Genomic DNA, 56532 nt, shown 5'->3' with positions numbered 1-56532 from the left:
AGGCAAAGAAGAACGCCCCGTGCATTGTCTTTATCGATGAAATTGATGCTGTCGGTCGCCATCGCGGCCATGGTCTCGGCAATTCGAACGACGAGCGCGAGCAGACGCTGAATCAGCTGCTGGTCGAGATGGACGGTTTCGAAGCCAACGAAGGCATCATCATCATCGCCGCAACCAACCGGCCGGATGTGCTCGATCCTGCGCTGCTGCGTCCCGGCCGCTTCGACCGTCAGGTCGTTGTTCCCATCCCGGATATCGACGGTCGCGAGAAGATCCTCAGCGTGCACATGAAGAAAGTGCCGCTCGCGCCCGACGTGCTTCCGCGCGTCATTGCCCGTGGTACGCCCGGGTTCTCTGGCGCCGATCTCGCCAACCTCGTCAACGAGGCAGCGCTGCTGGCTGCCCGCCGCAACAAGCGGCTGGTGGCGATGCAGGAGTTCGAGGACGCCAAGGACAAGGTCATGATGGGCGCCGAGCGCCGCTCGATGGTCATGACCGACGACGAGAAGAAGATGACCGCCTATCATGAGGCTGGCCACGCGATCGTCTCGATCAACGAAGATGCCTCGGACCCGATCCACAAGGCCACGATCATTCCTCGTGGTCGCGCACTCGGCATGGTCATGCGCCTGCCGGAACGGGACAGCTATTCCTATCACCGCGACAAGATGCACGCCAATCTCTCGGTCAGCATGGGTGGCCGCGTGGCGGAGGAACTGATCTTCGGATACGACAAGGTCTCCTCCGGCGCATCGTCCGATATCCAGTACGCTACGAGCCTAGCCCGTAACATGGTCACAAAGTGGGGCATGTCCGACAAGCTCGGCCCGCTTCAGTACGAGGAAGCGCAGGAAGGCTACCTCGGCATGGGCGGTTCGCAGCGCACCATGATGTCCGATGAGACCAACAAGCTCATCGACAGCGAGATCCGAACGCTGGTCGACGGCGCCCATGCCCGCGCGACCGAGATCTTGAAGTCCAACGAGGACAAGCTCCATCTGCTCGCGCAGGCGCTGCTCGAGTACGAAACGCTGAGCGGCGACGAAATTCGCGCGCTGATGGACAACGGCAAGCTTGACCGGCCGGAGGCCCCCAGCGGCCCGGCCCGACCGGTAAGCTCGGCCGGAGCCACTGTGCCGCGGGCCGGCCGGCGCTTTTCGGGATCGGGCGATCCGCAGCCCGCCGGGGCGTGAGCAGAGAGCCGCAAACACAATGACGGTCATCAGTGAAGCCATCGTCATCCGGGCATATGGTGGCCCGGATGTGATGAAGCTCGAAGGAATCGAGGTGCCTGCGCCAGGTACCGGGGAACTTCTCGTCCGCCAGCACGCCGCGTCGGTGAATTTCCACGATATCTACGTTCGCTCGGGCTCCTACCGGACTCTTGAGCTCCCCGGTGTTCCTGGCCTCGAGGCGGTAGGTACCGTCGAGGCTGTCGGCAAAGGCGTCACCGAGTTTGTCGTGGGCGACCGGATCGCCTACATCGCCCGCAACTACGGCGGGTATGCACGCGCCCGTATCATCAATGCTGCGCTCGCTGTGCCTGTGCCAGCGGAGATCGATGATGGCCTTGCAGCTGCATGGTTCCTCAAGGGGCTCACCGCACAAGCGCTGGTCGAGGAAGTCGAGCCGGTACAGCCGGGGATGCCTGTGCTTGTCCAGGCGGCAGGCGGCGGCGTCGGCCAGCTTGTCGCCCGCATGGCCCGTCTCAAGGGTGGCCGGGTGATCGGGACTGCGGGATCGCCGGAGAAGGCGGCCATTGCGCGCGCCGCCGGTTGCGACGAAGTCATTCTCTACCGCGATGAAGATGTTGCGGCCCGCGTCATGGCCTTCACGGACGGCGCTGGTGTCGGTGCGGCCTATGATGCCGTGGGTGCTGACACGTTTGAGGGTTCGCTGGCCTCACTCGCAATCAAGGGGCATCTCGTGCATTACGGGCAGGCATCCGGCCCCATCCCGCCCTTCGATCTGTCGCGCCTTGGCGCGAAGTCGGCAAAGGTCTCGCGGCCTTTCCTTTGGCCTTACATTTCCACCCGCGAAACCTTGCTGGCGGCCTCCGCAAAGCTCTTCGCGGCCATGGCGGCAGGGTCATTGCCAGTAACACTCGGCGGCCGCTTCGCGCTTGGCGATGCTGCCAAAGCCCACGCCGCACTGGAAGCGCGCGCTGCCGGTCCCTTCGTCCTTGATTGCTGACCCACGTGCGGGTTCAGCCCGCTCCAGCCTCAGCTGCAATCGCGACCAGATAGATGGCGAGCGCCATCGATGCGAAGATCACCAATGCCGACGTCCGGGCGAGCGCTCCAAACCGGGATAAGCCGTAAGTGCCGCGTAGCTGCTTGTACATGTGGATCGGGGGAACGAGTGTCAGCACGCCCGCCAGCGGCTCTGCCCCCAGCGCGCCGGCGATCATGCCGCAAGCGAACAACAGCGTCATGAAGCTCAGCGAGTACGTCACGAACACCGTGTGGTCGTAAAGGTGGAAGCGGCGGCTGAACGGAAACAGCAGCCAGAGGAACGGGACCGAGATAGGCACGAGCGCCCAGCTGTATTTGTAAGCATGGCTCTGCATCTTGTAGAGCACCAGCTTCGGGTTGCTCTGGGTCTCGTCGATCACCTCGTCGAGAATCGAAAAGCCGGTCGATGACAGCTTCTCTCCGCCGAGTCGGTGCATCGCGGCCAGTGCGCGTTCCTGTTGTTCGATCTCGGTATCGAGATCGTCGGTGTCGCCACCCTTGGCCTCTACCACCGCCCGTTTGGCGCGTGCCGCGTTGAGCGACTTTTCGACCTCGGCCGAGCCCTTTGACAAGCCCACATTGATAGTAGCCTGACCGTCCTTGCCAAGTTCAAGTTCGCCCGCGGTCTGCTGGATAACGGCGAACATCACGAAAACGCTGAAGAGGAACAGGGCGAGCGGTGAAACGTAGCTGGCGCGGCGCCCATCGATGTACTCGCGTGTGAGCTTGCCTGGCCGGAAGATCAGCAGCGGCAATGTGTTCCAGATCTTGCCTTCGAAGTGGAACACGCCGTGCAGCAGATCATGGAAGAAAGCACCCAGCGTGCGATGCACGTGCGCCGTTTGCCCGCAATTGTGGCAGTGGCTGCCAATCAGCGGCGTGCCACAATTGAGGCAGGCGCTTTCGTGCGTATGACCGCTGTCGCCTTCGCCGGCAGTCGGCTCAAACGCGCGCGCCGTGAGGCCTGCGCCGATGGCATCTCCCAGTACTTGTGCCTCGCTCATGCCCCGCAGTCCCGCCTCAGTCGATCAAGCAAAACGCATCGATAGCCAATTCTGTTGCCAGTGACCATGGCTGGAGGCGGGTCTACCCGCAATGGACCGGAAATCAACGGTCGCGGAGATGCCGTCGTCACCCGGCGGTTTACGCCGAATTAACCTTGCGGGTGCAGGGCTTCTTCAGTGTCTCCAAGGAACGACACGCAACCAAGGGAACAGGTCCCGCGGTACTGGAGGAAGCAACCGGAGTGTTGGGCCCACGCGAGGAATTGGGGCTGGCCGGCAACGTGACCTTCGGTCGCGCGCGCCCGGGCATGGCACCCGCTCGCCGTACCCCCTTATTGCCGCGACCGGAAGCACCGTCACCTCCCGCTCCGACTTTCCGTCACAGCAATCATCCGCTTGCCAAGAACTGGACGGGCGTTTGCCTGAGGGTGGAGCGGTGGTCCGCACGGTACCCGCTGGCACAGGATCTTGCCGAGAAGGTCGGCAGCGGCACATGGTTTCGCGGACTTGGTCTGCTCGTCGGGCTGATCCTCCTCTCCATCATGTTCTGGCCCCGCTTCGCGCCGCTCGAAGCAGCACCGCTCGTTGCCCTCGACGAGGCATCGCAAGTCGAGTTTCGCGCGCAATCGCTGCAGACATTTTCACACGGCTCGACGCAGGGCAGGCATTTTGCGGCGACTGATGCAGTCACGCGTCTGGCAGCTGCGCCGGAGCGGCCAGAGATCCAACTGACCGCGACCATCGGCGAAAACGACAGTCTGCCGCGCATGCTGCAACGCGCTGGTGTCGGCTCGGGAGATGCCGGGCAGGTCGCTGCAATGGTCGCGAGCGCTGTTCCTTTGTCCGACATCGCGCCGGGCACGCGATTCTCCATCACGCTCGGTGCGCGCAGCAACGCGTCTGATCCCCGACCGCTTACCGCAATCGGGTTCCGCCCTCGCTTCGATCTGGCTCTTGCGATCAATCGCCAGGGTGGCGCGCTAGCTCTTGCTCGCAAGCCCATTGCGGTCGATGTGACACCGCTGCGCGTCCAAGGGCTCGTGGGCTCAAGCCTTTATCGCTCGGCACGCGCTGCCGGTGCGCCGCTGTCCGCGGTGCAAGACTATCTCCGTGCAATCGATCAGGCGCTATCGTTCGACGAGATTGCACCGACCGATACGTTCGACCTCGTTGTCGACTACAAGCACGCTGCGGATGGCGAGGGCGAAGCTGGCAATCTGCTTTATGCCGGCGTGGTCCGCTCCGGGCAGCCGCGTGCGCAGTTGCTGCGCTGGGGCCCCGATGGCAGCTTTACCTCACTGGCCGACCTCACCGGCAGCGGACAGACCGATCAAGGATTCTTCGGTGCGCCCGTCAGCGGGCACGTCACCTCGGGCTATGGCATGCGGCGACATCCCATCCTTGGCTATGTTCGTATGCACGCCGGCATGGACTTCGCTGCATCGTGGGGTTCGCCGATCTATGCCGTGACCGATGGCCGTGTCGCATACGCCGGCTGGCATGGAGGGCATGGCAATTACGTGCGTCTCGACCATGGGGGCGGCATCGCGACGGGCTATGGTCACATGAGCCGCATAGCAGTTGCGCTGGGCATGGCGGTTCGGCGTGGCCAGATTATCGGCTATGTCGGTTCCACCGGCCTGTCGACCGGCGCGCACCTCCATTACGAGGTGTACCGCGGCGGCCAGACGGTGGATCCCATGTCCGTGCGCATGGTGCAGCGCCGCCAGGCCGTTGATCCCAGGCAGGTTGCAGCGTTCAAGGCACGGCTGCAGGCGCTGCTTTCGGTGCGGCCAGGTGCCGTTGTGGGATCGCAGCGCTGAGGCCTGGTTCCGGCACAGTTGCCCAAAGGTGCTGCAGCGCCTAGAACGGCGGCCATGTCTGCTGGTTATCCCAATATCCGCCTCCGCCGCACCCGCGCTACGGCGTGGAGCCGCGCCCTCCACCGTGAAGTGCTGGTCACTCCGGCCGATCTGATCTGGCCGCTGTTCGTGACAGAGGGCAGTGGCGTCGAGGATCCCATCGGATCGCTGCCGGGCGTGTCGCGCTGGTCGGTCGATCTGGTCGCCGAGCGTGCCCGTGAGGCGGTTGCTGCCGGCATTCCTTGCCTCGCGCTGTTCCCCAACACGCAGCCGGATCGCCGGAGCGAAGACGGCGCGGAGGCGCTCAATCCTGACAACCTCATGTGCCGCGCGATCAAGGCGATCAAGGATGCGTGTGGCGACTCGATCGGCGTTCTGACCGACGTCGCGCTGGATCCCTATACCAGCCATGGGCAGGATGGTCTGATCGATGGCGAGGGCTATGTCCTCAACGACGCGACGGTCGATGTGCTGGTTGGGCAGAGCCTCAATCAGGCTGCAGCAGGCGCGGACATTATCGCCCCGTCCGACATGATGGATGGCCGCATCGGTGCGATCCGCGAAGCGCTCGAAGAGGGCGGCCACATCAACGTGCAGATCATGGCATACGCGGCCAAGTACGCGTCTGCCTTCTACGGCCCTTTCCGCGATGCCGTCGGATCGCGCGGCCTGCTCAAAGGCAACAAGAAGACCTATCAGATGGACCCCGGCAATGCCGAGGAAGCTCTGCGCGAAGTCGAACTCGACATTGCCGAAGGCGCGGACAGCGTGATGGTCAAGCCGGGCCTGCCCTATCTCGACATCGCGCTGCGCGTGAAGGAGGCGTTTCAGGTGCCGGTCTTCGCCTATCAGGTCAGCGGCGAATACGCGATGATCGAGGCGGCAGCGGCAGTCGGTGCAGGCGATCGCGACGCGCTGGTGCTGGAGACCTTGTTGGCCTTCAAGCGCGCGGGTTGTTCGGGCGTGCTGACGTACCACGCGCTCCATGCCGCGCAGCTGATGGGCGCCTGACGCAGCAATGATCGAGACCGCGCGGCTTATCCTGCGTCCCTGGCGGGATGCTGATCGCGAGCCATTCTGGGCGATGGCATGCGATCCGCGCGTCATGGAGTACCTGCCGCCGCTGACGCGGGTCCAGAGTGACGCCGCCGTTGACCGAATGATTGCAACCGAGCGTGAGCACGGACATGTATTCTGGGCGCTTGAGCGCAAGGCCGAGGGCGACTTCATCGGTTTTTGCGGAATTCTTCCGCCGCGTTCGCCGATCTTCGAGCACGAGATCGGCTGGCGCCTGGCTCACCATGCTTGGGGACAGGGCCTTGCCCGCGAAGCAGCGGAAGCCTCGCTGGCATGGGTTTGGGCCAAACTTCCGGTTCTGGCGGTCATGGCGATCACCAATCTTTCAAACACGCGTAGCTGGGGTCTGATGGAGCGGCTTGGGATGACCCGTTATCCCGACGAGGACTTCGATCACCCTGATCTGGCAGAAGGCGATCCGCTCCGGCCGCATATCCTTTACCGCGTCCACCGGCCCGAACCCAAGGCCGCCTGAAGGGGAGCGTCATGCATCAGGATGTCACCATCGCCGCCATCCGCGGCAAGGCACCGCGCATCCACTCGAGCGCCTTCATCGCGCCCGGCTGCAGGATCATCGGCGATGTCGAGATCGGCCCCGATGCCTCGGTGTGGTACAACTGCGTGATCCGCGGCGACGTGAACCGGATCGTGATCGGTGCCCGCACCAACATCCAGGACGGAACCGTGATCCACTGCGATAGCCCTGATCCGCGCCACCCGCAGGGCTTTCCCACATTGATCGGCGACGACGTTCTCGTCGGGCATATGGTCATGCTGCATGGCTGCACGCTTGAGGACCGCGCCTTTGTAGGGCTGGGCGCTGTGGTCATGAACGGTGCCGTGATCGAAGGTGATGGCATGCTGGCCGCTGGTGCGCTGCTCACGCCCGGCAAGCGCATCGCGTCGCGCCAGCTGTGGGGTGGCCGCCCCGCCGCCTTTATGCGCGATCTGACCGACGCAGCTCTTCACGAGATGCAGCTGGGCGTCGCGCACTATGTCGGTAACGCCAAGGCGCACCATGCTGCACTGACAAGCCATGGCGCGGCCGAAGACTGATTTTCCGTCCGCCGTTGCGCTGCGGTCCTTTGCCGATCCCGATGGCCGACTATCGGTGCGGGTCACGCCCGGGGCGCGAAGCGAGGGTGTGGAAATTCAGGCGGGCCGGGTCACGGTAAAGGTCCGCGCCAAACCGGAAGACGGCAAGGCAACTGCGGCCGTGGCCGATCTTCTTGCCCAGGCCTTGGCCATTGCGCCTTCGCAGCTCACCTTGTTGCGCGGCGCAACTTCGCGAGAAAAGCTTTTCAGGATTCCGCCGGCAACGTGATTGCGACGAGTGCCATCGCGGCCGCCCATGCCGCCGCGATCCACAAGCAGCCCAGTGGCAGTCGGCTCTGCAGGAATGCACTAAGTACCGCACCCGTCAGCAAGCCGGTCCACAGCAATCCCCATTGGATCCAGCCCGGCTCAGCCTTTCCGGCCATCCACAGGGCAAGGCTTTGCCCGAGCCGGACGAGCGCCCCGGTCATGTAGGTCAGCCCGACCGTCACTTCGCCGCCGCGTTGGAAAGTGTTGTTGATCGCACCCATCGCGAGGACGAGGGCGCCCAACATGATGGTCTCGGAACCGAACGAGCGCGCGGCCGCTCCGATCAGCAGAAGCAATGCAACCATGCCCAGGACCACCGGCTTGCGGCGACCGCCGGCGCGCAGTGCGATAAGTGCACCAAGCGTCACCCCGCACACAAACATCGCGATCAGCAATGCGGGAACCACTGTTGCGCCGGTCGCCATGCTGAGCGCAACGCCCAGCCGGGTAGAATTGCCGGACATGAAGGAAACGAAATAGCCGTTGGCTGAAAGAAAGCCGACCGCATCGACAAAACCGGCAAGCCCAGCGAGTGCAATTGCCAGTTTGCGCCGGCCCGGATCATAACGCAACATGCGTCTAGTCTAGCGGTTTGCCTGATCCCGGCAAATCAGGCCTTTGCCATCCCCAATGCCATGCGGTCCAGCACATCGGCCAGGGCATCGGCAATTGCCGTGTCGGGCGGCGCCACATCGCCAATGGCCTGACGCATGGCATCAGCCCATTGTCCTGCCGTTGTTTTGTCGATGCCGAACCTGGTGTGCATGCTGACCATGCACTTGCCGGGGTTGGCGTCCCACCATGTCCTTGGTCCGCCGCTCCAGCCTGCGAGAAACAGAGGCAAAGCTTGGCGCATCGGCGCAAGATCGGGTGCGTGCATGGCCCTAAGCGCTGTGAAGGCCGGCTCGCTTTCCATCAGGTCGTAGAAGCGGTCGGTAATCCGGCGCAGCACGTCCAGCCCGCCGATGCGGTCGTAGGGGCTTGACGCGGCGGTTTCGGTCAAGGTCGCCAAGAATGGTCACTCCTGAGGCGCAATGCGGCAGAGCGGTACCTGCCAGATAGCCGCGGGAGGCGCTTTGACGGAGATCAAGTCACCAAGGCGCGCAAGGTCTCAAGGCGGTCGGCTTCGTGTGCCGGTTTGTCTTGCCGGATGCGGTTGATGCGGGGAAAGCGCATGGCGACGCCGGACTTGTGGCGCTTGCTGAGATGGACTGAATCGAACGCCACTTCGAACACCAGGCTGCGGTCGGTTTCGCGCACAGGGCCATACTTGGCCACCGTATGTTGCCTGACATGCCGGTCGAGGAATCGCAGCTCCTCGTCCGTAAATCCAAAGTAGGCTTTGCCAACTGGGAGCAATTCCGCACCGGCATCAGGATCGCCGTTCCAGCATCCGAAGGTGAAATCGGAATAGAAGGACGAGCGCTTGCCCGAGCCGCGCTGTGCATACATGAGGACACAATCGATCTGGAGCGGCTCGCGCTTCCACTTGTACCACAGCCCCGCCCTTCGCCCTGCGACATAAGGTGACTGACGGTGCTTCAGCATGATGCCTTCGATCGCCGCATCCCGCGCAGAAGCCCGAATTTCAGCGAGTTCTGCCATATCTTTGGCGGCAATCGTCTGCGAAAGATCGAACCGTTCGGGATTGAGGCACGGCATGAGTGCTTCCAACCGGCCCCGCCGTTCAGACCATGGCCGATCGCGCAGATCCTCTCCTTCCAGGATCAGAAGATCGTAGAGGCGAACGAAAGCGGGGACGTCAGCCAGCATCGTCTTTGACACCGACTTGCGCCCAAGTCGTTGTTGCAACGCATTGAAGCTTGCGGCTCCGCCTGCTTCGCCGCCTTGCGCAGTGCCCCGCACCAATAGTTCGCCGTCGAGAACCGCAGCAACGTCCAGCGCGTCGGCAATCTCCGGAAAGCTTGTGGAAATCTCGTCGCCTCCGCGCGAATAGACCCGAGTCTCCCCGCCCACGTTGACGATTTGCACACGGATGCCGTCCCATTTCCACTCGGCCACATAGTCCGCGAGATCGATCGCTTCGGTCTCGAGCGGATGGGCCAGCATGAAGGGGCGGAACAGCGGCAAAAGGTCAGTCCGCGGGGGCGGCGCTGTCCCCGTCGCCCAAGCGAAGAGATCGGCATAAGGCGGCTGCTGGCCGTGCCAGTATTCCTCGACTTCATCGACAGGCACCCCGAACGCCTGCGCAAAAGCGACTTTTGCCAACCGTGCCGAAATGCCGATCCTTAGCGCCCCGGTAGCAAACTTGATCAGCGCGTAGCGTCCGGGCGTATCCAGCCTGTCCAGCATTCCCGCCAGGACCATCGGCGCGCTGGCACGCGTTGCCCGCGAAAGCGCGGTGACCACTTCGCCGAGTGTCGGCTGCGGCTCCTGTCCTCCATGCTCCGGTTCTGGCCACAGGAGGCTTGCGGTTTCGGCCGTATCGCCGACGAAGTCACGCGACAGCGTCCACAAAACAGGATCGATGCGGTCCGCCATCAGCCCGCGGACGGTGCCAGCCTTGACGGCGGGAAAATCGACTGCGCTGGTGAGGGCCGCCAAGGTCCAGCCGCGATCGGGATCGGCCGTCTCGCGCAAGTACGTCGAGATGAGCTCCAGCTTGCCGTTGCGGGAAGGCGTCAACAGGAGATTGTCGAGGAGGGTGGCAAACCGTTTCATCATCGTCGCCGCTGGGAAATGGTTGCCGGGCTAGTCATCCTCATCCTCATAGCCGGTGAGGGCGAGCGCGCGCGCTTTCCGCTGATGAAGTTCGCACCAGCGGAGCAAGGCTTCTTCGCGGCCGTGCGTGATCCACGTCTCGGCGGGGTTCACATCAGTTATGGTCGTCGTGAGTTCGTCCCAGTCGGCATGGTCTGAGATGACCAGCGGCAGTTCTACCCCGCGCTGCCGTACACGCTGGCGGACGCGCATCCATCCGCTGGCCATCGCCGTCAAAGGATCGGGCAGTCGCCGGCTCCAGCGGTCGTTCAGCGCGGATGGCGGGCACATCACGATTGCCCCGGCCAACGATGCCTTGGGTACCCCTGCCACTGGTCTCAAGTCGCCCAGTTCCACGCCGAGATCCTGATAGAGATGGCACATCGTCTCCATTGCGCCATGGAGGTAGACGGGCTGATCCCACCCTGCTGCCCGCAGCTCGGCAATCACGCGCTGCGCCTTCCCGAGGGCGTAGGCGCCGACCAGTACGCAGCGCGCCGGGTGAGCCTCGCGGGCGGCCAGAAGCTTGGCAATTTCGTCGCGGATCGACGGGTGGCGAAACACCGGCAGCCCGAAAGTCGCCTCGGTGATGAAAAGATCGCACGGCGTAACCGTGAATGGGGCGCAGGTGGGATCAGGGCTGCGCTTGTAGTCGCCAGTGATGATGACGCGCTCGCCAGCGTGCTGGAGCAGGATCTGCGCCGAACCAAGTACATGGCCTGCCGGAAGGAAGGTCGCGGTCACGCCTCCCCCGATCGCGACCGGCTCATGGTACTCGGCGATTTGTGCGCCCTCGGTCACGCCATAGCGGACAGACATGATGGCGAGAGTCTGGGAGGTTGCCACGGTTCGTCCATGGCCGCCGCGGGCATGGTCCGCGTGCCCATGGGTAACGAGGGCCCGCTCAACCGGGCGCGACGGATCGACCCAAGCGTCTGCTGGCACGATCCGGATACCCATCGGGTCCGCTTTGATCCACGTGAAACACCCCGCCATGTCCTGACGAATGCCGTGATTGCTTTCCGGTTGCCAGAGACAAAAAGGGCGGAGACCCGAAGTCTCCGCCCCTTGTTGCAATCACCGCTCCGAACGCCTGTGAATCAGGCCTCGTCGGCGTTCGGTTCCTCGGCTGTGGCCGAGCCACCCTTGCCCTTGCGCGCCTTCTTCTTGACCAGCTTCGGCGCTGCCGGAGTCAGTTCGAAGGACAGCGCGGCCGGCTTGCCGTCCTCTTCCTTGAGGCTGACATGGACTTCGCCGCCATTGGCCAGCTTGCCGAATAGCAGCTCTTCAGCGAGCGGCTTCTTGACCTTCTCCTGGATCACGCGGCCCATCGGACGCGCGCCATAGAGCCGGTCATAGCCCTGCTTCGCCAGCCAGGCACGGGCCTCGCTGTCGAACTGGATGTGCACGTTCTGCTCCGCCAGCTGCAGTTCGAGCTGAAGGATGAACTTGTCGACCACGCGGCTGACGACTTCCGGCGGCAGGTACGAGAACGGCACGATCGCATCGAGACGGTTGCGGAATTCGGGGGTGAACATCTTCTTCACCGCCTCGTCACCCGCGTCTGCCTTAGAGACGTCGCCGAAGCCGATACCCTGCCGCGCCATGTCGCTGGCACCGGCATTGGTCGTCATGATCAGCACGACATTGCGGAAGTCGACCGTCTTGCCGTGATGATCGGTAAGCCGACCGTTATCCATGACCTGCAGCAGGATATTGAACAGGTCCGGGTGCGCCTTCTCGATTTCGTCGAGCAGCAGGACGCAGTGCGGCTGCTGGTCGATCGCATCGGTGAGCAGACCACCCTGGTCGAACCCGACATATCCCGGAGGGGCACCGATCAGGCGGCTCACCGAGTGGCGCTCCATGTATTCCGACATGTCGAAGCGCTGCAGCGGGATGCCCATGATCTGGGCGAGGCTGCGCGCCACTTCGGTCTTGCCGACACCGGTCGGGCCCGAGAACAGGAACGAGCCGATCGGCTTGTCCGGATCGCGCAGGCCGGCGCGGCTGAGCTTCATCGCCGAAGACAGGACTTCGATGGCCTTGTCCTGCCCGAACACCAGCCGCTTGAGGTCGCGGTCGAGATGCTCGAGCACCTTCTTGTCGTCGCTCGACACCGACTTGGGCGGGATGCGCGCCATCGTCGCGATCACCTGCTCGATCTCGCGTGCGGTGATCACCTTCTTGCGCTTCGAGGGCGGCACCAGCATCTGCATCGCGCCGACTTCGTCGATCACGTCGATCGCCTTGTCCGGCAGTTTGCGATCGTTGATGTAGCGCGCCGAAAGCTCGACCGCAGTCTTGATCGCGTCGGGCGTGTAGCGCACCTTATGGTGTTCTTCGAACGCCGTACGCAGGCCCTTGAGGATCTTGATGGTGTCCTCGATGGTCGGCTCGTTCACGTCGATCTTCTGGAACCGGCGCAGCAGCGCGCGGTCCTTTTCGAAGTGGTTGCGGAATTCCTTGTAGGTCGTCGAACCGATGCAACGGATCGTTCCGCCGGACAGCGCGGGCTTGAGCAGGTTGGACGCGTCCATGGCGCCCCCGCTGGTCGCACCGGCGCCAATCACCGTGTGGATCTCGTCGATGAACAGGATCGCGTGCGGCATCTTCTCAAGTTCCGAAACGACCTGCTTGAGGCGCTCCTCGAAATCGCCGCGATAGCGCGTGCCGGCCAGCAGCGCGCCCATGTCGAGCGAATAGATCACCGCCTCGCTCAGCACCTCGGGCACTTCGCCCTCGACGATCTTGCGCGCCAGACCTTCTGCAATCGCGGTTTTACCCACGCCCGGATCACCCACATAAAGCGGATTGTTCTTCGAACGGCGACAGAGGATCTGGATCGTGCGATCGACTTCGGGGCCGCGACCGATCAGCGGATCGACCTTGCCGTTCAGCGCCTTCTCGTTGAGGTTCACGGTGAACTGGTCGAGCGCCGAATCCTTCTTTGCGCTGCTCTTCGCGTCGGCCTTCTCTTCCTGCTGCGGCTGGGCTTCCTCGCTGCCCTTTGGGCTGCGGCTCTCAACCTGACGACCGCCCTTGCCGATGCCGTGGCTGATGAAGCTGACGGCATCAAGGCGGCTCATGTCCTGCTGTTGCAGGAAATAGACCGCGTAGGAGTCGCGTTCGGAGAACAGCGCCACCAGCACGTTGGCACCCGTCACGGTATCCTTGCCCGAAGACTGGACATGCAGGATCGCGCGCTGGATCACACGCTGGAAGCCGGCAGTCGGCTGCGGATCAGCCTTGTCCTGCGTCTTCAGCGATTGATATTCCTGATCGAGATACTGGCGCACCACTTCGCCGAGGTCTCCCAGATCTACACCGCAGGCCTGCATCACCTGTGCCGCGTCGGGATCATCGATCAATGCGAGCAGGAGATGCTCCAGAGTCGCATATTCATGGCTGCGCTCCGATGCATTGCTGAGCGCAGAATGCAGCGTCTTTTCAAGGCTTTGCGCGAAACTGGGCATGGCACTTCTTTCTCGTCGACCGCAGGGCGGCCGATCTCTGCTGATTCCCTTGCGGGAGATGAACATGCTTGCGCTTAACCGGGGCTAAACCGAAGCTGCGCAAAAGGGACATCCGGCGAGGCATGATGCCAGCCACATTGACAATATGGGTATGCCGCCCGCCGAGGTGAAGGGCGGCGGGCATCATGATCCACTGTCCAGTGATAACGGCTTGCCAAACAACGCTTCCGCCGCGCGTCGATGGGCTGCTGCCCTGTCGCGATGCGCAATGACCCGGGCGATCTCGGCTTCAAGCAAGGCGACGCGCGCATCGAGTTCGTGGTGTGAATAACTGTCGAGCGATTCCGAGGCCAGCTGGCTGGCAAAATCGCCTTTCGGGCGCGGGCGCTCACCAAGTTCCATCGCCATACACTTTGTGGCTGCTAGAGCCTTGCTGTCAACCGGCTCCGTAGGTAGTTGGCGCAGCGAACTGTTTACCAATTCGCGGCGCGGTCTGATACCACGTGGCCGCAACGTATCAGGGGGCGTGGCATGAAGCCGGTACCAGCGACGATGACCGCTGTGGGATTTGATTCGCCCGGTGCGCCTGAGGTCCTGCGACCAGAAACTGTTGCCGTGCCGGTGCCGGGTCCCGGCCAGGTTCTGGTCCGCGTTGCCTATGCCGGTGTGAATCGACCCGACGTGATCCAGCGGCAAGGGTTTTACCCGCCTCCTCCGGGTGCTTCGCCAATCCCGGGTCTGGAGATTTCCGGGCAAGTGGTGGCGATGGGCACCGGCGTCACGACGCCGTTTGTCGGCCAGATGGTCTGTGCGCTGGTCGCCGGTGGCGGTTATGCCGAGTACTGCGTCGCCGAGGCAGCCTTGTGCCTGCCTGTGCCCGAAGGTCTTCCGCTCGATCAGGCAGCGGCCCTTCCGGAAACGCTGTTTACCGTCTGGCACAATGTTTTCGAACGTGGCTGGGCCAGCGAGGGCGAGCGCGTACTGGTCCATGGCGGCACCAGCGGGATCGGGACCATGGCGATCCTGCTCGGCAAGCTCTTCGGGCTCGAAGTGATCGTGACTTGCGGCGGATCGGACAAGTGCGCTGCAGCGCTCGCGCTCGGTGCTGCACATGCCATCGACTACAAGGCCAGTGATTTCGTCGAGGAAGTCGCCCGAATCACCGATGGTGCCGGTGTCCATCTTGTCCTCGACATGGTCGCCGGAGACTATGTCGCACGGAACCTGAAGTGCCTTGCCGAAGATGGTCGGCATGTCACCATTGCGGTCCAGGGCGGAGTTCGGGCCGAATTGAACATGGCGGAAGTCATGCGCCGAAGGATTACGCTCACCGGTTCAACGCTTCGGCCTAGATCCAATGAATTCAAAAGCCTACTTGCCGACGAGATCCACAAGACGGTCTGGCCGCTGGTCGCGGATGGGCAGCTGCGGCCGGTTATGGACATGGCTTTCCCGCTCGCGGATGCTGCTGCGGCGCACACCCGGATGGAAGCCGGAGCACATATCGGCAAGATAGTCCTCGCCGCAGATCAATCAGCGGCGGGGCGGCCTTAGCGGCCGAATCGACGGGAATGGGCTTGCCGTAAGCGGTCCTCTCGCTTACATCGCGGGCACGACGGCCGCTCCGCAAGGGGCGGCCCTTATTGTTTCCGCTGTCCGGAGGGGCTCCCCTTGAGCAACCAGTCCACCTTTCCACTGATGCCCCATGCTACGGCGTCGTGGCTTGTCGACAACACCGCGCTGACGTTCGAACAGATCGCCGAGTTCTGCGGACTGCACATTCTCGAAGTGCAGGCGATGGCCGACGATCTGGCCGGTGCCAAGTATACCGGGCGCGACCCTGTTCACTCGGGCGAACTGACGCAGGTCGAAATCGAACGCGGGCAGGCCAACCCCGATTATCGCCTGCGCATGCAGAAGGCGCCAATCTCGGTCAGCCGCACCAAGGGGCCGCGCTACACGCCGGTCTCCAAGCGCCAGGACAAGCCCGATGGCATTGCGTGGATACTGCGCCATCATCCGGAAATCTCGGATGCGCAGATCGGCAAGCTGATCGGCACTACGCGCAACACGATTGCCGCAATCCGCGATCGCAGCCACTGGAACATCTCCAACATCAATCCGAAAGACCCGGTCACGCTGGGTCTGTGTTCGCAGCGTGAGCTGGACGCGCTGGTCGCCAAGGCCGCCAAGCGCGCCGGGATCGAGGAAGATGATACGGCGAGTAACCTGCGCCTCGGCAGCGACCGCGAAGCGCTGATCGAAGAGCTGCGTGCCGAGCGCGAAGCGCAGGCCAAGGCTGCCTCGCAGGCCGCGCAAGAAGCCGAAGCCGCCGCTTGGCTTGAAGCACGCCGCGCAGAAGGTCTGTCGGACAGCTGATCACGCCAAGCTGAGGGCTTGGCGTAACCGAACCCCTCCCTCATCGGAGGGGTTTTGTTTTTCAGCTGGCGAGATCGAGCGTTGTTTCGCTGCCAGCAGGCTCGAGCCCGTGGCTCAGACGCCCGTCGATATGCGCGCCCTGTTCGATTGTCAGGACGTCGTAAGTCACGTCGCCGTGGATGCGGGCCGTTTTCAGCACGACAAGCTGGCTGACTTCGATCGCACCGCGGACCGTGCCGGCGAGCCGGGCGCTCTGCGCGCGGATGGCACCGTGAATGGCGCTCGATTCACCTTGGACAAGACCGGAGCAGGTGATGTCGCCTTCGACATGGCCGTCGATGTGCAGTTCGGCGCTCGCCGTGATGTCGCCCTTCACGGCGAGGTCCGCACCCAGAACGGAAAAGGTCGGCGTTGCCATAACGCTACTTTGCCCGACCGTTCGGCTGACCGCGTCCGGACCCGGCACTGGCTTCTTGGAAAACATGCGGCATCGCCTCCAGAAACGGTCGCGGATCGACCGCACGATCGGCGATCCGCACTTCGAAATGCAAATGGGGCCCCGTAGAGCGGCCCGTGCTGCCAATCGCGCCGATCATGCGGCCCGGCCCGACGACTTGTCCGACCCGTGCCATGATCCGCGACATATGGGCGTAGCGGGTCAGCAAGCCATCGCCGTGGCTGATCTCCACGCAGTTGCCATAGCCCTGCTTCACGCCGGTGAAGCTCACCGTACCAGCCGCTGCAGCGAGAATGGGGGCGCCGATAGGGCCGCGGAAATCCAGGCCAGCGTGGAACGCACCTCCACCGGTGAAGGGATCGACGCGGTAGCCGAACCCGCTCGAGATGTAATCCAGGCTCGCCGGCAAGGTGTTCGGAATGCGTACCAGCGCCTGTTCCATCGCACTCATCCGGGCAAGGCTGGCACCAAAGCGGGCGAAGCGGGGATCGAGCTTGTTGCCTGACCCGGAGAACAAGGGAATAAGTGGCCCACCCATCGCGCTGCGGTCCGCAGCCGCCACAGCGCGCGGATTGAGGCCAAGGCGCCGCATCGCGTTCTCCGCACGCGCCGAGCGCGTATCGGCATACCGTGTCAGCGCCTCGATGAACGCGAGTTGGCGGGCTTCAACCTGCGCCAGTCCGGTGGCCTCGGGCAAGATCATCGAAATCTTGCGGACCGTCTTCCCCGCTTCCTCGGTGCTGTCTGAAACCGTGCCGGACGGCAGTGTCTTCGGCAACGGTCCGATCGCCCCTTGAACGCTCTTCTCGATGAAGTCTTGCCGCTTGGCGAGATCGCTGGCGACCGAACCGAGCCCGGAACGGTACTTCGCGACCCGGCTCTCCGCAGTCGCGACGGCGGCTTCGCGCTCCAGAAGCGAGGCTTGATTGTAGACGGCGAGGGCCTGGCTGATGATCATCCAGCCCATCATCAGGATCCACACCAGCACGGCGCCCGCGACGGCGCCCGCAACCCGCATCTGCAGCTGTGCGGAAACGCGGATGAAGCGGACATGGCCGTTCGAGCGCATGAAGAATTCGCGGTCCGGGAACCAGCTGCGCACCCGTTCGACAAGCGCTCGCCACCGGGATGACGTACGACCGCCATTCTCCGGCGGGCCCGCCTTGGACCGAGTTGTTACTGGTAAGATAGCGACCCCCGTCCCTATGCGCTGTGATGCCGTCTTGTGGGAGCGAGCCGCTTAGTCGCGCCGATCATCGCGGTCGAATCGAGTCGCCACCGTGCAGGACGAGTCGTTCTCTTCCGTCGACGAATTGTGCCACATTCGAATCTTTTGCCACCGGACTACCTGCCGCCCGGTCGTCAGACCGCTTGGCAAAGACGAATTGCAAGCGACTCGACTGGTACTCGGCTCCTCCGCCAATCCGGCTGACAGCATTGGTACATGGTGTTAAGGGCGATGAATGAACGCGCTCGTTTCGCCCCATTCCGCCGTCAATGTTGCCGCATCCGAAGCAGCATTGATCGATGCGCCGGCCCTCGTGCAAGGCCTTGCCCGCGCAGGCCGTGCAGCGCAGCGGGCGCTCGCCACCATGCCATCTGCCCGGCGCGCCGAGGCGCTTCTGATGAGCGCCGCTGCGCTGCGACGTGCGGCACCAGCCATCCTGGACGCCAATGAACGCGATGTCGCCGATGGCAAGGCGGCCGGACTGTCGGCCGCGATGGTTGACCGGTTGCGGCTTGATGCTGCACGGATCGAAGCCATGGCCGCTGCCGTGGAGCAAGTGGCCGGGCTGGATGATCCTGTCGGGCGCGTCATTGATGAGACGCGGCGACCCAACGGAATGGTCCTTCGCCGCGTGCGTGTGCCCATCGGCTTGATCGGCATTATCTACGAAAGCCGACCAAACGTTACTGCCGATGCCGCAGCGCTTTGCGTCGCTTCAGGAAATGCCGCGCTGCTGCGGGGCGGCAGTGAGGCAGCGCGCTCCAACCGCGCAATCCACGCGGCATTTGTCGAAGGCCTGACTGCGGGAGGCATCCCCGCCGAAGTCGTGCAACTGATCCCCACGCAGGACCGCGCGGCCGTCGGCGCCATGCTGGCGGCTGGCGGCTTGATCGACATGATCGTGCCCCGCGGCGGCAAGAGCCTCGTTGCGCGCGTTCAGGCCGATGCGCGCGTTCCGGTGCTCGCGCATCTCGACGGGATCAACCACACCTATATCGACCGCCAGGCTGATCCGGCGATGGCACGCGAGATTGCGCTCAATGCCAAGATGCGCCGGACCGGCATCTGCGGCGCCATGGAAACGCTGCTGGTCGATGCGCAGTTTTCCGATCCGCACGGCCTCGTCGCGCCCCTGCTTGAGGCGGGTTGCGAGCTGCGCGGCGATGCGCGGGCCTGTGCGATCGATCCCCGGATCAAGCCTGCCGATCGAGAGGACTGGGATACCGAGTATCTCGACGCCGTGCTCTCGGTCGCCGTCGTTGACGGGCTCGATGGTGCACTAGGGCACATTGCGCGCCACGCATCCGGCCATACCGATGCCATCGTGACGGACGACGACGCGGCCGCAGCGCGGTTCCTTTCCGAAGTCGATAGCGCCATCGTCATGCACAACGCCTCCAGCCAGTTTGCCGATGGCGGCGAGTTCGGTCTGGGCGCCGAGATCGGCATCGCGACCGGACGGCTTCATGCTCGCGGTCCTGTCGCGCTGGAAGGCTTGACCACCTACAAGTGGCTGGTTCTCGGCTCCGGGCAGATCCGACCCTGAAACCCGTGCTTACCGGCCTGCTTGGCGGCAGTTTCAATCCCGCACATGGCGCGCACCGCCGGATCAGTCTTTTCGCATTGCAGGCGCTGGGGCTGGACGAAGTGTGGTGGCTGGTGTCGCCGGGCAACGTGCTCAAACCGGTCGCGGGCATGGCGCCCTTCGAAGCGCGTTATGCGTCGGCGCGAAAGGCCGCGAGGGGCGCACCGATTCGGGTGACGGCCATCGAGACCGAATTCGCGACGCGCTACACCATCGACACGCTGCGCAAACTCAGGCGCCGCTACCCCAAGCGCCGCTTTATCTGGCTCATGGGGACCGATAATCTGGCGCAGTTCCACCGCTGGCGGGGCTGGCGGCAGATCGCGCGCGAGATGCCGATTGCTGTTATCGCCCGTCCGGGGTATGATGCCATTGCCTTGGCGAGCCCCGCCATGACATGGCTGCGCCGCTGGCGCCGGCAGCACAGTCAGGATTTCATCGGCGCAAAGCGGAGCGCCCCGGCGCTGGTCATCTTGCGATTTGACCCCGATGCCCGATCAGCGACGGCCATCCGTGCCGCTGATCCAGACTGGTTTCGCCGCGCCACGCTTGCAAATCAGCGGGACATGCTGACCCATCGACCCGTTACGGCATCGGCCAAGGCGAGGACGCATTGAGCAACAAGCTCAACCCGTTCCGCGCAGGGCCGCACCGTTTCGGCTTTTTTCACACCACTCAGGATCATTGAACCGTAAACCATGGAGACCATCTACACACCCATGACAAGCCCACAGCCTCTGCCGGTAGATGCCGGCATCGCCTCCGGATCGCCGGTTGCAGCGCCCGGAACCGTGCTCGACCTCGTCTTGCGCTCGCTGGACGACGATCAGGCGCAGGAGATCGTCACGATCCCGCTCGAGGGCAAAAGCTCGGTCGCCGATCACATGGTCATCGCCTCGGGCCGCTCGACACGTCAGGTCGCCTCCATGGCGCAAAAGCTGGCCGAGCGGATCAAGCAGGGCAGCTTCGGTCATGTCCGGATCGAAGGTCTGCCTGCGGCGGACTGGGTTCTGATCGATGCAGGCGACATCGTCGTCCACCTGTTCCGCCCCGAGGTGCGCAGCTTCTACAATCTCGAGCGGATGTGGGCGTTCGGAGATCAGGGCGCGGCCTGAAGCAAAGCTGTGCCCTCCACAGGTCCGGAAAGGCGGGGATTCATTGCGTCGCCGTTCTGGGCTAGGGCTTGGTCATGCTGCTCCATGTAATTGCCCGCGGTAGGATCGGTCGTTCGCCCGAAGCCGAACTGGTAGACCGCTACGCGCGTCGGATCAGCTGGGGCTTCAAGGTGACGGAGTTACCTGATCGCGGCGGAACCATACCGGCCCCGACCGCAACGCCGTTCCGCACCGTCGCCTTGGACGAACGCGGCAAGCACCTAGCATCTACTGCTTTTGCCGAAATTCTGGGCCGATGGCGCGACGACGGCGTACGTGAAGCGCGCTTCCTGATCGGCGCGGCGGATGGGCATCAGGCAGACCTCAGGGATAGCGCGGATATCCTCCTCGCTTTCGGCGCCGCGACCTGGCCGCATATGTTGGCGCGCGCAATGCTCGCCGAGCAGCTCTGGCGGGCGACCAGTATCCTCTCCGGCCACCCCTATCATCGCGATGGCTGATGCCATGACGTCACGCGCGCCCTTTATTGCCATGCTCTTGGCGCTCGCTTGCCTCGTCGGCTGGCAGAGCTTGGCCCAGGACGCGCCGTTCGAGAGCGCCGATCAGGCGGGTGATGCGCTGCGGAGAGCCACGCAGGCCTTGGCGGAGGCCCGCAAGCGCGGCGATGCGCTGGAAGCGGCAGCCCGCCGCGCAACGGCTGCAGCCGATCGCACGGCCAGCGAAGCAGCAGCCATTGCGGCACGCATCCAGCAGTCCGAAGCCGAAATCGCGATTGCACAAGCCAGCGTGCGCGAGATCGACCGCCAGCGCGCGGCTTTGCGGCTGCGCATCGCGCAGCGCCAAGAACCGGTAGTGCGCCTCACCGCTGCGCTGCAATTGATGTCGCGCCGCCCGCTCATGTTCAGCCTGATGCGGGCGGATACCCTGCGCGAGACTGTCTACCTGCGTGCCGTACTCGAAAACATGCTGCCCGAAGTTCAGCGCCGGACGGCAGGACTACGCTCGGAAATCGTGCGCGGGCGCCAGTTGCAGGACAAGGCGCGGCGTGCTGCGGCCACGCTCAAGGCCAGCGAAGAGGGGCTTACCCTCAGGCGCCAGCAGCTCGTGGCCGTCGAAAGCCGCCAGCGCATCGCCTCTCGCAGCGCGCAAGGGGTTGCCAGCCGGGAAGCTGATCGCGCTCTGGCCCTCGCGGAAGACACGCGTGACATCGCGGCGCTGATGGAACGCCTGCAGGCTGACGGTACATTGCGGAGCCAGCTTGCCGCCTTGCCCGGACCCGTTCCGCGTCCTGATCGACCCGGCTCGATGCTGGTGGTGGACGAGAACGTACCAATTCGTCCAGCCGCTGGGGGCCTCGCGTGGATCATGCCGGTCAGCGGCCGCATCGTCAGCGGATTCGGCGATGCGACGGGGGCAACACGTTCGATCGGCGTTACGCTCGCGCCGGCCGCCGGCGCGCAGATCGTCGCTCCGGCGGCCGGCAGGGTGGCCTTTGCCGGCGACTATCGCGGTTTCGGGCGCATCGTCATCATCGATCATGATGGCGGCTGGACGTCGCTGATCACCAATCTCGGGCGCCTTGACGTCGGCGTGTCGGCCAAGGTTGTGCAGGGTTCGCCGCTGGGCCTCGCCGAACCCGGGCGGCCCACGGTGACGATCGAACTGCGCAAGGATGGCAATCCGGTCAATCCGCTCGCCCTGATCGGCCCGTGATTGCCCTTTCTGCATGGCGCCGGCCCATCTGGCGTTAATCGCCGCGCCTCTATAGAAGCAAGTTCAAGGCGATGTCCTCTCTGCCGAAAGACGATCATGGCGTTCAAGTTTGTTTCCTTGCTGCGTGCCGCTGCGCTGGTCAGTGCGGTTGCGCTCATTCCGGCATCCACCGCCGGTCTTGCCGCTGTCGATGCGCGTACCGGGCCGGAATTCAGCAAGCTTCTCGCCGTCTACGAGCGTATCAAGACGAGCTATGTCGAACCGGTTGACGACGACAAACTGATCAAGGGCGCGATCAACGGAATGCTGGCCGCGCTCGATCCGCACAGTTCCTACCTCGACGCACGTGATTTCGAGAACCTGCGGACGCAGACCGACGGTTCCTACGGCGGACTCGGCCTGTCAGTCACGATGGATGACGGTGCGGTCAAGGTTATTGCGCCCACCAAGGGTAGTCCCGCCGATGCCGCCGGGGTCAAGGCCGGCGACTTCATCACGCACATCAACGGCAAATTGATCTACGGCGGCACGCTTGATGAAGCGGTCGACCAGATGCGTGGCCCGCCGGGCACTACGATCAGCCTCACCTTGTTCCGCTCGGGCAGGGACGAGCCGATTGAGGTGAAGATCACCCGCCAGATCATCGAGCTGAAGCCCGTCGACTGGAAGGTCGAAGGCAATGTCGGGGTCATCTCGGTCTCGAGCTTCAGCGCCAATGTCGGCAGCGAGGCGCTCGATGCGTTCAAGCAGATCAAGGCCCGGACCGGCGGCCGGCTCACCGGGCTGATCCTCGACTTGCGCGGCAATCCCGGTGGGCTGCTCGATCAGGCCGTCGCGCTGTCCGATCTGTTCCTCGATCATGGTGTGATCGTCTCCCAACGCGGTCGCTACTCGCGGGACAACGAGACCTACAGCGCCGAATCGATGACGCCCGGCGATATCGCCAAGGGCATCCCGATGGTTGTGCTGATCAATGAAGGCTCGGCCTCTGCATCAGAGATCGTTGCAGGGGCGCTGCAGGACCAGCACCGCGCCGTGCTCATGGGCCAGCGCAGCTTCGGCAAGGGCAGCGTGCAGACGCTGATGCCGCTCACCCGCGACACCGCGCTCAAGCTAACCACGGCGCGCTATTACACGCCGTCGGGCCGCTCGGTGCAGGAAGGTGGCATCGATCCCGATATCGCGGTCCCGCAGATTTCTGACCCCGATCTGCGCAAGCGCGCCCAGCGCTTCTATCGCGAGAGCGATCTGCGCGGACACCTGATCAACGAGATCAAGGACGACAAGGATCTCGAGCGCGACAAGGTGCAGGATCCGCGCTTCAAGATGACGCCCGAGGAGCTCAAGGCCAAGGGGATCGACGACTTCCAGCTCTACTATGCGCTGCAGACGCTTGGGCGGACGGCCCCGCAGGCGCTGGCTGCGCGCAAGCGGTAAGCCGATGGCGACGTCGGCAAAGAGCCCCGCGCAGGCCGCCTATCTGCTCGCATTCGTGGTGCCGAGTGCTTTGATCGCAGCGGTCTATATCGCGCAATATGGCTTCGGATTGGCGCCGTGCGAGATGTGCTGGTGGCAGCGCTACCCGCATTTTGCCGCGATTGCCCTCGCGCTCGGCGGTCTCGCCACGCGTGGAACCCGGCTTGGTGCCGCGCTCGTAGCGTTGGCTGCCTTGGCCATCGGCGTCAGCGGGGCGATCGGCGCCTTCCACGCCGGGGTCGAATACGGCTGGTGGCAGGGCCCGACCGCATGCTCCTCGACCAGCCTCGGCGATGATCCGCTGGCATCGATCATGAATGCCCCGCTGATCCGCTGCGATACACCGGCGTGGACGCTGTTCGGCGTAAGCCTTGCGGGCTTCAATTTCCTCATTTCGGTATCCAGTGCGGTGCTTGTTCTTGTGCTTCTCGGCCGCCGCGGCAAGGAACTTGGAAGATGACTGAAACGCGTGAAGCAATGCTGCGGGTGAACCAGGCCGGCGAGTTCGGCGCAATTCGCATCTATGCCGGGCAGCTGGCCGTCATGGGCGACCGCACGCCGATCTCGGGAGAGATCGCGACGATGGCGCAGCAGGAAGCCGCTCACCGCGAACGCTTCGATGCCTTGTTGGTGAAGCGCGGTGTGCGCCCCACAGTGCTGCAACCGGTCTGGTCCGCCGCAGGTTTCGCACTGGGCGCCGCCACAGCGCTGATCGGCCCCGAAGCAGCCATGGCTTGCACCGCCGCCATCGAGACCGAGATCGACCGTCATTATACCGAGCAGCTGGAGCAGCTCGGTGATGAGGATCCCGAGCTTGCCGACATGATCCGCGAGTTCCGCGATGATGAGCGCGAGCACCACGATACCGCGCTGGCCTCCGGCGCAGAGAAGGCCCCGGCCTATCCGTTGCTGTTCAACGCGATCCGCATGGGTTGCAGAATGGCAATCGCGGTCTCGAAGCGAATTTGACCAGCCGGGCATGATCCACCGCGAGGTGCTGACTTCAGCTATCGTTCACGCGGCAGAGGTCCTATATCGTAGGGCGTGACCCCCAGCTGGAGCTTACCTGCGATGATGCGCCGTTCTGCCGCCGCCCTTGCCCCCGCATTGGCTTTCGCCGCGCTCCTCGGAACGCCTTTACCGGCTGTGGCGCAGGAAAACCCGTCCGAGAAGATCAACCAGCTGATCGTCTACGGCGATGATCCCTGCCCTGCCTCGACCGACGGTTCGATCACGGTCTGCGCGCGCAAGGACGAATCCGAGCGCTTCCGCATTCCCAAGCCGCTGCGCGACAACCCGAACGACTCAGCCAATCAGGGCTGGACGCAGCGCGTGAAAGCCTATGAGACTGTCAGCGCTTTCGGCACCAACTCGTGCTCGCCGGTCGGGTCGGGCGGCGCCACCGGCTGCATGTCGCAGTTGATCAAGAATGCCTATGCCGAAAAGAAGCAGGGCAGCGACGTCCAGTTCGGCAAGCTGATCGAGGAAGAGCGCGCCAAGCGGCTGCAGACGATCGATGCGGACACCGCAGCCGAGCAGGCCCGCGTCGAGGTGCTCGAAAGGGAGTACGAGGCCAAGCTCAAGCGCGAACGCGAAGGAGAAACGAAGCCACAGGCTCCAGCCGCTGCGCCCTCAACCAACCCGCCGCTGGCAACGCCGCCCCAGCCCTGAGGCGGGGCGGCCAGTCTTCAACCCAGCGCGATATCCGGCGCGTCTTCCTGCTTCATGCCGACGGTGTGATAGCCCGAGTCGACGTGGTGCACTTCGCCTGTGACGCCTGACGAGAGGTCCGACAGTAGGTAGAGTCCCGCCCCGCCGACGTCGTCGATAGTGACATTGCGGCGCAGCGGCGCGTTGAGCTCGTTCCACTTCAGGATGTAGCGGAAGTCGCCGATCCCGCTAGCGGCCAGAGTCTTGATCGGTCCGGCGGAAAGTGCGTTGACGCGAATCCCCTGCGGGCCGCAGTCATTGGCGAGATAACGCACGCTTGCTTCGAGCGCGGCCTTGGCGACGCCCATCACATTGTAGTGCGGCACGACCTTCTCGGCACCGTAATAGGTCAGCGTCACGATCGAGCCGCCGCCGGTCTTCACGCCGTTCTCGTCTTCCGCCTGCGGCATCATCGCCGCCGCACGCTGCGTGACCGCGACCATGCTGTAGACCGAGATGTTCATGGTCATCAGGAAGTTGTCGAGCGAGGTGTCCATGAACTTGCCGCGAAGCTCGGTCTTGTCCGAAAAGCCGATGGCGTGGACGAGGAAGTCGATCGTCGGCCAGCGCGCGGCCAGTGTCTCGAACGCGGTGTCGAGCGCAGCCATGTCCGAAACGTCGCATTCGATCAGAAAGTCGCTGCCGAGGCTGGCGGCCAGCGGACGCACGCGCTTTTCCAGCGCTTCACCCTGATACGAAAAAGCCAGCTCGGCACCCTGCTCGTGCAGCTTGCGAGCAATCCCCCATGCGAGCGACTTGTCATTGGCGAGGCCCATGATCAGGCCACGCTTTCCTTCCATAAGTCCTGTCATGCGACCTCTTGCTTCACTCATCCTGTTGCATGCGGGGTTTCGCGGCGCGAGCCCGGTTGTCGGCTTGCCCAACGAGGTCCTGCTCTTCCGGCGTTTCCGCCAGAGCAGCGTTCAGTTCGGCTCCGATCACCATCCCTAGGCCAATCAGCCAAAAAAAGAAAAGCGTGATCATCACGCCGGCCAGGCTGCCGTAGGTCAGGTCATAGACAAACAGATGGCGCAGCAGCTTGGGCAGCACCGTGGTCACAACCAGCCACCACAGCGTGACAAACAGCGCGCCCGGCCACTTGGGATAGATCCGCGCGCTGTAGGCGCCGGGGGTCAGCGAGATGAAGAGGAGCCAGAGCGAGCCGAACAGGACCAGCGCCGGAACCACGCGCGAAAGCGCCAGTGTGTCGATCAGGCCCGTCGCTTGCGGGAACAGCGCGGTTACGGTTTCCATCGCCGTCCCGATCACCACTTGCGCGGCAATCGACAGCAGGATCAGCACGACCGAGGCGATGATGAGCCCGGTCGACATCAACCGGTAACGCCAGAAAGCGTAGATCAGCTTGGTGCCATAGGCGCGGCGCAAGATGTCGCGGATCGTCTCGACAAGGCTGCCAACGGTCCAAAGGCCAACCAGCCCGCCGATCCACAGCAGCCCGCCGGTGCGCGCCTCGATCACGGCGTGGGCCACGGGCGAGAGGACGTTCGCAACCACCGGGGGCATCGCCATCAGCACCGTGTTGACCGCCGCGGTCCGGTCGTTCGCCTCACCTACCAGCGAAAACAGCGCGGCACCCGTGATAAAGAACGGAAACAGGGCGATCAGCACCATGTAGGCGAAGTTGCCGGCATGGATCGTGCCGTCATAGATCACCCCCGTCCACACCCGGCGCAGCACTTCGCGCGAGCGCAGGCGCAGGGCATCACGTGCACCCGCACCGCCAAACCCGGGCCGCTGTGTCAGCGCGGCGCGGCGCCGTGCCTCCGGGGAAAGGTCGGTGACCGGGAGGATCGGCTCAGGTTGCGCCGATACGGAGGCCGCATCGCCGACCATGGCGCTATACTGCAAACCTGGCGCGCAAGTCGCGGCCGTCCTGCCAACCTTCAAGGCGAGCCTTGAGGTCGGCATCGTCGGTCGGCACGTCCACCAGCAAAGTCACCAGCTGATCGCCGCGCTCGCCATTCTTGCGCGTGAAGCCGCGGCCCTTGAGGCGGAGCACCTTCCCGCTGCTGCTGCCGGGCCCGACCGTCATCATAACCGGGCCTTCGACGGTCGGAATGCGCACTTTCGCACCCTCGATCGCTTCGTTCAGGCTGATCGGCACTTCGAGCAGGATATTGTCGCCGTCCCGCTCGAAATAGGGGCTCGGGAGGATTTCAATGGTGACGATGGCGTCGCCGAACCCGCCCGGTCCCTGCTCGCCCTTCCCGCCAAGGCGGACCTGCTGGCCATCGACAAGGCCGGGCGGGAGCTTGAGATCGATCGTCTTCCCATCGGCCAGGGTCACGCGCTGCGGCGTGCGGCAGGCCGCTTCGCTGAAGGGAACTTTGAGCGTGTAGGTAACGTTCGCGCCACGCGGAGCCGGCCGCCTGCGCGCGCCGCCACCCGCGCCACCACCCATGCCGCCGCGCCCGCCGAACAGGCCCTCGAAGATGTCGCCGAGGTCGAGACCCTCGCTGCCCGAGCCGCCGCCGAAGCCTTCGAAACCGTCATGCCGATAGCCGCGCTGGGCACCGGCAAAGCCGCCGCCGGACCCGCCACCGAAGCCGAACGGGCCGGTCGGATTGCCGTCCGCATCGATCTCCCCGCGATCGAACCGGGCGCGCTTGTCCTTGTCCGAAAGCAGGTCATAGGCCTGCGTGACCTGCGCGAAGCGTTCCGCCGCATTGGGCTTGTCGGCGTTGCGATCGGGATGCAGTTCCTTGGCCAGCGTGCGATAGGCGGACTTGATGTCCTTCTCGCTCGCCGTGCGCGGGACTCCGAGGATGGAATACGGATCGGCCATACCCTTTAGCTAAGGTCGCGCCCGCCTACCCGCAAGGCTCGCTTTGCAAGGCGGGTGCACTGGGCTAGGGCATTTGCGACATTCCCCGCGCATTCTGGAACAGGCAGAAACCCGCCGTGGCTACCGATACGAACGAACACGCCATCCCTGCGTCGGATCCCTTCGCCATTTTCGAGGCGTGGTTTGCCGAGGCGAAGGCGAGCGAGCCCAACGATCCGAATGCCATGGCACTGGCCACCGCCACGCCGGACGCGGCGCCTTCGGTGCGCATGGTCCTGCTCAAGGGCCATGGCCCTGATGGCTTCGTGTTCTACACCAATTTCGAGAGCCGGAAGGGCGGGGAACTTGCGGCCAATCCCCAGGTTGCATTGCTTTTCCACTGGAAGAGCCTGCGCCGGCAGGTACGCATCGAAGGTACGATAACCGAAGTTACGGCGGCGGAAGCCGATGCCTATTTCGCCAGCCGCCATCCCGAATCGCGGCTCGGTTCGGCAGCGTCGGACCAGTCCCGCCCGTTGCCCTCGCGCGATGTGTATATGGAGCGTGTCGAAGCCCTCCGCGCCCAGTATCCTGATGGATCAATTCCGCGTCCGGCGCATTGGTCCGGATATCGCGTGACGCCGCATGCCATCGAGTTCTGGCAGGATCGCGAGTATCGCCTGCATGAACGGCGCCGCTTTACGCGCAGCGCCGGCAGCGAATGGACCAGTTCGCTGCTCTACCCATGAGCGCACGCGAGGCTCCGCGATGGACATGACCCGCAGCCCCGATCACGGCGATCTCAATCGCCGCGCAGCCTATGCCAGCATAACCGTCGCGGCGTTGCTGCTGGGGATGAAGGGCTATGCCGTGGTCACCACCGGCTCCACGGCCATGCTGGGCAGCCTCGCCGACACCGGACTCGATCTGGTCGCCAGCCTTGCCACCCTCCTTGGCGTATGGATCGGCGCGCAGCCAGCGGATGCCAACCACCGCTTCGGCCATGGCAAGGCCGAAGCGCTGGCGGCCATGTTTCAGGTCGTCCTGATATCCATTTCTGCGCTCGGTCTCGCTTGGCGCGCGATCGAGGAGTTTCTCGGCGGTGGGCGCCCGGCCGATGCGGAAGCCGGCATGGTCGTCTCGCTCGTCGCCATCGCCGCAACGTTTCTCCTGCTAGGCTATCAACGCCGGGTCATCCGGGCGACCGGCAGTCTCGCCATAGCTACTGACCACCTGCACTATTCATCTGACCTCGTGCTCAATCTTGCCGTCATCGCCGCGCTGGCGCTCGATCACTGGCTCGGCCTTGCCGGTGCGGACGCGCTGTTCGCTTTCGGCATCGCGCTCTGGCTCGGCTGGGGCGCTTGGGGCGCATCGCAGGCTGCCATCGAGCAGCTGATGGATCACGAGTGGCCGCTCGAAAAGCGCGAGCGCTTTCTGGCGGTCGTCGCCCAGCATCCCGAACTCAAGGGCCTGCACGATCTGCGCACCCGGACCAGCGGCAACCGCGATTTCGTGCAGTTCCACGTCTGGGTCGATGGCCGCATGACAGTGACCGAAGCCCACCGCGTGATGGACGAGATCGAGGACAAGCTGCTTGAGGCATTTCCGGGCGTCGAGATCCTGATCCATCCTGATCCGGATGGCCACGTCGATGAAGCCGCGCTTGGACCGGAGGACTTGCTCGCTCCTGCCCCCGACGGCACCAGTCCCGCTTTGCTGGCTCAGGGCGCGCTCATCCGGCGTTGACTGCGCTCATCTGGCCTTCGGGAACAGCGCGACAAGGTCTCCCAGCCGCCTGGTTACCGGATCGAGCTGATCTTCCTGCGTCTTGCCCAGCCGGACCACGACAAGCTGCCGCGAGGGCGAGACCAGCACATACTGGCCAAGGTGGCCAAGGCAGGCGAACAAGTCGCGCGGGCCGCGGTCCGGGAACAGCGCGGGATGGCCGGTCGTCGGGGTCCGGTTGAGCCAGATCTGCGCGCCGTACTGCGCCTCGCGCGGCGAGGGCGTAACCATGAAGTCAATCCACTGGCGCGGCACCAGCTGCGCGCCGGCCACAGCGCCGCGATTGCGCAGGAACTCCCCGAAGCGCGCCCAATCGCGCGCCGTGCCGTGAATGAGGCTGCCCCCGATCAGGGTGCCCGAAGCATCGAACTCCGGCATCATCGATCGCATGCCGACCGGGCCGAACAGACGGGTCCGCAGATACCCCGCCACGGCGCGGCGGCGGCTTTCAGGGTCCGGAGCAGGGGAGAGGACGCGCGCTGCAAGGTCTGCCAAGATGACACTCGTGGCCGAGGAGTAGACCCACTTGCGCCCCGGCTCATACTGCAGTGGCTGGTCCTCGGCATAGCGCGCCATTGCGTCGCGCCCGTCGAGGAACAGCATGCGCACTTCATCGGATTTCCACGGCGGTGAAATCGCCTCGGCATGGCGCAGGCCGGAGCGCATCTGGAGCAACTGCCGCAGCGTGATCTCTCCGCGCGGATCGCCCGGGCGCTGCCATGTTGGGATCGGCGCCGGCTCGTCCAGCCGCAGCCGGCCATCCGAAATCAGCATGCCGATCATCACGCCGGTGATCGACTTGGCCATCGACCAGCTCACGAAGCGAGTGTTCTCGTGATAGCCCGGCGCATAGCGTTCGGCGATCACCCTGCCGCCGTGCATGACGATCACCGAACGGGTTTCCGCCGCGTCCTGCTCGCTGAACAAGGCATCGACCTTGCGCGCCAGTTCTTCGCGCGGCACGCCGGGATTGGCCACAACTGCTTTCAGCGCCTCGGCCGAAACCGGCGGCGGGGCTGGGGGCGCCGCGGGGCTGCAGCCGAACAGGGCTGGCACAAGCGTGAGCGGGGCGATAAGGGCTAGGACAGGGCGGGCCATCTCGCGGCCAGCTTTTCTCCAGATCGACCCCGCATGGCAATGGCCAAACCAGCAGCATCCCCCGAACCGGTCACTTCCTCCACGCAGCCGCGCCCACGCGTCCTGCGCTGGGGGCTTGTCCTGATCGCCTTGCTCTTTGGGGCGGGTGCGTTCATCTGGCCGCAGCTGCATGGCTATGCGCTCACCGGGACTGCCTATGGCGCGCGCGTTGCCTGCTCGTGCCGCTTTGTCGGCGGCCGCCAGCTTGGCGATTGCCGCAAGGATTTCGAGCCGGGGATGGACCTCATCACCCTCTCCGAAGATACCGCAGCGCGCAGCGTGACAGCCCGCTTCCCGCTCATCGCGCGGCAGACGGCAACGTATCGTGAGGGCTGGGGTTGCGTATTGGAGCCTTGGGGCAACTGACGTCTCAAGCCCAGGGCGCCGTTTCCTCGATCCAGCCGCCGCCGATCACCCGGTCGCCGTCATAGATGACTGCCGCCTGCCCTGGCGCGACGCCGAATTCCGGCTGCAGGAAGCGGATCGTGCAAGCGGCACCTGCACCGATGGCGCCTTCGATTGCCACCGGCACGGGCTTTGCCAGCGAACGCACCTTGGCGGTCAGCGTCCCGGTCTGCGGCAGCGGGCCGATGCGATTGGTTTCCGCAAGCCGCGCCGATCCGACCGCAAGCATCGCCTTGGGCCCGACAAGCACCCGGCGTCCTGGCGCATCCAGCGCGGTGACGTAGAGCGGTTCGGCCTGTCCGCCGATCTCGAGCCCGCGCCGCTGGCCGACGGTATAGTGGATGACACCGCGGTGTGTGCCGAGCACGGCCCCGGTCGCGGCATGCACGATCTCGCCTGGAGCCGCGCCTTCCGGCCTGACCTTGGTCACGATCCTCGCATAATCGCCGTCGGGCACGAAGCAGATGTCCTGGCTGTCAGGCTTGGCGGCAACGCCGAGGCCCAGCGCAGCCGCCATCGCGCGCACGGCAGGCTTGGGCAGGCCGCCCAGCGGAAAGCGCAGGAAGTCCAGCTGCGCCTCGGTCGTCCCATAAAGAAAGTAGGATTGATCGCGCGCAGGATCGACGGCGCGGTGGAGCAGGGGGCCATCTGCCGTTGCGATCCGCCGCACGTAATGGCCGGTGGCGAGGCAATCCGCGCCGAGGTCGCGCGCCATGGTCAGAAGATCGGTGAACTTCGGGCCCATGTTGCAGCGGATGCAGGGGATCGGCGTCCGCCCGGCCAGATAGTCGTCCGCAAACCGCTCGACGACCTCTTCGCGGAAGCGCGATTCATGATCGAACACATAGTGTGCGATGCCCAGCCGGTCGGCCACGGCGCGTGCGTCGCGGATATCGTCACCCGCGCAGCAGGCCCCCTTGCGGCCAGTCGCTGCGCCGTAATCATAGAGCTGCAGGGTCACCCCAATCACTTCTGCACCGCTCGCGGCGGCCAGCCCGGCAACGACCGAACTGTCGACACCGCCCGACATCGCCACCACGATTCGCCGTGGGCCCATTCCTTGCGGCAGCGAAAAAAGTTCGGCGGCCTCACGCGCGCTCAGGGCAAGCGCAGCGGTCATGCCCGCATCACCTGCAGCCGCGCCAGCCATTCCATTTGTGCCCGAGTTGCTTTGCATTTCGGCCCCATAGGCGCATTCGCGGGCAAGCGGCAGGTCAAAAAGCAGGTCGTTGTCCGGCGATCCGAGCCCTGTCAAAACCTAACTCTTGGTGAAGGGGGGGTTTACCCTCCTTTATTGGACCGTGGGTTAGAGCAGCGTCCATGGAGATGAGATTTTCCGATTCATGGCCGCAGGTCCCGGGCGATTCGCCCCGCGGGTTGCGTCCGCTCGGCTGGAGCGAACTCTGCGCCCGGCTCGTGGCGGCGCATGATACCCGGGGGGTGCTTCCGGGCACGGCGGCAGGATTGGTCATGGCCAGCAGCTCAGGTTCGGGTGGCGGCGCGACCGGACCTCACGGCGGGAAAGGCTCCAGCTTCCATGAATCGGCTGCGGTGTTGCTGCGGAGCGTTGAAATGGAGGCTGAAGGGCTCGTTAACCCAGCCTCTTCAGCGAATGGAAATGACGTGACAGGCACTAAGGGGCCCGTTCCTGAAGTCGCCCCCCAACGTCGACCAGACGAGAATTGACATGATTGAGAACCAGAAAATCAAGCCCGCGCAAGTCATTGGCCCTCTCGGGGAGCCGCTGACGCTGGACAGCCTGCCGCCGCCCTCGACCACGCGCTGGGTCGTTCGCCGCAAGGCAGAGGTTGTCGCGGCCGTTAACGGCGGGTTGCTCACGATCGATGAGGTCTGCGAGCGTTATGGCCTCACGCTCGAGGAGTTCGCCTCCTGGCAGCGCGCGGTCGATCGTTCGGGCATGCAGGGCCTGCGTGTCACGCGCATCCAGCATTACCGCGATCTCTACGAGCGCCAGCTCAAGTTCTGAACGACGCGCGCCTGCACGGCGCCGTACAGATATCTGCAATGGCCGTCCCGGCAATCGGGACGGCCATTTGCTTTTGCTTGCACGAAGAGGCCGGATCAGTCTGCTGTTTCGGGTTGCAACCGCGCCACGTTGGAATCATTTGTTCATGCGCTTCGTCGAGCCACAATTGTCACTCGTCGGATGCTCCGCTAAGGCAAGGGTGACGTGCGGCACAGCGAGGCTCCCCGCGCTTGCGGGAAGTGATATAGATATATAACACACCTCAACGAGGGTGGGGATCGGCCCCCATTCTCGGCTGTTCGGCGCCCGACCGGGACTAAGGCACGTGAACGACATGAATTACGAAACGACGATCAGATCGGAGCTGCGGCCCGCCATCGAACCGGCCATCGGCGATGGCGATCTCGGCTCGCGCGGCGGCGGACAGCGCCGCCTGATGATTGTCGCGGCGGTGATCGCGCTCGCACTCGGTCTCGGCTGGTACTTCATGCACAAGTCGCCGGCAGCGACGGATAGTGCGGCTGCCCGCAGTGCGCAGGCCCAGTCGGTCAGCGTCATCACCCCGGGCCGTTCCAGCGTGACGGGATCGATCACCGCGAGCGGCACAATCGCGGCGCGGCGCGAGATGCCGGTCGGTGCTGCAGGCGAAGGCGGTCGCGTCGTCAGCGTGCTCGTCGATGCCGGTGACTGGGTGCAGGCCGGACAGGTTCTGGCCGTGGTCGACCGCGCCGTGCAGGCGCAGCAGATCGCAGGGCAAGCCGCCAACATCGAAGTGCAGCGCGCCAACGCCCGGATCGCGCAGTCGAATCTGGACCGCGCCCTCAAGCTTGTCGAGCGCGGCTTCATCTCGAAGGCCGACGTCGACCGCCTCACCGCCACGCGCGATGCGGCGGTTGCGCAGGTCCGCGTTGCCGCTGCCTCGCTCGAACAGCTCCGTGCCAGTACCGCGCGGCTCAATATCGTCGCCCCGGCGGCCGGCCTCGTGCTCACTCGCGGCGTGGAGCCAGGTCAGATCGTCAGCCCAGGCAGCGGCGTGCTGTTCCGGATTGCGAAGGACGGCCAGCTCGAAATGCAGGCGCGCCTCGCCGAGAACGATCTCGCGCGGCTGGCGGTCGGCCAGTCTGCCGATGTGACGCCGGTCGGCACCGCCAAGGCGTTTACCGGCCAGATCTGGCAGCTTTCCCCGACGATCGACACGCAGACGCGTGAAGGCATCGCGCGCATCGCTCTCGGGTATGATCGCGCGCTGCGTCCGGGCGGCTTTGCCAGTGCGCAGATCCGCAGCGGCTCGGTCACTGCGCCGATGTTGCCGGAATCGGCGATCCTTTCAGATCAGCAGGGTGCGTTCGTCTATGTCGTCGACCAGAACAACAAGGTCTCCCGCCGCGCGGTGAAGACCGGGGACGTCACCGCACAGGGCATCGTCATATCGGAAGGCCTTGCCGGCAACGAACGTGTTGTCCTGCGCGCCGGCGGTTTCCTCAACCCGGGCGATGTCGTGCGCCCGGTTGCTGCCAGCGCCGCCACGCCCACCGGCTCGTGAACCGAGGGCCGCACACATGAATTTCCGCAACATCTCCGCCTGGTCGATCCGCAATCCGGTCGTACCCATCGTCATGTTCCTTGGCCTCACGCTGGCCGGGATTGTGGCGTTCATGGGCATGAAGGTGCAGGACCAGCCGGACATCGAATTCCCGCTGGTCATTGTCACCATCTCCCAGCCGGGCGCGGCGCCGACGGAAATCGAAAACCAGATCACCCAGCGCATCGAATCCGCAGTCCGGACAATCGCGGGCGTCGATACCCTGAGTTCGACGGCGACCGAAGGGTCCAGCCAGACGATGGTCCAGTTCGCCATCGGGACGGACATCAATGCAGCGGTGAACGAGGTCAAGAACGCGGTCGATCAGGTGCGCGGGGATCTGCCCGAAGGCATCCTCGAACCGCAGGTGGTCAAGGCGCAGACCTCGTCCGACGCCATTGCCTACTTTGCCGTCTCCGCCGACGACATGACCATCGAGCAGCTCTCGTGGTTCATCGACGACTCGGTGCGCAAGCGTCTTCTCTCGGTCCCCGGCATGGCGGAAGTCGAGCGCAATGGCGGCGTGAACCGAGAGATCGCCGTCACGCTCGATCCGATGCGGATGAAGGCGCAAGGCGTCACGGCGACGCAGATCAACGCCGCGCTGCGCCAGGTCAATCTCAACGCAGCAGGCGGCCGCGCTGAAGTCGCCGGTTCGCGCCAGGCCGTGCGCGTGCTCGGCAATGCGTCGAGCGCGTTCGAACTTTCGCGCACGCAAATCGGCATTACGAATGGCCGCACCGTCCGCCTGTCCGACGTCGCCGATGTGCGTGACAGCTTCAGCGAAATCACGTCGATCGCCAAGCACGACGGCAAGCCGGTTGTCACCTTCAGCATCGCCCGTGCGCGCGGTCAATCCGACGTCAGCGTCTACGACGATACCGTCAAGGAACTCGCCAAGATCGAGAAGGAGCAGGGCGGCCGCGTCCACTTCATCCAGCTCTTCTCCAGCGTCGGCTACACCAAGGAACAGTACAAGTCCTCGATGTCCGCGATGGTCGAAGGCGCGGTTCTTGCCGTGATCGTGGTGTTCTTCTTCCTGCGCGACTGGCGGGCGACGATCGTCTCGGCGATCGCCATTCCGCTCTCGTCGATCCCGACCTTCTGGCTGATGAGCCTGATCGGTTTCACGCTCAACACGATGTCGCTGCTCGCGCTCGGCCTCGTGGCCGGCGTTCTGGTGGACGATGCGATCGTGGAGATCGAGAACATCGTCCGGCACATGCGCATGGGCAAGTCGGCCTATCAGGCGGCCATTGACGCCGCGGACGAGATCGGCCTCGCGGTTGTCGCCACGACTTTCTCGATTGTCGCGGTGTTCCTGCCCGTGGCATTGATGCCCGGCGTTTCCGGCCAGTTCTTCAAGAACTTCGGCCTCACCGTCGTCATCGCGGTGCTGTTCTCGCTGCTCGTCGCGCGCATGATCACGCCGATGATCGCGGCCTATTTTCTCAAAGCGCACGGGCAGGCCGAACACGGCAACGGGCCGTGGATGCAGCGCTACATGCGCGTGCTCGAATGGTCGCTCGATACCCGCCCGGTGGCTGCGTACCGCGAGCGTTTCCCGCGCCGCTGGTTCCGCGCGCGGCTGCGCGACCACCGCTTGTGGATGATGGGCGTTGCTGTCGGTGCGCTTGCCTTCACGGTGGTGCTGTTCATGGCCATCCCTTCGCAGTTCTTCCCGGAAACCGATGGTGATTTCAGCCGCATCACGATCGAGATGGTGCCTGGAACCACGATCGAGCAGACCGAAAAGAAGGTCGATGAGGTGCTTGCCCTCGTAAAGGACGAGCCGGAAATCGATGTTGCGCTGGAGCGGATCAACGAAGGCAACGGCCGCGTCTTCCTCGAACTGAAGACCGACCGGGCTCGCTCGAGCATCGAATTCGAGCGCGCCCTGACCCCACGCCTGCAGAAAGTCGCCGACGCCCGCGTCAGTTTCATGAACCAGAACGGCGGCGGCCCCGGCGGCGGTTCGGGCCGCGCGATCAGCGTCATGCTCTCCGGCTCCGATCCCGATCTCCTGCAGAAGACCGCGCAGACGCTGGTCGAGCAGATGAGCGGGCTCAAGGAAGTCGTCGCGCCGCGCATCAGTGCGGACCTGCGCCGGCCTGAGATCGTGATCACCCCGCATCTCGATCTCGCGGCATCGCTGGGCGTGACGACCCAGCAGCTGAGCCAGGTCATCCGCATCGCCACGCAGGGCGAAATCGATCAGAACAGTGCCAAGTTCTCGTTGTCGGACCGTCAGGTGCCGATCCGGGTGAAGCTGCCCGTCGCGTCGCGCCGCGATCTGTCGACGCTCGAGAACCTGCCGGTCCCCACCGTCTCGGGCGGCTCGGTCCCGCTTTCGCGCGTCGCCACCATCGGCTTCGGCTCCGGCCCGACGAGCATCCAGCGTTACAACCAGAACCGCCGCGTGTTCATTGGCGCCGACCTGCCGCCGGGTGTGGTCAAGGGCACCGCCGATGCAGCGATCAAGGCGCTGCCGATCATGAAGAACCTGCCGCAGGGCGTTTCCAACGCGCCTGCCGGCGAAGACCGCTGGCAGCAGGAAATGCTGTTCAATTTCATGGTCGCGCTGGCAGCGGGTGTGTTGCTCGTTTTCTCGGTGCTCGTGCTGCTCTACCGCCGCTTTATCTCGCCGCTCGTCAACATGGGCTCGCTGTTCCTCGCGCCGCTCGGCGGTCTGCTGCTGCTGCTTGCTACAGGCCAGGCACTGTCGCTTCCCGTGTTCATCGGTGTCCTGATGCTGTTCGGCATCGTCGCCAAGAACTCGATCCTGCTGATCGACTTCGCGATCGAGGAAATGGCCAAGGGCACGCCCAAGCTCGACGCGATTATCGAAGCCGGGCACAAGCGTGCGCAGCCGATCGTGATGACCACCGTCGCGATGATCGCGGGTATGGTGCCGACGGCTGTCTCGCTCGGCGGCGATGCCGGCTGGCGCGCGCCGATGGGTATTGTCGTGATCGGCGGTCTCGCGCTTTCGACGTTGCTGACGCTGCTGCTGGTTCCTGCGGGCTTCAGCCTCGCAGACGGCCTGGAAAAGCGGGTCGGTCCGTGGATCGGGCGGCGCGTGCTGTCCTACGATCCGCGCGAGGCGGCGCGCGAGCAGCATGCCCATGCGGCGGGTGAAGCCTTCCCGGCGGAGTGATCGCGACGCCAAGGGGATCTTCCGCCCGCCGAGTGGCAGACCTGCCGATGCCGTCAGGAGCGACCGATGGCTGACCCGGCGCGCCGCATGCGGCTGTTTGCCACGGCCCTGTTGCTGCTCATGGCCGCCTTGTTTCTTGCGGCCCGTCAGCTTGAGACGCAGCACGCCGGCTGGGGTTTCCTGCGGGCTTTCGCGGAAGCGGCGATGGTCGGTGGGCTGGCCGATTGGTTCGCGGTGACCGCGCTGTTCCGCCACCCGCTCGGTCTGCCGATCCCCCACACCGCGATCATTCCCGATAACAAGGACCGCATTGCCGATTCGATGGCGGCTTTTCTCAAGGCGAATTTCCTCACGCCACCGGTCGTCGCCCGCCGCCTGCGCGGCCTGAACGCAGCGAATGCTGCAGGCCAGTACCTCGCCAATCCGCGCCCCGGCGAGAGCCGCCTCGGCGCAGGGGCCGCCAGCCTCATTGCCGATGTGCTCGAATCGCTCGATCAGGAAAAGCTCGGCGGCATGGCCAAGGCAGCCCTGCGCAGCCGGATCGAACGGCTGGCACTTGCGCCCCTCCTCGGCAACCTGCTCAGGGCGATGATCGCCGAAGGCCGCCACATGCCGCTGATCGAGGCGCTGATCCGTCGCTCGGCCGAGGCACTCGAGGCCAACGAGGACCTCGTGCGGCGTATCATCCACGACAAGGCGAACACCATCGTGCGCTGGACGGGCCTCGACGGGCGGCTCGCCAACGGCATCCTCGACGGGCTCTACAAGCTGCTCGCCGAGACGGTGGTGATCGAGGACCATCCTCTTCGCCTCAAGATCGAGGAAAGCCTCGAATCGCTTGCCGAGGCGCTCGTCAACGATCCGGCGATGCACGCGCGGGTGGAGGCGATGAAGCGCGACGTCATGGCAAACCCCGCGTTTGCTGCGTGGCTCGATGGCCTGTGGGAACGGGGCCGGGCCCAGTTGCTGGGAGCCGTGCGCTCCGGCGGCAGCGGGGGCGGCAGTGACCGGATCGGCGCATCGCTGGCGGAGCTCGGCCGTGCGCTCCAGCACGATGCTCGGCTGCAACTGCTGGTGAACCGCTTCGCCCGCCGCACGCTGGTCGGCGTTGCCACGCGCCATGGCGGTGAGATCGTCCGGCTCGTCTCCGAAACGGTACGCCGTTGGGATGCCCGCACGGTGACGGACCGCATCGAAGGCGCGGTCGGGCGTGACCTCCAGTTCATCCGCATCAACGGCACCTTGGTCGGCGGACTTGTCGGCGTGGCGATCCACGCGGTAGACGTCGCGCTATGAACGGCCCCGAACTCTCGACGCAGCGCCTCGACCTCTGGCGCCCGGCGGCGCGCGATCATGCCGCGCTGGTCGATCTGCTGGCGGATGACGAGGTTCGCCGCCACCTCGGCAACCGCCCGACCGATCCTGTCGAGGAATTCAACCGGCTCTGCCGCAATGCCGGGTCATGGGCGCTATACGGCTACGGTACGTTCGTTTGCCGCGCGCAGGGCACCGATGACGTGCTGGGCATTTGCGGCGTATTCCACTCATGGCGCGGCTTCGGTCAGGGTCTTGATGACACACCGGAGATCGGCTGGATCTTCGCGCGCAAGACTTGGGGCCAAGGCATCGCGACCGAAGCCGCCCGCGCCGCGCTGGGGTGGTTCGACGCCGCCTTCCCGGGACGGCGCGTCGCCTGCATGATCAACGATACCAACCTGCCGTCGCTTGCCGTCGCGGACAAGCTCGGCTTCGTGCGCTATGGCGCAGAAGCGGACCACGGCGCGCAACTCATCTTGCTGGAACGCTTGCCCTAACCGACGAAGGCGCGCTCGATCACATACTCACCGGGGTGCGAGTTCGCGCCCTCGGTAAACCCGAAACCCTCGAGCATCGCGGCGACTTCCTTGATCATGGTCATCGATCCGCAGAGCATCACGCGGTCGTGTACGGGATCGAAGTTCTTCGGATCGCCGAGCGAGCCCTGGAACAGCGTACCATCCAGCATCAGCCCCTCGATGCGCTTGTTGGTGTGGAAGGGTTCGCGCGTCACGGTCGGGATATAGGTCAGCCGTTCCGCCGCGTATTCGCCCACCAGCGGATCATCCGCCAGCCGCGCTTCCAGCATGTCGCGGTAGGCAAGGTCCGATACGCCGCGCACCGAATGGACCACCGCGATCTGTTCGAACCGGTCGTAGATATCGGGATCGCGGATCAGCGACATCCACGGCGCGAGGCCCGTACCGGTGCCGAGCAGAAACAAGCGGCGTCCCGGCAGCAGCGCATCGGCCACCAGCGTGCCGGTCGGCTTGCGGCCAAGGAAGATCTGGTCGCCTTCCTTGATCTTCTGCAGCCGTGACGTCAGCGGGCCGTCCGGCACCTTGATCGAGAGGAACTCCAGCACTTCGTCATAGGCGGGCGAAGCCATCGAATAGGCGCGCAGCAGCGGGCGACCGTTGTCCCCCATGAGGCCGATCATCACGAACTCGCCCGAGCGGAAGCGGAAGCTCGGCGGGCGGGTGATCGTGAACGAGAACAGGAACTCGTTCCAGTGGCGCACCGAGACGACCGTCTCGACCGAAAGGCTGGCAGTGGGTTCCATGGGAAACTGGTCGGGCATGCGGCGGCCCTCCGTGGTGGGCAGCGGCGCTGCCGGATGGGTGACAATCCGTCTTTACAGAAAGAGTGTCAAATCGATCTCACACATGACCCGAAGGGGCAGGCGCGAGGCGGCGTGGGTGTCAGTGGCCCGCCGGATCGGGCACGAAAGCCGGAGGCGCGGCCTCGCTGGCAAAGCGCCAGGCGGAGAGATAGGCCAGCTTCACGATCTTCGTCATCTTGGGGTAGTTGATCCGGTCTGCGGTATCGGTGGTGTGGTGGTAATCGGGATGGAAGCCGGTGTTGAACCACATCGCCGGCACGTCCTTCAGAACGAAGGGAAACTGGTCGCTGCGGAAGAACACGTTCAGCGCGTTCTCGTGGTCGAAGCGGTCGTCGAGATCGAGCCCGATGCTGCGGTTGGCTGCCTGCACAGCTCGATTGAAATCGGGGCTGTAGGTCGCGCCGATCAGGTTGAGCCGGTTGGTCGTGTCCTTCGGGATCTCGATAAGACCCGTGGTCTGGTCGCTTGCTTCCTCGTTGCGCCCGATCATGTCGAAATTGATCATCGCGCGAGTCGTCGCGAGCGGGCGCAGCGGGTGCATCGCCATGTAGTAGCTGCCAAGCAGCCCGCGCTCTTCCGCCGCGAACACCGTGAACAGGATCGAGCGCTTCGGTTTCACCGGATTGGCCATGAAGGCCCGCGCCAGCGCCACGACGCCCACCGTGCCCGAACCGTTGTCGTCCGCGCCGTGCCAGATCTCCGGTCCCCCATTGCCTGTGGTGCTTCCATCGTGATCGTGGTGCGCGCTGATGATCACCGTTTCGGGCGCCAGCGCCGGGTCCGAACCCGGCAGCAGGCCGACGACATTGGCCGACACGCCGCGCGTGCGTGAGGTATTCTCGAGGTGGAGCGCCACGGAGGTTTCGGCCAGCGCGCGCGATTGCGGCGCGAGGCCGGTGTCGATCGCGCTCTGCAGCGCCTGCGGGGTCATGCCCGCCTTTGCGAGCAGCGCGGCGCCGACGGCATCGGAAACGGTCAGCACCGGAATGCGGAGTTCATCATCGGGCAGCGCCTGGCCCGGCAGCGGGGGCACGCGCCTGGCGCTGCCGCCGATGCGGTTGACGCGCTCGAGGTTGGAGGGATGCTTGCGGTTCGGCTCGGCCACCACCAGCACCGCCAGCGCCCCGTGCGCCTGTGCGTTGAGCGCCTTCACGCGGTTGGTGGCATGGCGCGTGTTGCCGGTCCCGTTGAAGCGCGAGGCGGGGTCGTTCTCCTGCGGCTCGTGCTCGAACACGAGAACGACTTTCCCGCGCACATCGAGGCCCTTGTAGTCGTCATAACCGACGCCGGGCGCGGTAATGCCGTACCCCGCGAAGACGAGCGGGGCCGTCAGGTCCACGTCGTCGCGATAGCCGCCGAGCACGTCGGGCGCCTTCCAGCTCTGCTCGGCGGCGCCGATCCGCAGCGTCAGGCCGTTCGCGGCCGGGTTCGGGCGATACTCGACCAGCGGCACGATCTGGTACCAGCTCGGCGCGCCTTTCGCGTCGGTGGCGCCGGGCTGGAGACCGGCCTTGGCGAACTCGGCGGCGATCCACTGCACGGCGGCGTCATCACCTGGCTGGAGCGACATGCGGCCAAGCAAGGCGTCGGAGGCGAGGAAGGTCAGGTCGGCGCGCAGGTCTGCTTCGCGGATCTGATCGAAGCCGGGCTTCTGCAAGGTCGGAACGGGCGTCGGCTTCACGCCCTCGGCATGGGCCGCGGCAGACAACGCCACCATTCCAAGGGCCACACCCCAGACCGCCTTGCGCATCGCCATCCTCCCCCAGGCAAGGCCGGGGGCTTAGGTTCCGCAATGCGGCATTGTCCATTGGCCCTTGGGGGACTCGCGCTGAATCCCCCGCAGGCTTGCACAATGGACACAGGACAGCGTGGGAGTCAGTTCCCCGCGTCGATCAGCGCCTGCACCTTCTGGTAGAACGCCTCGCGCGCATCACCTTCGGGGCCTTTGGTGGCGCGGGTCCAGTCGGCATTGCTGGCGATCACCAGCCGCCGCTTGGGATCGATGAAAATGCCCTGCCCGAAGATGCCCTGGGCCGCGACCGAGCCGTCGTCATAGGTCCACCACTGGTAGCCATAGCCCTTGCCCGGCTCGCCGATGTCCTTCTGCTTGTGGATCGCGGCCGCAAACCAGTCCGTCGGCACGATCTGCTGCCCGCCCGCATTCCCGTTGGCGAGCACGAACAGTCCCATCCGCGCAAAGTCGCGCGTCGCGGCCTGCAGGCAACACCCGGCGATCTCGTGCCCGGTCTTGCCGAGCAGCCATGTCGCCTTGGCTTCCATGCCTGCCGGCTTCCAGATCTTCTCCTCGAGGTACTGCGCCAGCGGCTTCTTCGTGGCCGACGAGACCAGCACGCCGATCAGGTTGGTCTCGCCCGTGTTGTAGTGCCACACCGTGCCCGGCGGATGCGCGCGGGGGAGCTTGCGCATATAGCTCACCGTCGCGTCCATTCCCTTTTCGGGTTCTGCATTGTTGAACATCGCGACGTCGGCCTTGGGATCCTCGTAATCCTCGTTCCAGCGCACCCCGGAACTCATCGTGAGCAGCTGCGCCACGCTGACGTCGTCATAGGCCGAGCCCTTGAGGTCCGGGATGTACTGGCTGACCTTGTCATCAAGGCTCTTGATATAGCCATCCTTGATCGCTGCACCGACCAGCGTGGAAGTGAACGACTTCGCCACCGAGAAGCTCGTCCACCGCCCCTTGGCATCGAAGCCGAGCCCGTAGCGCTCCAGCCGGACCTTGCCGTCCTGCACGATCACCAACCCCGCCGCGCGCTGGCTCGCCATATAGGCGTCGATCCCGGGCACATTCAGCGGCTTGCCGGGCGACAGCGGCAGCGGATGATCCGAAGGCGCGATCTCGCGCGCCTCCGCCAGCACCGGCAGCCGGTCCATCGCCCGGAACGCCGCATCGCGCTGCGGGATCGTCCACATCAGCACATCGCGGTTGGTCGGCATGGCCGCGAGCAGTCCCCTCGTCTCCGCATCGAGGCTGGCGTACCAGCCAAGGCCGCCAAGCCCGGCGAGTGCCACCGCGCCGAGAGCCCATGTCCACTTCTGCATCCCTTCCCCCTTGTGTGCTTTGGTTTCAGGGGGAAACTACCGATCCGGAGGCATCTGTCCATGGGCTTGGCGCTTAGGCTGCGGCGTCAGGGCATCGTCCCATAGGCGGCACCCGACCCGGTGAAGCCGACATAGACAACCCCGAAGGTCCGCTTGTCGCCATCGATGGTCGAGACGGTGTCAAGGCTCTGGTTCGGATAGCCCATACCCTGCCATGTCGCGCCATTGTCGGCCGAGCGCCAGATGCCATACTGATCGTTGACGCTCCCCGCGACGTAGATCGCCGCAGGCCCGTCGGCGTTGCGCGGCGCGCCAAACCCGATCGCATGGACCTTGCTGACGGATGCGACCGGCAGCCAGGTCCGCCCGCCGTCCTCGGAGCGCATCAGCGGAATATCCGGATCGCCGTCCAGCTTGCCGGGCGTGAAGAACAGATTGCCGGTCCGGCCCGGCATGGCGACCAGTTTCGCGTTCCAGATAGCCCAGTCTGTAAGCTTGCCCTTGAAGACCTGCTCCCACGTTCGGCCACCATCGTTGGATCGCCACACGCCGGCGTTTTTGCCCGGGGCGTAGGTCGTGGTGTTGAAGGAGGTGTTGACGACATAGAAGCGGTTGCTCACGACCCGGTCGGCAGCAAGGATCTTGCGGTTGAGAAAGAAGCCCCCATTCCAACCTGCCGATTCGCCCGGATCGGGTGGCGGGAAACTGGCAAAAGTCCAGGTCTTGCCGAAGTCTCCGGTTGTGGCGGGAACGCCATCGCCCGCCGGCATCCATACAATTCGGCTCGTGTTTGCTGAAACCGCTATGCTGCCGAAGGCGAAGCGATAATCGTCAGCGGGGTTCGACCCCGGCGGCGTCGGCTGGGTGGGAAAGCGCACCCACGAACGGCCACCGTTGAGCGAATAGCCTGACTGGATGTTGAGCCCGTCCCCGCCGCAACAGAACCGGTGGTCCGAGACCGCTGCGGCGAGAAATCCGGTGCGATAGGCACTGGCATCGACGTCCCACGCCGAATTGAAGCGACGGGTTGGCCCGCGCCGTGCTGCGAACACGTCGGGTTTGTCCTTGTAGAACAGGCCTTGATCCCACGCCGCGACCACCGGTGCGCCTCCGGGCGGGGCGACGATATCATTCACCACCAGCTGTTCGATGCCGCGGCTTTCCGCGAGCCATCTGATTCCGGTGTCGGTGTCCGCAACGTCCGCTTTCCACACCCCGAAACCCTGCCCGACCCATAGCCGACCTTTCCTGAGGGGGTCGAAACGCACATCTGACGTGGTGAAGAACGCATTGTCCGTCCAGGCGATCCACGGCACGTCGCGCGGTGCCGCCAGGGCATTGGGATAGGCGAGCTTGGTCCAGCTGGCGCCGCCATCAAGGCTGCGGGCTGCCTCGCCCCCGCCGCTGAAAGCATAGATGCGGTTCGCCGAGGTGGGGTCCACCGTCACGGCCCGGGCATTGACCGTCGCGCCGAGATCGCGCCAGCCCGAGCCTTCACGGCGCCAGACTTTGCCGCTTTCCTCGTCGGTCACGAGCAGCCGTCCCCCAAGGTCGACATCGCCGCGCGCGAGGTAGCTGGGCGAGGCGTTGCCGTTTGCGATCTGCTGCCAGCTGGCGCCGCCATCTCGCGATTGCCAGATACCGTTCTTCCAGGAGCCGGCGTAGATGATCCGCGTAAGGCCGGCGCTCGCCCCGCTCCTCTCATCGAACAGGATGGAAATGCCCGCGCCTGCATCGGTCACCTTGCCTTCGGCGTTTCTGGCGTGGAAGCCCACAGGAACAGCGGCGATGGTGGTCCATGTCGCGCCGCCATCGACCGAGCGGCGCAGGCCGTCGTCGCGTGTCCCGACATAGACGACGTCCGGGTTCACCGGGTCGACCGCGACCTTGTAGCTGATGTCCCGGTAGCTGTCGTTGGCGTTGCTTGCGGCTGTGCCGAACCCGGCCAGCCGCGTGAAGCTCACGCCCTTGTCATCGCTGCGGTAGAGCCGGTCGTTGAAGAACAGGTAGACGCGGTTGGCGTCGCTCGGTGCGAACACCGCATCGACCGCGCCGACCCCGGTGACATGGCGGTCCTCCACCGGCATCGATGCCGTCGTGACAAGCTGCGCCCAGGCATTGCCGCGCCAGATATAGGCACCGTAGGTGTCGGTGCGGACGATGCGGTCGATGCCGTTGGGGTGAAGGTTGATCCCGACGATGTAGCCGCCGCCGCCGATAGCGAGCGGCTTCCACACCGCATTCGCCGGAGATGTCTGCACAGTTTGGGCGGCGGCAGGTGCCGCATACCCGGAAGCGCACAAGGCGACCGCCGCCGCCATGAGCCCAAAGCCCGCATATCGCATGAATTTTCTCCATCGACAGGTCCCCGTACCCGCGCCGGGACGATCAGACGTTGTCATGGATCAAGCTATTACTGCGTGCTTAAGACAAGTCTGCTGAGACTTGTTAAACTGATATTAGGCGTAATCTGGATCTATTTCTACCGTTAGATACTTGAACATGAACCATCGGCATAGAAAAAGGGCCGGAAGGTTTCCCCTCCGGCCCCGTTTTCTTCCGTAACTGCCTGAGGGCGCGGACTTAGAAGTCCATGCCGCCCATGCCGCCCATGCCGCCACCCATCGGAGGCATCGCGGGCTTGTCTTCCGGCTTCTCGATGATCGCGGCTTCCGTCGTGATCAGCAGGCCGGCGACCGAGGCAGCGTCCTGCAGCGCGGTGCGCACGACCTTGGTCGGGTCGATGACGCCGGCGGCCTTCAGGTTCTCGTAGGTGTCGGTCGCGGCGTTGAAGCCCTGGGTCTCGTCGCCTTCGCGCAGCAGGTTGCCCGAAACGACCGCGCCGTCGTGGCCGGCGTTCGCGGCGATCTGGCGAACCGGAGCCATGATCGCCTTGCGGACGATGTCGATGCCCTTGGTCTGGTCGTCGTTGGCGCCCTTGAGGCCGGTGAGGACCTTGGTCGCGTAGAGCAGAGCGGTACCGCCGCCGGGGACGATGCCTTCCTCGACCGCAGCGCGGGTGGCGTGAAGCGCGTCGTCAACGCGGTCCTTGCGCTCCTTGACTTCGACTTCCGAAGCGCCGCCGACCTTGATCACGGCCACGCCGCCAGCAAGCTTGGCAAGGCGCTCCTGCAGCTTCTCGCGGTCGTAGTCGCTGGTGGTGACTTCGATCTGGGCGCGGATCTGCTCGACGCGGGCCTTGATCTCGTCGGCCGAACCGGCGCCGTCGACGATCGTGGTGTTGTCCTTGTCGATGGTGACCTTCTTGGCCTGGCCGAGCATCGGGAGCGTGACGCTCTCGAGCTTGATGCCGAGGTCTTCGGAGATCATTTCGCCGGCGGTCAGCGTGGCGATGTCGCCCAGCATGGCCTTGCGGCGATCACCGAAGCCCGGAGCCTTGACCGCAGCAACCTTGAGGCCGCCGCGCAGCTTGTTGACGACGAGCGTGGCGAGCGCCTCACCCTCGATGTCCTCGGCGATGATGAGGAGCGGACGGCCCGTCTGCACCACGGCCTCGAGCACCGGCAGCATCGCCTGGAGCGACGAGAGCTTCTTCTCGTGGATGAGGATGTAGGGGCTGTCGAGCTCGACGGTCATCTTGTCCGGGTTGGTGATGAAGTACGGCGAGAGGTAGCCGCGGTCGAACTGCATGCCTTCGACGACATCGAGTTCGAACTCGAGGCCCTTGGCTTCCTCGACGGTGATCACGCCTTCCTTGCCGACCTTGTCCATCGCTTCGGCGATCTTCTGGCCGACTTCGACATCGCCGTTGGCCGAGATGATGCCGACCTGCGCGATTTCAGCAGACCCTGCGACCGGGGTCGAACGGCCCTTGAGGTCTTCGACGACCTTCGAGACGGCGAGGTCGATGCCGCGCTTGAGGTCCATCGGATTCATGCCCGCGGCAACCGCGGTCATGCCTTCGCGCACGATCGCCTGGGCGAGCACGGTCGCGGTGGTGGTGCCGTCACCTGCGAGGTCGTTGGTCTTCGAGGCCACCTCGCGCAGCATCTGCGCGCCCATGTTCTCGAACTTGTCCTTGAGCTCGATTTCCTTGGCGACCGAAACACCGTCCTTGGTGATGCGGGGCGCGCCGAAGCTCTTGTCGATCACGACGTTGCGGCCCTTGGGGCCCAGCGTGACCTTGACGGCGTCAGCGAGGATGTCGACGCCGCGCAGAATGCGTTCGCGGGCGTCGCGGCCGAACTTTACGTCCTTGGCAGCCATGATGGTTTCCTTTGAATAAGAAGAAGGTGGGGAAGAAGGCTGGCTGAAATCAGCCGATCACGCCGAGGATGTCGGCTTCCTTCATGATCAGCAGGTCTTCGCCGCCGACCTTGACTTCGGTGCCCGACCACTTGCCGAACAGGACGCGGTCACCGACCTTGACGTCGAGCGGGGTGACGGTGCCGTTCTCGGCACGGGCGCCCGAACCGATCGCCACGATTTCGCCCTCGGCGGGCTTTTCCTTGGCGCTGTCGGGGATGATGATGCCGCCGGCGGTCTTTTCCTCGGCTTCGACACGGCGCACGAGCACGCGGTCGTGCAGCGGACGGAAGGTCATGGGTATCTCCCTTGTTCCATGATACTGAAATGGCACTTGGCACTCTCGGGAGGAGAGTGCCAGCGCCGCGGATATGGGTGGGGGGCGAAGGGGCGTCAACCTCCCCACGCAAGATTCTTTAGGCGGGGAGGAGTCCCAGCCGGGCACGGCGGTACCAGCGCGAGAGGAGCAGCGCGGCGACCACGACGAGTCCGACGGCAAGCCCGATCCACACACCCAGGCCCTGCAGCGGCGTCATCAGGCCCAGCCACAGCGCGGTGCCGATGCCCGGGATCCAGTAGCCGAACAGGGCTATACCCATCGGCACGCGCGTGTCCTGCAGGCCCCGTAGCAGCGCTGCACCGACAGCCTGCGCGCCGTCGAAGATCTGGAACGCCGCAGCGACCACCATGTACTGCGTCGCCAGCTGGACGAGCCGTGCGTTGGCGGGATCTGCCGGGTCGATGTAGGCGGCAAGGATCAGGTTGGGGAACACCAGCATCAGCGTCGCCATCGCGGCCATGAAGCCGATGCCGAGGACAAGCGCGACCTGCCCCGCACGAGTGATCGCGGTTTTGTCGCGCGCGCCATAGGCAAGGCCGACGCGGATCGTCGCCGCCTGCGCGATGCCGAATGGCACCTGGAAGGTGAACGCGGCGAACTGCAGCGCGACGGTGTGCGCGGCAAGCTCCACTTCGCCGATGCGGCCCATCAGGAACGCCGCACCGTTGAACATGCCTGCTTCGGCAATGATCGTCGCGGTGATGGGGATGCCGATGCGCAGCACGTCGACAAAGCGCGCCCAGTCGGGCCGCCACCAGCGTCCCCCGAAGCGGTAGCGCCGCAGCCGCCGGTCTCTGCGGATCACCACGATATAGGACGCGAGCATGAACAGCCCGGTCACGATGCTCGATATGGCCGAGCCGGTGAGGCCGAGCGCGGGCATGCCGAAGTGGCCGAACACGAACGTGTAGTTGCCCAGCGCGTTGACGCCCACCGCCAGTCCGTTGATCGCGGTGCCGATCATCGGGCGGCCGAGGGTCGAGACGACCGTGCGCAAGAGCGCCGAAAGCACGGCAGGGATCATCGCCCACATCAGCACGCTGAGGAATGGCACGGCGAGCGCGATGACATCTTCGCTCTGCCCGGTGAGCCGCATGATCGGGCCCCCCAGGATGCAGATGCCCATCGCTCCTGCACCGGCGATGACACCTGCCCAACCGGCCATGCGCGCGGTGCGGCGCACTTCGCGCACGGCATGTTTGCGCGCACCGATCTCGGCAGCGATCAGCGGCGAGGCCGCGCCGACCAGGCCGGTCAGGCTCCAGATGAGGAGACCGAACAGCGAGACCGAGAGCGCCGAGGCCGCGAGCGCGACGGGGCCAAGCCGCGCGACAAAAATGACATCGACCGCCCAAACCGCCATCTGCAGCAGGTTCGCGCCCACCAGCGGCGCGGCAAGGTGCAGCGTCGCGCGCCATTCATCGCGCCAGCGGGTGGGTGGGTTCTCGAACATGCCGGGGCCATAGGCGGGGAACGCCGAAACGGGAAGGGCAGACCTATCGGACTGTCCGTCAGGCCCAGTCGATGGTCAGACCTTGCGCCGCCCGAACGCCGGTCTCGCCGGCTGTGCCGGTGCTTCCGGCTCCGCCGTTTTGGCTTCGGCGGGCTCAGGTTGCTGGCTGCGATTGGCCATGTAGCGGGCAATCATCGCATCGGGATCGAAATCGGGATCGGATGCGGCCTCGTCGTCATCCCAGCGCGACGCACCCGGCTTGCGCGGAGCGGCTGCGCTCGCCTGCCCGGCCATGAAGCGGACCAGCTTGAACAGCAACGGCACGCAGAACAGCAGGCCGACCACGGTCAGGCCGAACTTGGTCGAGACGAAATCGCGGTTCTGGCTCAGGCTGAGAAACCCGTACTGCGCGTCGACCGAATTGAAGTAGTAGACCATGCCGAAGCAGTAGCCGACCGGGATCAGCATCCCGATCCAGCTCAGTGAAAATCCGCCGCCCGATTGCCGCTTTGCCATGAACGTCCGCCTCGAAGCCGATCCTTCAAGCCGCGATACCTCCGGGACATTCAAGAAAGCCTAAACCGCCGGTCACCTGAACGAAAAAGGGCGGACCTTGCGGCCCGCCCCGTTCGTGCATTGCGGCAGATTTTCACTGCCACAGCGCAATTCGAGATTACTTGATCTCGACGGTGCCGCCAGCGGCTTCGATCTTGGCCTTGATGTCTTCGGCTTCGGCCTTGTTGACACCTTCCTTGATCGCCTTCGGAGCGGCTTCGACCAGCGCCTTGGCTTCGGTCAGGCCCAGCGCGGTGATCGCGCGGACTTCCTTGATGACCTGGATCTTCTTGCCGCCGTCGCCGGTCAGGATGACGTCGAATTCGGTCTTCTCTTCGACCGGAGCAGCAGCTTCGCCGCCGCCAGCGGGCGCAGCAACGGCAACGGCAGCAGCGGCGCTGACGCCCCATGCTTCTTCGAGGGCCTTGGCGAGGTCAGCGGCTTCGAGAACGGTGAGCTTCGAAAGTTCGGCAACGAGGTTGGCGATATCAGCCATGATGTTTCACTCCTGAATAAGTTTGCCCAGAGGCGGAAATGCATGGGCGAATGATTGGAAAACCAGTCGGGAATTGCAGTCGCGCTTACGCGGCGTCCTTCTCGGCGTAGGCAGCGAAGACGCGGGCCAGCTTGGCCGCCGGAGCGGTCGAGAGCTGGGCGATCTTGGTCGCCGGAGCCTGAATGAGGCCGATGAGCTTGGCGCGCATCTCGTCGAGCGAGGGCATCGTGGCGAGCGCCTTGATACCATCGGCGTTGAGAACGACGCTGCCCATTGCACCGCCAACGATTTCGAGCTTGTCGTTGGTCTTGGCGAATTCGACGACGACCTTGGCGGCCGCAACCGGATCCGCCGAGGCGGCAATGCCGGTGGGACCGGTGAAGAGGTCAGTCATGCCCTCGTACGCGGTGCCCTTGGCGGCAATCTTGGCCAGACTGTTCTTCGCAACCTTGAACGAAGCGCCCGCCTCGCGGACCTTGATGCGCAGGGCGGTGGACTGGGCCACCGTCATGCCGAGGTTGCGGGTGATGACCACCGCGCCGGCCTCGTTGAACACCTCGGTCAGGAAGGCGACCGATTCGGCTTTCTGCGAACGATCCATGCCATACTCCTTCACAAATGGCCGACCGAGGCGAACCCCGGACAACCGGCTACGTTTGTCCATGGCACCGAAGGCACCACGGGCGAGTCCGCTGAGGGGGGAAGGAGTGTGCGGCAAAACCGCACGTTTGGCTGGCGTTCCGCACGGGAGCGGACCATCAGGCCGGGGCGTTTGTGGCGCCCGAGATCTCTTTTCCCCGTCTAGGCTGGAAATTAAGCGGGAAGCCCGCACCAGCTGTCTCGGACGGATGATCCGCCGGGCAAGCCCCGCGGGTCGGGCGGCCCATTGGCGGAAGTGGGGCGAAGAGTCAAGCAAGGGCGGCGAAACCGACGCAAGGCGGGGCCGTCTCGATTGACAGAGCGCCCCTATGCACCTATCTGCCGCGTCCCACCCGCCACTTCGAGCAAGGCCGTCCCATACGCGGGGGAAGGCTCAGGAAGGAAGCGGCTCGGGTTTCGTCTGACGCGATGATGCCAATTGCCACCGGGAATCCGCTTGGAATCCATGGGTGGTGCTTGGCGTTTCGTGTTCAGCCGCCACACGCCGCGTGTGGTTTCCGCCGGGTGTCCTGCCCGGCACGCAATGACAAGAGGCTGATCCTTTCATGGCAACCAAGGCAACTCCTTCGGCCAAGCCGGCCCGCGCCGGTCTGAAGAAGCGCATCCGCAAGATCTTCGGCGACATCCACGAAGTGGTACAGATGCCGAACCTGATCGAGGTCCAGCGCGAAAGCTACGAGCAGTTCCTGCGCTCCGATCCGACGACCGGCTACGTCTCGGGCCTCGAAAAGACGCTGCGCTCGGTCTTCCCGATCCAGGATTTCGCCGGCACCGCCAGTCTCGATATCAAGGAGCGCGACGGCTATGTGCTCGAGGCGCCGAAGTACGACGTCAACGAGTGCCGCCAGCGCGGGATCACGTATGCCGCGCCGATGAAGGTCACGCTCAAGCTGGCGACCTTCGAGGTCGACAGCGAGACCGAGACCAAGAGCCTCATCGATATCAAGGAGCAGGACGTCTACATGGGCGACATCCCGCTCATGACCGACAACGGCACCTTCATCATCAACGGGACCGAGCGCGTCATCGTCAGCCAGATGCACCGTTCGCCGGGCGTCCTGTTCGACCATGACCGCGGCAAGACGCACTCCTCGGGCAAGTACCTGTTCGCCGCGCGCGTCATTCCCTATCGCGGTTCGTGGCTCGATTTCGAGTTCGACGCCAAGGACATCGTCAACGTCCGCATCGACCGCAAGCGCAAGCTGCCGGTCACCGCGCTGCTTTATGCGCTCGGCCTCAACGGCGAGCAGATACTCGACTTCTTCTACGACAAGGTGAGCTGGGCGCGTGCCGAGGGCGGCTGGAAGGTGCCCTTCGTGCTCGACCAGTGGCGCGGCGCGAAGCCGGCGTTCGACATCGTCGATGCCGCTTCGGGCGAAGTCGTGTTCCCCGCCGGCACCAAGATTTCCCCTCGCGCTGCCAACAAGGCGGCCAAGGACGGTCTTGCCAACCTGCTGATCCCGACCGAGGAAATCTTCGGCCGCTATGCCGCCAAGGACCTCATCGACGAGAGCACCGGCCGCATCTGGATCGAGGCGGGCGACGAAGTGTCCCCTGAGAACCTCGAAGTGCTCGACCGTGCCGGTGTCGACGTGCTCGAACTGCTCGACATCGACCACGTGAACACGGGTCCGTGGATCCGCAATACGATGAAGGCCGACAAGGCCGAGGACCGCGACCAGGCGCTCTCGGACATCTACCGCGTCATGCGCCCCGGCGAACCGCCGACGCGCGAGACGGCCGAAGCGCTGTTCGACGGCCTGTTCTTCGATCCGGACCGCTACGACCTTTCGGCGGTGGGCCGCGTCAAGCTCAACATGCGTCTCGGCCTCGATTGCCCGGACACCATCACCACGCTGCGCACCGAGGATATCCTCGCCGTGGTCAAGGAACTGGTGAACCTCAAGGACGGCAAGGGCGAGGTTGACGATATCGACAACCTCGGCAACCGCCGCGTCCGTTCAGTGGACGAACTGCTCGAGAACCAGTACCGCGTCGGCCTGCTGCGCATGGAACGCGCGGTAAAGGAGCGCATGAGCTCGGTCGACGTCTCGACCGTGATGCCGAACGACCTCATCAACGCGAAGCCCGCCGTGGCCGCGGTGCGCGAGTTCTTCGGTTCCTCGCAGCTCTCGCAGTTCATGGACCAGACCAACCCGCTCTCGGAAGTCACCCACAAGCGCCGCGTTTCGGCGCTCGGGCCGGGCGGCCTCACCCGCGAGCGCGCCGGCTTCGAAGTGCGCGACGTGCACCCGACGCACTATGGCCGCATCTGCCCGATCGAGACGCCGGAAGGCCCGAACATCGGCCTGATCAACTCGCTTTCGACCTTCGCCCGCGTCAACAAGTACGGCTTCATCGAGACGCCGTACCGCAAGATCATCGACGGCAAGGTCACCGGCGAGGTGATCTACCTCTCGGCGATGGAAGAGCAGAAGCACACCGTGGCGCAGGCCTCGGCCGAACTTAACGCGGACGGCTCGTTCGCCGAAGAGCTCGTCTCGGCGCGGCAGAACGGTGAATTCGTGATGGCCCCGCGCGAGCAGATCACGCTGATGGACGTTTCGCCCAAGCAGCTCGTCTCGGTCGCCGCCTCGCTCATTCCGTTCCTCGAAAACGACGACGCCAACCGCGCGCTGATGGGCTCGAACATGCAGCGCCAGGCGGTGCCGCTGGTCAAGGCCGATGCGCCGTTCGTGGGCACCGGCATGGAAGAGACCGTGGCGCGCGATTCGGGCGCCGCGATCTCGGCGCTGCGCGCGGGTGTGGTCGATCAGGTCGACGCGACCCGTATCGTGATCCGCGCCTCGGGCGATATCGAACCCGGCCAGTCGGGCGTCGACATCTACCGCCTGCAGAAGTTCGAGCGCTCGAACCAGTCGACCTGCATCAACCAGCGTCCGCTGGTGAAGGTGGGCGATCTGATCGAAAAGGGCGCCATCATTGCCGACGGTCCCTCGACCGAGTTCGGCGAACTCGCGCTTGGCCGCAACGTGCTCGTCGCGTTCATGCCGTGGAACGGGTACAACTACGAAGACTCGATCCTGATCAGCGAACGCATCGTCAAGGAAGACGTCTTCACCTCGATCCACATCGAGGAGTTCGAAGTCATGGCCCGCGATACCAAGCTCGGGCCGGAAGACATCACCCGCGACATCCCGAACGTCGGCGAAGAGGCCCTCCGCAACCTCGACGAGGCGGGCATCGTCTACATCGGCGCCGAAGTGCACCCGGGTGACATCCTCGTCGGCAAGATCACGCCGAAGGGCGAAAGCCCGATGACGCCGGAAGAAAAGCTCCTCCGCGCGATCTTCGGCGAAAAGGCGAGCGACGTGCGCGACACCTCGCTGCGCCTGCCGCCGGGCGTTTCGGGCACGATCGTCGACGTGCGCGTGTTCAACCGCCACGGCATCGAGATCGACGACCGTACCCGCGCGATCCAGAACGAGGAAATCGAACGCCTCGCCAAGGACCGCGAGGACGAGCGCGCGATCCTCAACCGCGCCACGTTCAACCGCCTGCGCGAAATGCTCCTGGGCCAGGTCTCGGCGGCAGCCCCGAAGGGCGTCAAGAAGGGCGAGGAAATCACCGAGCAGGTGCTCGCCGATGTCGAGCGCCACGAGTGGTGGAAGTTCGCGCTTGCCGACGATGCGCGCCAGCAGCAGCTGGAAGCGGTCAAGGCGCAGTACGACACCGCGGTGAAGGCGATCCAGGAGAAGTTCGAGGACCGCAAGGAAAAGCTCGAGCGCGGTGACGAACTGGCGCCCGGCGTGCTCAAGATGGTCAAGGTCTTCGTCGCGGTGAAGCGCAAGCTGCAGCCGGGCGACAAGATGGCCGGCCGTCACGGCAACAAGGGCATCATCAGCCGCATCCTGCCGCAGGAAGACATGCCGTTCCTCGAGGACGGCACCCCGGTCGATTTCGTGCTCAACCCGCTGGGCGTGCCGTCGCGCATGAACGTCGGGCAGATCTTCGAAACGCACCTCGGCTGGGCCGCGCGCGGCCTTGGCAAGCGGATCGGCGCGGCGCTCGATGCCTGGCGCGAAGCCAACCCGAACCCCGAAGCCGGTTCGCCGCCCGAAGCGGTGCGCGAACTGCTCACCGAGATCTACGGCGACAACTACAGCGCCGAGATCGCTGCGCGTACCGACGAGCAGATCATCGACTTCGCCCAGTCGGTCCGCGCAGGCGTGCCGATGGGCTCGCCGGTGTTCGACGGCGCGGTCGAGAAGGACGTGACCGACATGCTGCGTCTGGCCGGCCTCGATGAATCGGGCCAGGTCACGCTCTATGACGGTCGCACCGGCGAGGCGTTCGACCGCAAGGTCACGGTGGGCATGAAGTACGTGCTCAAGCTCCACCACCTTGTCGACGACAAGATCCACGCGCGTTCGATCGGGCCCTACAGCCTCGTCACCCAGCAGCCGCTGGGCGGCAAGGCGCAGTTCGGCGGCCAGCGCTTCGGCGAAATGGAGGTCTGGGCGCTGCAGGCCTATGGCGCTGCATACACGCTGCAGGAAATGCTCACGGTGAAGTCCGACGACGTCGTCGGCCGCACCAAGGTCTACGAAGCGATCGTCAAGGGCGACGACACCTTCGAGGCCGGTATCCCTGAGAGCTTCAACGTGCTCGTCAAGGAAATGCGAAGCCTCGGCCTCAATGTCGAACTGTCCTCGCTCGATGAGCCCGAGGATGACGACGGCATGCCGATGGCGGCGGAGTAAGCCTTCTCCCCTCCCGCTTGCGGGAGGGGCCGGGGGAGGGCCTGTTAGGGCAAGCACCTCCTCAACCGAACAT

51 protein-coding genes (1 of these 51 only partly in view) are annotated in these 56532 nt (G+C 64.8%); 27 read left to right on the top strand and 24 right to left on the bottom strand.

Going from position 1 to position 56532, the window contains the following annotated elements:
- Window positions 1-1193, top strand: partial view of an ATP-dependent zinc metalloprotease FtsH gene (gene ftsH / locus IP83_RS12845; protein ID WP_054122616.1) — the 3' portion only. Its footprint begins 748 nt before the window's first position; the window shows 1193 of its 1941 coding nt (coding positions 749-1941); its start codon lies off the left edge, out of view; the stop codon is at window positions 1191-1193.
- 19 nt (window positions 1194-1212) lie between these two features.
- Complete coding sequence (locus IP83_RS12840) at window positions 1213-2193, top strand: quinone oxidoreductase (protein WP_054122615.1); 981 nt, start codon at window positions 1213-1215, stop codon at window positions 2191-2193.
- 13 nt (window positions 2194-2206) lie between these two features.
- Here the strand turns inward: IP83_RS12840 and IP83_RS12835 are convergent, their stop codons facing one another.
- Window positions 2207-3238 carry a DUF3667 domain-containing protein gene (locus tag IP83_RS12835; RefSeq protein WP_054122614.1) on the bottom strand — a complete coding sequence of 344 codons (1032 nt, stop codon included), beginning with the start codon at window positions 3236-3238 and terminating at the stop codon, window positions 2207-2209.
- A 161-nt stretch (window positions 3239-3399) separates the two neighbouring features.
- On the opposite strand from IP83_RS12835, the gene IP83_RS12830 reads away from it, so the two are divergent.
- The 5 genes from IP83_RS12830 to IP83_RS12810 are packed head-to-tail and all read left to right on the top strand — an operon-like array spanning window position 3400 to window position 7501.
- Entirely contained in the window at window positions 3400-5061 is a 1662-nt protein-coding gene (locus tag IP83_RS12830; protein ID WP_231625043.1) for a M23 family metallopeptidase, read from the top strand.
- 54 nt (window positions 5062-5115) lie between these two features.
- Window positions 5116-6111 (top strand): porphobilinogen synthase, encoded by a 996-nt coding sequence (gene hemB, locus IP83_RS12825; RefSeq protein ID WP_054122613.1) that lies wholly within the window; start codon window positions 5116-5118, stop codon window positions 6109-6111.
- A 7-nt stretch (window positions 6112-6118) separates the two neighbouring features.
- Window positions 6119-6652, top strand: coding sequence for a GNAT family N-acetyltransferase (locus IP83_RS12820; protein ID WP_054122612.1), 534 nt, complete (start codon window positions 6119-6121; stop codon window positions 6650-6652).
- 11 nt (window positions 6653-6663) lie between these two features.
- Window positions 6664-7233 carry a gamma carbonic anhydrase family protein gene (locus IP83_RS12815; protein ID WP_054122611.1) on the top strand — a complete coding sequence of 190 codons (570 nt, stop codon included), beginning with the start codon at window positions 6664-6666 and terminating at the stop codon, window positions 7231-7233.
- Window positions 7214-7501, top strand: coding sequence for a DUF167 domain-containing protein (locus IP83_RS12810; RefSeq protein ID WP_054122610.1), 288 nt, complete (start codon window positions 7214-7216; stop codon window positions 7499-7501). The genes IP83_RS12815 and IP83_RS12810 overlap by 20 nt, the downstream gene beginning before the upstream one ends.
- On the opposite strand, the gene IP83_RS12805 is transcribed toward IP83_RS12810, so the two are convergent.
- From IP83_RS12805 to IP83_RS19615, 6 genes are all read right to left on the bottom strand, one after another.
- Window positions 7479-8117 (bottom strand): YoaK family protein, encoded by a 639-nt coding sequence (locus IP83_RS12805; protein WP_054122609.1) that lies wholly within the window; start codon window positions 8115-8117, stop codon window positions 7479-7481. The genes IP83_RS12810 and IP83_RS12805 overlap by 23 nt on opposite strands.
- 35 nt (window positions 8118-8152) lie before the next feature.
- The gene (locus IP83_RS12800) at window positions 8153-8545 is read right to left on the bottom strand and encodes a group II truncated hemoglobin (RefSeq protein ID WP_054122701.1); all 393 of its coding nucleotides are present in this window, start codon (window positions 8543-8545) and stop codon (window positions 8153-8155) included.
- Between the two features lie 83 nt (window positions 8546-8628).
- Window positions 8629-10224, bottom strand: coding sequence for a cisplatin damage response ATP-dependent DNA ligase (locus tag IP83_RS12795; protein WP_054122700.1), 1596 nt, complete (start codon window positions 10222-10224; stop codon window positions 8629-8631).
- 30 nt (window positions 10225-10254) lie between these two features.
- Complete coding sequence (locus IP83_RS12790) at window positions 10255-11259, bottom strand: ligase-associated DNA damage response exonuclease (protein WP_054122608.1); 1005 nt, start codon at window positions 11257-11259, stop codon at window positions 10255-10257.
- 104 nt (window positions 11260-11363) lie between these two features.
- A complete protein-coding gene (gene clpA / locus IP83_RS12785; RefSeq protein WP_054122607.1) occupies window positions 11364-13739 on the bottom strand; it encodes an ATP-dependent Clp protease ATP-binding subunit ClpA in 2376 nt (791 codons plus the stop codon).
- 183 nt (window positions 13740-13922) lie between these two features.
- Window positions 13923-14147, bottom strand: coding sequence for a DUF1192 family protein (locus IP83_RS19615; protein ID WP_369817026.1), 225 nt, complete (start codon window positions 14145-14147; stop codon window positions 13923-13925).
- Window positions 14148-14270: 123 nt separating this feature from the next.
- On the opposite strand from IP83_RS19615, the gene IP83_RS12780 reads away from it, so the two are divergent.
- Together IP83_RS12780 and IP83_RS12775 are read left to right on the top strand one after the other, a co-directional pair.
- Complete coding sequence (locus tag IP83_RS12780) at window positions 14271-15293, top strand: NAD(P)H-quinone oxidoreductase (RefSeq protein ID WP_054122606.1); 1023 nt, start codon at window positions 14271-14273, stop codon at window positions 15291-15293.
- 144 nt (window positions 15294-15437) lie between these two features.
- On the top strand, window positions 15438-16118 hold the full coding sequence (locus tag IP83_RS12775) for a DUF1013 domain-containing protein (RefSeq protein WP_171955392.1): 681 nt from the start codon (window positions 15438-15440) through the stop codon (window positions 16116-16118).
- Window positions 16119-16179: 61 nt separating this feature from the next.
- On the opposite strand, the gene IP83_RS12770 is transcribed toward IP83_RS12775, so the two are convergent.
- Window positions 16180-16536, bottom strand: a complete 357-nt coding sequence (locus IP83_RS12770) for a polymer-forming cytoskeletal protein (RefSeq protein ID WP_082364681.1) — start codon at window positions 16534-16536, stop codon at window positions 16180-16182.
- 4 nt (window positions 16537-16540) lie between these two features.
- Window positions 16541-17677: a M23 family metallopeptidase gene (locus IP83_RS12765; protein WP_231625037.1), complete on the bottom strand. Its 1137-nt coding sequence runs from the start codon at window positions 17675-17677 to the stop codon at window positions 16541-16543.
- A 361-nt stretch (window positions 17678-18038) separates the two neighbouring features.
- On the opposite strand from IP83_RS12765, the gene IP83_RS12760 reads away from it, so the two are divergent.
- From IP83_RS12760 to IP83_RS12720, 9 genes are all read left to right on the top strand, one after another.
- Window positions 18039-19349: a glutamate-5-semialdehyde dehydrogenase gene (locus IP83_RS12760; RefSeq protein ID WP_082364680.1), complete on the top strand. Its 1311-nt coding sequence runs from the start codon at window positions 18039-18041 to the stop codon at window positions 19347-19349.
- On the top strand, window positions 19313-20005 hold the full coding sequence (locus IP83_RS12755; RefSeq protein WP_054122602.1) for a nicotinate-nucleotide adenylyltransferase: 693 nt from the start codon (window positions 19313-19315) through the stop codon (window positions 20003-20005). The genes IP83_RS12760 and IP83_RS12755 overlap by 37 nt, the downstream gene beginning before the upstream one ends.
- Window positions 20006-20107: 102 nt before the next feature.
- On the top strand, window positions 20108-20503 hold the full coding sequence (rsfS, locus tag IP83_RS12750; RefSeq protein ID WP_054122698.1) for a ribosome silencing factor: 396 nt from the start codon (window positions 20108-20110) through the stop codon (window positions 20501-20503).
- 74 nt (window positions 20504-20577) lie between these two features.
- Window positions 20578-21003, top strand: a complete 426-nt coding sequence (locus tag IP83_RS12745) for a 23S rRNA (pseudouridine(1915)-N(3))-methyltransferase RlmH (RefSeq protein ID WP_054122601.1) — start codon at window positions 20578-20580, stop codon at window positions 21001-21003.
- Window positions 21004-21034: 31 nt separating this feature from the next.
- Window positions 21035-22216 (top strand): murein hydrolase activator EnvC, encoded by a 1182-nt coding sequence (locus tag IP83_RS12740; protein ID WP_231625036.1) that lies wholly within the window; start codon window positions 21035-21037, stop codon window positions 22214-22216.
- Between the two features lie 96 nt (window positions 22217-22312).
- The gene (locus IP83_RS12735) at window positions 22313-23653 is read left to right on the top strand and encodes a S41 family peptidase (protein ID WP_054122599.1); all 1341 of its coding nucleotides are present in this window, start codon (window positions 22313-22315) and stop codon (window positions 23651-23653) included.
- A 4-nt stretch (window positions 23654-23657) separates the two neighbouring features.
- A complete protein-coding gene (locus IP83_RS12730) occupies window positions 23658-24152 on the top strand; it encodes a disulfide bond formation protein B (RefSeq protein ID WP_054122598.1) in 495 nt (164 codons plus the stop codon).
- Window positions 24149-24661 (top strand): demethoxyubiquinone hydroxylase family protein, encoded by a 513-nt coding sequence (locus IP83_RS12725; protein ID WP_054122597.1) that lies wholly within the window; start codon window positions 24149-24151, stop codon window positions 24659-24661. The genes IP83_RS12730 and IP83_RS12725 overlap by 4 nt, the downstream gene beginning before the upstream one ends.
- A gap of 102 nt (window positions 24662-24763) precedes the next feature.
- The gene (locus tag IP83_RS12720) at window positions 24764-25363 is read left to right on the top strand and encodes a hypothetical protein (RefSeq protein ID WP_072383082.1); all 600 of its coding nucleotides are present in this window, start codon (window positions 24764-24766) and stop codon (window positions 25361-25363) included.
- A 17-nt stretch (window positions 25364-25380) separates the two neighbouring features.
- Here IP83_RS12720 and fabI read toward each other — a convergent pair whose 3' ends face one another.
- From fabI to IP83_RS12705, 3 genes are read right to left on the bottom strand one after another with little or no spacing between them, the layout of a single operon-like run.
- Window positions 25381-26214: an enoyl-ACP reductase FabI gene (gene fabI, locus IP83_RS12715; protein WP_054122596.1), complete on the bottom strand. Its 834-nt coding sequence runs from the start codon at window positions 26212-26214 to the stop codon at window positions 25381-25383.
- Window positions 26215-26227: 13 nt separating this feature from the next.
- Window positions 26228-27256 carry a YihY/virulence factor BrkB family protein gene (locus IP83_RS12710; protein WP_054122595.1) on the bottom strand — a complete coding sequence of 343 codons (1029 nt, stop codon included), beginning with the start codon at window positions 27254-27256 and terminating at the stop codon, window positions 26228-26230.
- 4 nt (window positions 27257-27260) lie between these two features.
- Complete coding sequence (locus tag IP83_RS12705; protein WP_054122594.1) at window positions 27261-28208, bottom strand: DnaJ C-terminal domain-containing protein; 948 nt, start codon at window positions 28206-28208, stop codon at window positions 27261-27263.
- Between the two features lie 116 nt (window positions 28209-28324).
- Here IP83_RS12705 and pdxH point away from each other — a divergent pair, with 116 nt between their 5' ends.
- Complete coding sequence (gene pdxH / locus IP83_RS12700; protein WP_054122593.1) at window positions 28325-28936, top strand: pyridoxamine 5'-phosphate oxidase; 612 nt, start codon at window positions 28325-28327, stop codon at window positions 28934-28936.
- 19 nt (window positions 28937-28955) lie between these two features.
- The gene (locus IP83_RS12695; RefSeq protein WP_082364679.1) at window positions 28956-29936 is read left to right on the top strand and encodes a cation diffusion facilitator family transporter; all 981 of its coding nucleotides are present in this window, start codon (window positions 28956-28958) and stop codon (window positions 29934-29936) included.
- A 6-nt stretch (window positions 29937-29942) separates the two neighbouring features.
- Here the strand turns inward: IP83_RS12695 and IP83_RS12690 are convergent, their stop codons facing one another.
- Window positions 29943-31073: a serine hydrolase gene (locus IP83_RS12690; protein WP_054122592.1), complete on the bottom strand. Its 1131-nt coding sequence runs from the start codon at window positions 31071-31073 to the stop codon at window positions 29943-29945.
- A 33-nt stretch (window positions 31074-31106) separates the two neighbouring features.
- Between IP83_RS12690 and IP83_RS12685 the strand changes: the two genes are divergently transcribed.
- Window positions 31107-31478 (top strand): hypothetical protein, encoded by a 372-nt coding sequence (locus IP83_RS12685; RefSeq protein WP_369817025.1) that lies wholly within the window; start codon window positions 31107-31109, stop codon window positions 31476-31478.
- 4 nt (window positions 31479-31482) lie between these two features.
- Here IP83_RS12685 and mnmA read toward each other — a convergent pair whose 3' ends face one another.
- A complete protein-coding gene (gene mnmA / locus IP83_RS12680; RefSeq protein ID WP_072383258.1) occupies window positions 31483-32637 on the bottom strand; it encodes a tRNA 2-thiouridine(34) synthase MnmA in 1155 nt (384 codons plus the stop codon).
- A gap of 567 nt (window positions 32638-33204) precedes the next feature.
- On the opposite strand from mnmA, the gene IP83_RS12675 reads away from it, so the two are divergent.
- The 5 genes from IP83_RS12675 to IP83_RS12655 all read left to right on the top strand — a co-directional run bounded on the left by IP83_RS12675 (window position 33205) and on the right by IP83_RS12655 (window position 40057).
- Window positions 33205-33504 (top strand): DUF1153 domain-containing protein, encoded by a 300-nt coding sequence (locus tag IP83_RS12675; RefSeq protein WP_054122591.1) that lies wholly within the window; start codon window positions 33205-33207, stop codon window positions 33502-33504.
- A 334-nt stretch (window positions 33505-33838) separates the two neighbouring features.
- A complete protein-coding gene (locus tag IP83_RS12670) occupies window positions 33839-35047 on the top strand; it encodes an efflux RND transporter periplasmic adaptor subunit (protein WP_054122693.1) in 1209 nt (402 codons plus the stop codon).
- Window positions 35048-35063: 16 nt separating this feature from the next.
- The gene (locus tag IP83_RS12665; RefSeq protein WP_054122590.1) at window positions 35064-38243 is read left to right on the top strand and encodes an efflux RND transporter permease subunit; all 3180 of its coding nucleotides are present in this window, start codon (window positions 35064-35066) and stop codon (window positions 38241-38243) included.
- Between the two features lie 66 nt (window positions 38244-38309).
- A complete protein-coding gene (locus tag IP83_RS12660; protein ID WP_369817024.1) occupies window positions 38310-39539 on the top strand; it encodes a DUF445 domain-containing protein in 1230 nt (409 codons plus the stop codon).
- The gene (locus IP83_RS12655; protein ID WP_054122589.1) at window positions 39536-40057 is read left to right on the top strand and encodes a GNAT family N-acetyltransferase; all 522 of its coding nucleotides are present in this window, start codon (window positions 39536-39538) and stop codon (window positions 40055-40057) included. Before IP83_RS12660 ends, IP83_RS12655 begins: the two co-directional genes overlap by 4 nt.
- Here the strand turns inward: IP83_RS12655 and IP83_RS12650 are convergent.
- The 10 genes from IP83_RS12650 to rplJ all read right to left on the bottom strand — a co-directional run bounded on the left by IP83_RS12650 (window position 40054) and on the right by rplJ (window position 51676).
- On the bottom strand, window positions 40054-40842 hold the full coding sequence (locus IP83_RS12650; RefSeq protein WP_197274358.1) for a ferredoxin--NADP reductase: 789 nt from the start codon (window positions 40840-40842) through the stop codon (window positions 40054-40056). The genes IP83_RS12655 and IP83_RS12650 overlap by 4 nt on opposite strands.
- A 139-nt stretch (window positions 40843-40981) precedes the next feature.
- Complete coding sequence (locus IP83_RS12645) at window positions 40982-42658, bottom strand: M28 family peptidase (protein ID WP_231625034.1); 1677 nt, start codon at window positions 42656-42658, stop codon at window positions 40982-40984.
- A 119-nt stretch (window positions 42659-42777) separates the two neighbouring features.
- Window positions 42778-43965, bottom strand: a complete 1188-nt coding sequence (locus tag IP83_RS12640) for a serine hydrolase (protein WP_054122587.1) — start codon at window positions 43963-43965, stop codon at window positions 42778-42780.
- 86 nt (window positions 43966-44051) lie between these two features.
- On the bottom strand, window positions 44052-46310 hold the full coding sequence (locus IP83_RS12635; RefSeq protein ID WP_156309707.1) for a sialidase family protein: 2259 nt from the start codon (window positions 46308-46310) through the stop codon (window positions 44052-44054).
- A gap of 238 nt (window positions 46311-46548) precedes the next feature.
- A complete protein-coding gene (gene groL / locus IP83_RS12630) occupies window positions 46549-48192 on the bottom strand; it encodes a chaperonin GroEL (protein WP_054122585.1) in 1644 nt (547 codons plus the stop codon).
- Window positions 48193-48241: 49 nt separating this feature from the next.
- Window positions 48242-48529 (bottom strand): co-chaperone GroES, encoded by a 288-nt coding sequence (gene groES, locus IP83_RS12625; RefSeq protein ID WP_054122584.1) that lies wholly within the window; start codon window positions 48527-48529, stop codon window positions 48242-48244.
- A gap of 118 nt (window positions 48530-48647) precedes the next feature.
- Window positions 48648-50024: an MATE family efflux transporter gene (locus tag IP83_RS12620; protein ID WP_054122583.1), complete on the bottom strand. Its 1377-nt coding sequence runs from the start codon at window positions 50022-50024 to the stop codon at window positions 48648-48650.
- Between the two features lie 75 nt (window positions 50025-50099).
- Window positions 50100-50540: a hypothetical protein gene (locus IP83_RS12615; protein ID WP_054122582.1), complete on the bottom strand. Its 441-nt coding sequence runs from the start codon at window positions 50538-50540 to the stop codon at window positions 50100-50102.
- A 157-nt stretch (window positions 50541-50697) separates the two neighbouring features.
- Window positions 50698-51075, bottom strand: a complete 378-nt coding sequence (gene rplL, locus IP83_RS12610; protein WP_054122581.1) for a 50S ribosomal protein L7/L12 — start codon at window positions 51073-51075, stop codon at window positions 50698-50700.
- An 85-nt stretch (window positions 51076-51160) separates the two neighbouring features.
- Window positions 51161-51676: a 50S ribosomal protein L10 gene (gene rplJ, locus IP83_RS12605; protein WP_054122580.1), complete on the bottom strand. Its 516-nt coding sequence runs from the start codon at window positions 51674-51676 to the stop codon at window positions 51161-51163.
- Between the two features lie 604 nt (window positions 51677-52280).
- On the opposite strand from rplJ, the gene rpoB reads away from it, so the two are divergent.
- Window positions 52281-56459 (top strand): DNA-directed RNA polymerase subunit beta, encoded by a 4179-nt coding sequence (gene rpoB, locus IP83_RS12600; RefSeq protein WP_054122579.1) that lies wholly within the window; start codon window positions 52281-52283, stop codon window positions 56457-56459.
- The last annotated feature ends 73 nt before the right edge of the window (window positions 56460-56532 follow it).

Source organism: Novosphingobium sp. AAP93 (assembly GCF_001296055.1).
Classification (GTDB): Bacteria; Pseudomonadota; Alphaproteobacteria; order Sphingomonadales; family Sphingomonadaceae; genus Novosphingobium.
Note: the sequence above shows the minus strand (reverse complement) of the source record. Positions and strands in the feature narration are given on the sequence as shown.

What these genes read in the sequence shown, in the direction of transcription:
- IP83_RS12840 (WP_054122615.1), top strand. Translation starts at nt 1,213, where the DNA reads ATGACGGTCATCAGTGAAGCCATCGTCATCCGGGCATATGGTGGCCCG.
- IP83_RS12835 (WP_054122614.1), bottom strand. Translation starts at nt 3,238, where the DNA reads ATGAGCGAGGCACAAGTACTGGGAGATGCCATCGGCGCAGGCCTCACG.
- hemB (WP_054122613.1), top strand. Translation starts at nt 5,116, where the DNA reads ATGTCTGCTGGTTATCCCAATATCCGCCTCCGCCGCACCCGCGCTACG.
- IP83_RS12820 (WP_054122612.1), top strand. Translation starts at nt 6,119, where the DNA reads ATGATCGAGACCGCGCGGCTTATCCTGCGTCCCTGGCGGGATGCTGAT.
- IP83_RS12815 (WP_054122611.1), top strand. Translation starts at nt 6,664, where the DNA reads ATGCATCAGGATGTCACCATCGCCGCCATCCGCGGCAAGGCACCGCGC.
- IP83_RS12810 (WP_054122610.1), top strand. Translation starts at nt 7,214, where the DNA reads ATGGCGCGGCCGAAGACTGATTTTCCGTCCGCCGTTGCGCTGCGGTCC.
- IP83_RS12805 (WP_054122609.1), bottom strand. Translation starts at nt 8,117, where the DNA reads ATGTTGCGTTATGATCCGGGCCGGCGCAAACTGGCAATTGCACTCGCT.
- IP83_RS12795 (WP_054122700.1), bottom strand. Translation starts at nt 10,224, where the DNA reads ATGAAACGGTTTGCCACCCTCCTCGACAATCTCCTGTTGACGCCTTCC.
- IP83_RS12790 (WP_054122608.1), bottom strand. Translation starts at nt 11,259, where the DNA reads ATGGCGGGGTGTTTCACGTGGATCAAAGCGGACCCGATGGGTATCCGG.
- clpA (WP_054122607.1), bottom strand. Translation starts at nt 13,739, where the DNA reads ATGCCCAGTTTCGCGCAAAGCCTTGAAAAGACGCTGCATTCTGCGCTC.
- IP83_RS19615 (WP_369817026.1), bottom strand. Translation starts at nt 14,147, where the DNA reads ATGGCGATGGAACTTGGTGAGCGCCCGCGCCCGAAAGGCGATTTTGCC.
- IP83_RS12780 (WP_054122606.1), top strand. Translation starts at nt 14,271, where the DNA reads ATGAAGCCGGTACCAGCGACGATGACCGCTGTGGGATTTGATTCGCCC.
- IP83_RS12775 (WP_171955392.1), top strand. Translation starts at nt 15,438, where the DNA reads ATGCCCCATGCTACGGCGTCGTGGCTTGTCGACAACACCGCGCTGACG.
- IP83_RS12770 (WP_082364681.1), bottom strand. Translation starts at nt 16,536, where the DNA reads ATGGCAACGCCGACCTTTTCCGTTCTGGGTGCGGACCTCGCCGTGAAG.
- IP83_RS12760 (WP_082364680.1), top strand. Translation starts at nt 18,039, where the DNA reads ATGAACGCGCTCGTTTCGCCCCATTCCGCCGTCAATGTTGCCGCATCC.
- rsfS (WP_054122698.1), top strand. Translation starts at nt 20,108, where the DNA reads ATGACAAGCCCACAGCCTCTGCCGGTAGATGCCGGCATCGCCTCCGGA.
- IP83_RS12745 (WP_054122601.1), top strand. Translation starts at nt 20,578, where the DNA reads ATGCTGCTCCATGTAATTGCCCGCGGTAGGATCGGTCGTTCGCCCGAA.
- IP83_RS12740 (WP_231625036.1), top strand. Translation starts at nt 21,035, where the DNA reads ATGCTCTTGGCGCTCGCTTGCCTCGTCGGCTGGCAGAGCTTGGCCCAG.
- IP83_RS12735 (WP_054122599.1), top strand. Translation starts at nt 22,313, where the DNA reads ATGGCGTTCAAGTTTGTTTCCTTGCTGCGTGCCGCTGCGCTGGTCAGT.
- IP83_RS12730 (WP_054122598.1), top strand. Translation starts at nt 23,658, where the DNA reads ATGGCGACGTCGGCAAAGAGCCCCGCGCAGGCCGCCTATCTGCTCGCA.
- IP83_RS12725 (WP_054122597.1), top strand. Translation starts at nt 24,149, where the DNA reads ATGACTGAAACGCGTGAAGCAATGCTGCGGGTGAACCAGGCCGGCGAG.
- IP83_RS12720 (WP_072383082.1), top strand. Translation starts at nt 24,764, where the DNA reads ATGATGCGCCGTTCTGCCGCCGCCCTTGCCCCCGCATTGGCTTTCGCC.
- fabI (WP_054122596.1), bottom strand. Translation starts at nt 26,214, where the DNA reads ATGACAGGACTTATGGAAGGAAAGCGTGGCCTGATCATGGGCCTCGCC.
- IP83_RS12710 (WP_054122595.1), bottom strand. Translation starts at nt 27,256, where the DNA reads ATGGTCGGCGATGCGGCCTCCGTATCGGCGCAACCTGAGCCGATCCTC.
- IP83_RS12705 (WP_054122594.1), bottom strand. Translation starts at nt 28,208, where the DNA reads ATGGCCGATCCGTATTCCATCCTCGGAGTCCCGCGCACGGCGAGCGAG.
- IP83_RS12695 (WP_082364679.1), top strand. Translation starts at nt 28,956, where the DNA reads ATGGACATGACCCGCAGCCCCGATCACGGCGATCTCAATCGCCGCGCA.
- IP83_RS12690 (WP_054122592.1), bottom strand. Translation starts at nt 31,073, where the DNA reads ATGGCCCGCCCTGTCCTAGCCCTTATCGCCCCGCTCACGCTTGTGCCA.
- IP83_RS12685 (WP_369817025.1), top strand. Translation starts at nt 31,107, where the DNA reads ATGGCAATGGCCAAACCAGCAGCATCCCCCGAACCGGTCACTTCCTCC.
- mnmA (WP_072383258.1), bottom strand. Translation starts at nt 32,637, where the DNA reads ATGACCGCTGCGCTTGCCCTGAGCGCGCGTGAGGCCGCCGAACTTTTT.
- IP83_RS12675 (WP_054122591.1), top strand. Translation starts at nt 33,205, where the DNA reads ATGATTGAGAACCAGAAAATCAAGCCCGCGCAAGTCATTGGCCCTCTC.
- IP83_RS12670 (WP_054122693.1), top strand. Translation starts at nt 33,839, where the DNA reads ATGAATTACGAAACGACGATCAGATCGGAGCTGCGGCCCGCCATCGAA.
- IP83_RS12665 (WP_054122590.1), top strand. Translation starts at nt 35,064, where the DNA reads ATGAATTTCCGCAACATCTCCGCCTGGTCGATCCGCAATCCGGTCGTA.
- IP83_RS12660 (WP_369817024.1), top strand. Translation starts at nt 38,310, where the DNA reads ATGGCTGACCCGGCGCGCCGCATGCGGCTGTTTGCCACGGCCCTGTTG.
- IP83_RS12655 (WP_054122589.1), top strand. Translation starts at nt 39,536, where the DNA reads ATGAACGGCCCCGAACTCTCGACGCAGCGCCTCGACCTCTGGCGCCCG.
- IP83_RS12650 (WP_197274358.1), bottom strand. Translation starts at nt 40,842, where the DNA reads ATGGAACCCACTGCCAGCCTTTCGGTCGAGACGGTCGTCTCGGTGCGC.
- IP83_RS12645 (WP_231625034.1), bottom strand. Translation starts at nt 42,658, where the DNA reads ATGGCGATGCGCAAGGCGGTCTGGGGTGTGGCCCTTGGAATGGTGGCG.
- IP83_RS12640 (WP_054122587.1), bottom strand. Translation starts at nt 43,965, where the DNA reads ATGCAGAAGTGGACATGGGCTCTCGGCGCGGTGGCACTCGCCGGGCTT.
- IP83_RS12635 (WP_156309707.1), bottom strand. Translation starts at nt 46,310, where the DNA reads ATGCGATATGCGGGCTTTGGGCTCATGGCGGCGGCGGTCGCCTTGTGC.
- groL (WP_054122585.1), bottom strand. Translation starts at nt 48,192, where the DNA reads ATGGCTGCCAAGGACGTAAAGTTCGGCCGCGACGCCCGCGAACGCATT.
- groES (WP_054122584.1), bottom strand. Translation starts at nt 48,529, where the DNA reads ATGACCTTCCGTCCGCTGCACGACCGCGTGCTCGTGCGCCGTGTCGAA.
- IP83_RS12620 (WP_054122583.1), bottom strand. Translation starts at nt 50,024, where the DNA reads ATGTTCGAGAACCCACCCACCCGCTGGCGCGATGAATGGCGCGCGACG.
- IP83_RS12615 (WP_054122582.1), bottom strand. Translation starts at nt 50,540, where the DNA reads ATGGCAAAGCGGCAATCGGGCGGCGGATTTTCACTGAGCTGGATCGGG.
- rplL (WP_054122581.1), bottom strand. Translation starts at nt 51,075, where the DNA reads ATGGCTGATATCGCCAACCTCGTTGCCGAACTTTCGAAGCTCACCGTT.
- rplJ (WP_054122580.1), bottom strand. Translation starts at nt 51,676, where the DNA reads ATGGATCGTTCGCAGAAAGCCGAATCGGTCGCCTTCCTGACCGAGGTG.
- rpoB (WP_054122579.1), top strand. Translation starts at nt 52,281, where the DNA reads ATGGCAACCAAGGCAACTCCTTCGGCCAAGCCGGCCCGCGCCGGTCTG.